This window comes from Kitasatospora kazusensis, from assembly GCF_039529945.1.
Classification (GTDB): domain Bacteria; phylum Actinomycetota; class Actinomycetes; order Streptomycetales; family Streptomycetaceae; genus Kitasatospora; species Kitasatospora kazusensis.
Map to the genome: position 1 here is coordinate 144632 of NZ_BAAANT010000009.1, position 56170 is coordinate 200801.

The following is a 56170-nucleotide window of genomic DNA, read 5'->3' on the forward strand; positions in this document are numbered from 1 at the left end:
CGGTCGTCGCGGTTGAAACCGCCACCCTGCGGACGCCCACCACGGTCATCGCGGTTGCCGTAACCACCACTGGCACCGCCACGGTTGTCGCGGTCGCCGTAGGAGGGGCGCTCGGTGCGCGCCTCGCGGTAGGCCGGGGTGCGCTCGGCCTCGAAGGCCGGGGCGGTCGGCTCGGTCACGGCCTCGGCCGAACCGGCCTCCGCCGCGTCGCCCGAGGTCTCGGCCGGGGCCTCGTCCTCGATGCCCAGCTCGGCACGCTCACGGGCGGCGCGGGCCGCGAGGCGGTCGGCCTCCTCGCGCAGCTCGGTGGCGCGGCGCTGCGCGCGCTCCAGCTGCTTGGTCATGTCGGCGATCTCACGCTCGGCGGCACCGGCGATGCCGGCGGCGCTCTCGGCCTGGACCTCGATCAGCGAGCGGGCGCCGGTGATCCGGGCCACCTCGGGGTCGAAGGCGTGGTCGAGGATGTGACGGCCGGCGTCGACGCCCGCGTCCTCCATCAGGCGGAAGACGCCGCGGCGCTGGTGCGGCAGCACCAGGGTGACGACGGTGCCGGAGCGGCCGGCGCGGGCGGTACGGCCCGAGCGGTGCAGGTAGTCCTTGTGGTCACCGGCCGGGTCGACGTTCAGGACCAGGTCGATGCCGTCCACGTGGATGCCACGCGCGGCGACGTCGGTCGCGACGACGACGTTGACGTAGCCGTCCTTGAAGTCGCCCAGCACCCGGGTGCGGGCGCCCTGGGTCATGCCGCCGTGCAGCGCGTCGGCCTTCACGCCGGCCTCGATGAGCTGCTCGGCGACGCGGTCGGCGCCCATCTGGGTGCGGACGAAGATGATCGTCCGGCCCTTGCGGGCGGCGATCGCGTTGGTGATCGGCGCCTTGTCCTTGGGCTTCACCACGAGGATGTGGTGGCTCATGGTGGTGACGGCGCCCTGGGCCGCGTCGACCTCGTGGGTGACCGGGTTGGTCAGGTAGCGCTTGACCAGGCCGTCGATCTCGTTCTCCAGCGTGGCGGAGAAGAGCAGGCGCTGACCGTCGGTCGGCACCTGGTCGAGGATCTCGGTGACCTCGGGCAGGAAGCCCATGTCGGCCATCTGGTCGGCCTCGTCGAGGACGGTGATCTGGACGTCCGCGAGCTTGGCGGTGCCACGGTTGATCAGGTCACGCAGGCGGCCGGGGGTGGCGACGAGGACGTCGACACCGCGCTCCAGCGCGTAGATCTGGTTGGACATCGAGGTGCCGCCGCAGACGACCTTGAGCTTGAGGCCGAGCACCGAGCCGAACGGCTCCAGCGCGTCGGCGACCTGCATGGCCAGCTCGCGGGTCGGGACCAGGATCAGGCCGCGGGGGTGCTTGGGCTTGGTGCGCTCACCCTGTGCGAGGCGGGTGAGCAGCGGGAGGCCGAAGCTCAGGGTCTTGCCGGAGCCGGTACGGCCACGGCCCAGCACGTCCTTGCCGGCCAGGGCGTCCGGGATGGTCGCGGCCTGGATCGGGAAGGGGGTGGTGACGCCCTTCTTGGCGAGGCAGCGCACGACGTCGTCGTGCAGGCCCAGGTCGCCGAAGGTGATGGTCGGCTCGGCGGGCTCGACGTCCTCGTCCGCCTCGAAGGCGTCGTCGGCGTCGACCGCGTCGTCAGCGGCGTCGAAGGAGTCGGTGGGGTCGATCAGTTCGGCACTCTCGACGGCCTCAGCGGCGGCGTCGGTGGTGTCGAGGGTGGTCGGGACATCGGCGTCCGAACCGCTCGCGGGCATGGCGAAGCGGTCGTCGTCAACGAGAGACATGCAAAACCTTCCGGAAGTGGCACGCGCCTAAGTCCGGGGTTCTGTTACACAACCGCCTCTATGCGGTCAGCCACGGATCGCCGGAACGCGCCAAGGGCGCCAAGGGAAAAGGGCGCCAGACAAATGAATCATACGAACGATCTACCACCATAGGCGAACCTAGGGATCAAAGGCAAATCTGCTGGCCAGGCCATTAATGACCAGCCGCTCCCCCCGAGGGTACTGCCGATCCGGCGCTACTGGGAGAGGGAGCCGGTGCGGCCGACCCGGAGGGGGCCGCCGAAGCACTGGGGGCGGCGCTCGCCGAGGGCTCCGCGGAGGCGGACGGGCTGGCGGCCGGGGAGCCGGGGGCGGCGTGCGAGGCGGACGGGTGCGCGACCGCACTGGCGCTCGGCACGGGCGGCTGCGCGCCGGGCACCCCGCCGGCCACGGGCGGGGTCGCCCCGGGGCCGGCGGCGGGAACGGCCGGAGCGGAGCCGCTGGGCGCGGCGGCCTCCGAGGCGCCGGCGGAGGCGCCCGGGGCCGAGGTCGAGCGCTCCTGGCGCTGACCGCCACCGCCGTGCCCGCCGCCGGGCGCGGCCCCGGCGGTCCGGCCGATCACCCCGCCCTGCCCGACCGGCTGGATGGCGGGCTGCTGGTCGGAGGAGCTCGCCCCGACCGACATGCAGCCCGCCAGGCCCACCCCGGCCAGCGCCAGCAGCACCCCGCCGGCCACCCGCGCCCGCGCCCGGCCCCGCAGCCGGGGCCCGCCCTCCGCACGGGTCTGCACCGCCGGGACCGAACGAGTCGTACGAACCGCCATCACGCGCGCTACCTCTCCTGCCCGCCCCGCCAGGGACGGCCGCCACCGGCAGACCGAGCGGCGCACGCTGGTCCCACGGAGCCGCTTTCGGTGCCCAACGCGCGGGTGGCACCCCCGGACACGGGCGACGGCCCGCCAATCGGCCCACCGCCGCCACCCGGGGGCCGCTCGGAGGCCCGCTGCTCGGAGCCGCCCTGAGCCACTAGGCGCCCCGCCGCTACCGGCCGGGCTCCGGCGGCCGGGGGCGGTAGACCTCGCACGCGTCGAGGACGACCAGACCCTCGCCCTCGGCCCCGACCAACTCGTCCAGCTGCGGCAGGAACGCCCGGACCCGCTCGGCGGCGTCCACGATCACCACCGACACCGGCAGGTCCCCGCTCAGCGAGAGCAGCCGCACGGTGTGGACGGGCGAGGAACCGCCGTACCCCTCGATCCCCCGGAAGACGCTCGCCCCGGCGAGGCCGGCGGCGTGGGCCCGGTGCACGATCTCGGAGTAGAGCGGCCGGTGCCGCCAGGTGTCGTTCTCGCCGACGAGGACCGTCAGCCGCAGCGCACCGCCCGTCAACCTGGTCATGTCACTCTCCGACTGCTCCGACCGTCCGAGAACCCGCACTCCAGTGAATCACCGGAGCCGATCACCTGGCATACCGTCACCCGGCACCCGACAATGGGGCGGTGGACATGACCCGGGACGAGTTCGAAACGCTGGTCGCCGACGCCCTCGACCAGATCCCCCCGCAGCTCGCGGCCATGATGGACAACGTCGCGGTCTTCGTCGAGGACGAACCGGCCCCGGAGGACCCCGAACTGCTCGGCCTGTACGAGGGCACACCGCTCACCGAGCGCGGCGAGTGGTACGCCGGGGTCCTGCCCGACCGGATCATCATCTACATGGGCCCGACCCTCCGGCACTGCACCGGCTACGAGGAGACCGTCGCGGAGGTCCGGACCACCGTGATCCACGAGGTGGCCCACCACTTCGGCTTCGACGACCACGAGCTGCACGATCTCGGCTGGTCCTGACCGCCGACCACCACCGGGGCCCGCCACCGCTGGCCGCCGAGGGCCAGACGCGGACCCGGTGCGAGCCCGACGCGGGGCCCGCATCGGGCCGCCGTGCAGGCCGCCGCCCGCACGGCCGAAACCGTTTTGGCGTTCCCACCCCACATCCCATATGCTTCTCACGTCCCCGACCGCTGGAAGCCAGCCGGGCGGGCCGCAAGCCCTCATCGTCTAGTGGCCCAGGACGTCGCCCTTTCAAGGCGGTAGCACGGGTTCGAATCCCGTTGGGGGCACGGCAGTAAAGTCTTTACCTGTAGTAAAGTCAGCGTCGCAAGATGCTGAGGCGGATAAGATCCGCACGAGGTCCTGTGGAGCAGTTGGTTAGCTCGCCACCCTGTCAAGGTGGAGGTCGCGGGTTCAAGTCCCGTCAGGATCGCTCGCCTCGCAAGAGGCGGTGCAGTACGGCCAGGTAGCTCAGTTGGTACGAGCGCCCGCCTGAAAAGCGGGAGGTCGCCGGTTCGACCCCGGCCCTGGCCACAGCTGCTGAACAGCGAAAATCCCCCGGTGAGATCGCTCATCGGGGGATTTTTCATTCCCCCGTGCACCAACCGGTACGCCGAGGCCTGGGCGAGCCGGTCGCTCAGCTGCCCCGAGGGTCTCCCGCCATTTCCGTTGATCGCCGCCAAGACCGCCGCCCCAGCCGGGTTCGGCTCGGGAGCGGCGGCCTGGAGGTCGTCGGCGTTCAGGCAAGGCGGAGGTGAAGAAGAAGACCGGTACCCAGCCGTCCAGGGAGCCCTGCGGGGTGCAGCCGAGGAGCCCGGCGGTGGCGAGCAGGTTGGTGGTGGTCCCGAGCAGGGCGACCAGCGGTTCCTGGGGGGCGAGCATCAGCAGGGCGAAGCCGAGCGTGAGGATGACGCAGACCAGCGGGGTCCTGGTGTCGAGGGCGGCCTGTAGGTCGAGGTTCTCCACGGCGGCGCCGCCGACCATGGCACGGGCGGGCAGGTGGTCGCGCAGTTCGGCGACGGTGGCCTTGAGGGCGGGGTCGGAGGGGTCGGTACCGGGGACGGCCTGGATCAGGGTGTAGCCGGAGTGGTCGGCGGCGGCCTGCTCCTGCCGTGCAACGTCGTCGTGCGGCGCGACGGTGACCACACCCTCGTCCAGGCCCTCGACCCACAGGCCATGGTCGCCCTCACCGGCCTGCCCGAGCTCCAGTCCGTGGCCGACGAGGCCGCCGCCCGCCTGGGCGCCGCTCTGGCTTCACTCGCCTGAGCCCGGCCGACCCCGCCGCAGGCCCCGGGCTCCGGACGCCGGATCGGCCTCACCTCGGGCGGCCCCGTCGCACCCTCACAGGGAGGTGCCGGCCGGGCCGGGCAAGTGACCGCCGTCGGCGGAGTGTCGACTCCATCATGCCTGATCAGGGGTCATGGCGGTAGGACGGAGAGCACCCGTCTTCGCCCTTGTCCCCGCACCCCGGCGGCCCGCAGACTCAACGTCATCCACTTCCCCGGCTCACGTGCCGGCACCCGCCCTCGGGAGCCGGCACGTACGTCGTGCTGCCCCGCCGCCGGCGGGCGGCCCCGGGCGGAAGTGACCGGACGAGGGGGCAACGATGGATCAGGACACCGTACTTCGGGCCAAGGTGAAGCTGCTCGGCACCAATCGGCGGGTGCTGCGCGGGCCGGATGCGCTGTGGGTATACCGGGTACTGACCCAGGTCAGCCCGGAGGTCTACGGGTCGAAGCTCGCCTACGTGCTGGTGGAGGCCAGCCGCTCGCACGGGCTTCGCGAACTCCCGGGCCATCGCCGTGAGTTGCTGGAGGAGGCGGTGGCCGTGGCCGGGGCCCTGGACGCCGTGAACCCGTTCCGCGCCATGGTGCTCGCCCGAGCGGTCGAGGCCCTGCGGCAGGAGTCGAGCACTCCGTAGCGTCCCCGGCGCCCCGAGCGTCCCCGGCAACCGAGTACGGCCGGGGACGCCGGGCCGGGCCGGGCCACGCGGGACCGGACCGGGCCGGGCCGGGCCACCGGCCGGTCGCGGCGCGGGCCCGCACCTCCCGCACCTCCCGCAAAAGTCATGGCGCGTTCCACCGGATGCCCGCCCAGCGAGCCGGATCACCACGGGTGGTCGACACTGCGTCAGGGGGGCACCCAACTCGCCCTGGAGGACCTGTCGTGAGACTTCGAACGAGCCTTGCCTGCACCGTCGCCGCCCTCAGCTTCGCCGCCATGGCCGGCGGCGGGGCCGGTGCGGCCCAAGCCGCCGCACCCCGGACGGCCCTGGCCCCGGTCGGCTCGGCCGTCCCGGCCGGGGCCGGGCTGCGGGCGTCGGCGGTGCGCGCGCAACTCACCCTGGCGCAGCTCACGGACAAGGTCCTGGCGCAGGTGAAGGCGCAGTACCCGACGGTGACCACGCTCATGCTGGCGAGCGGCGAAGCTCCCGGCGGCCCCACCACCGACATGGCGCAGGTCACCCAGTGGGAGTTCGTCGTCAACAACACCGCCCAGGGACCGGTCGGCAGCGTGGACGTCGAGGCCGACCTCGGCGGCACGGTCTCCGGCATCACCACGCACGCTCAGCGGTGGGGCGGGGTCCTGCCAATCACCCTGCCGATCACGATGGACCCGACCGAGGCCTACGGCATCGTGGCGACGGCCGGGCACCCCGGCCCCTACCAGTTCGTCGCGCTGGTCAAGCCACTGGTGGCCGGTCCGCACCTGCAGTACCACTTCTCCAACGTCCGCGGCGGCAACCAGGGTTACTCCGTCAACACGGACGAGCCCCACACGGTCTCCCCCATCGGCGGCGGTGCCACCCTCGGCGCACCCGAGCCGCCGGAGTGCTGACGCAGCACTGACACGTGCATTCGCTCCGGAGTTCGACATCGGAACCGTACCTCCGGACCTCGTCAGGCTGGCAAGCGCATTTTCATGGATGTGACCTGGGTCACATTTCGACGTATTGGCCCTTCTACTCGCCCGCTCTTTCGGGCGAGTAGAGGACGAGGGGAAGGCGAATAGAACAACCGGGCAGGATGGTCTTCGTGCCGAGAAAACCCGGTGCACCGTTCACGGGGGATGTGGCAGTGCACCGGGGCGGCATCCCCGCCGTACCGTGCACCGGCGAGGTACACCGCGCCCGCCGGCCGGTGCACCCGCCGCTCTCACGGAGCGCGGGCGGCCGCCGGCCGGACGGTTGCGGCGGAGGTGACCGCGCCCGGCGCCGGAGCGGGCGGACCACCCGGGCCGGTGAGCGCCGCGGCCCGGGCGTGTTTCCCCGCCGTTGCCCTTACTGCCGCCCGGCCCGGCCACCCGCGTCACCGCGGACGGCCCCGCGGCCACGCCGCGCCCACCTGCCGGGTGGCCGGCCGAGCCGGGAACGGACGGGCCCCGGAGAAGCCGGGTCAGGCGGAGAAGGAACCCCGGGAGGCCGAGCCCGGAGAAGATCCGTTAGCAGTGTGTTAGCCGCCCATGGGGCCGGTCCGAAAGGATCGGATCCGGCGGGATGAAGTCCTCGCAACCGGACAAACCTCCTCGCCCGGCAACGCTGTACCAATGGGGGCTCCCTTGCATTACGGAATTCTCGGTTCACTGGAAATCCACTCCGACGGACGGCTCGTCGACGTGGTCCGCCCACGGCGGCGGGCGGTACTCGCCTTCCTCCTCCTGCACGCCAACCGCCGGGTGGGGACCGACCAACTGGTCGACGCCCTCTGGGCGGAGGCGGCGCCGCGGACCGCCCGGGCGCAGGTGCACTCGGCCGTCTCGGCGCTGCGCGGCGGACTGCCCGCGGTGATCGCCGAACGGCTCTCCTCGGAGCCGGCCGGCTACCGGCTGAGCGTCGAGGAGGAGGAACTCGACGCGACGGCCTTCAGCAGCCGGCTCGCCGCGGCGCGGGAGCTGGTCGACCGCGACGAGCGGGACGGTGCGGTGCTGCTGCTCCGGGAGGCCCTCGGCATGTGGCGCGGGGTGGCGCTGGACGGGGTGGACGCTCCGTTCGCGGAGCCGGCCCGCGTCCGGCTGGAGGAAGAACGCTTCGTCGCCTACGAGTTGCTGGCCGACCTGGAGATGCTGGCCGGGCGGCACCTGGAGCTGGTGCCCGACCTGACCGCGCTCCTGAACAGGTACCCGGCCCGCGAGTCGATCACCGAACGGCTGGCCATGGCGCTCTACCGGAGCGGGCGCCAGGCCGACGCACTGAGCGTGCTCCGCGGGTCGCGCGAGGTGCTGGCCGAGGAGTACGGGCTGGACCCGGGGCCCGGCCTGGCCGATCTGGAACTGGCCGTGCTGCGCGGTGAACCCGGGCTGTGGGTCCCGCCGCACCGGCCGGCCGCCGTACTGACGGCACCCGTCGGCCACCGGGCACCGACCGCCGCCCGGCCGGCCGACGCGGCACCCGCCACCACGCCCGCAGCCGACGCACCGCCGGCCGACGCCGGGCGGCAGAGCCCCCGGCCGGCCCAGGTCCCCGGGCCGACGGCCGGGTTCGTGGGCCGGGGGCGCGAGCTGGCCGCACTCGACCGGCTGCTCGACCCCGGACCCGATGCGGCGCGGATCGCCGTGCTCAGCGGACCGGCCGGCTCGGGCAAGACCTCGCTGGCCCTGCGCTGGGCCCACGGCAACGCCGACGCCTTCCCCGACGGCGAGCTCTTCGTCGATCTGCACGGGTACGACGCGGCGGACCCGGAGCTCCCCGGCCGGGTGCTGGAGCGGTTCCTCCTCGCCCTCGGCGTCCCCGGCGCCCGGATCCCGGCCGATCTCGCGCAGCGCGAGGACCTGTACCGGTCCTGCACGGCCGGCCTGCGGGTGCTGGTGGTGCTCGACAACGCCCAGGACTACCAGCAGATCCGTCCGCTGCTGCCGGGGTCGGCGCTCTGCCGCACCCTGGTGACCAGCCGGAGCAGGCTGAGCAGGCTGGTGGCCGGGACCGGCGCCGCCGCCGTCCCGCTCACCGTGTTGACGCCCGAGGAGTCGGTCGAGGTCATCGGCCGGATCGCCGGCGCCGAGCGGGTCGCGGCAGCACCGGACGCGGCTCGCGAGCTGGCCCGGCTGTGCGGCGGCCTGCCGCTGGCCCTGCGCATCGCGGCGGCCCGGCTGGCCGCCGAGCCCAGTACCCCGCTCGCCCGGCTCGCCGCCGAACTCGCGCCGGAGGAGGACCGGTTGGCCGGGCTGGAGCTGCCTGGCGACGACCGCACCCTGTCCGGGTCGCTCGACCACACGCTCCGGCGGCTGACCGCCGAGCAGGCCCGGCTGCTGCACCTGCTCAGCCTCCACCCCGGCCCGGGCCTGTGCCTGGCGGCGGCCGGGGCACTGGCCGGGGCGCTGACCGGGGCGCCGGAGGCCTCGTCCGCGCTCCGACTGCGCCGGTCACTGCGGGCGCTGGAGGAGATCCACCTGCTGGACCAGGTCGCCGAGGACCGGTTCGCGATGCACGAGCTGGTGCGGCTGCACGTCCGCCGGTCCGGCGGGCTCCCGCCGTCCGAGCGGGCGCCCGCGCTCGACCGGATGTCCGACTGGTACGTCCGGCGGGCGGGCGCGGCGACCCGGCTGCTCGGCCCGGGGGCCGTGGAGCCGGAGGCCGTGGAGCCGGGTACCGCGGAGCCGGGGGCCGAGGCGGCTCCCTTCGAGAACCCGGCGCAGGCGGCGGTCTGGTTCGAGCGGGAGACGGCGAACCTGACCACGCTGATCCAGCTGGCGGCCACCCGGGGCGACCACCAGGTGGTCGGCCGGCTGTCCTCCGCCGTGTCGGCCTACCTGATGCGAAGCCACCACCCGGACGTCTTCACCACCGCCGAGGTGCTGGCCGGAGGCCTGGCAGCCGTCTGACCGGCCCGTCCGGCGGCGACACCGTCCGGCAGCGGCCGTGCTCAGCCGCCGGACGCGGTCGGCCGCCGGACGTCGTCAGTCGCCGGACGTGGTCAGCCGCCGGCCGGTGCGGTCTTGCCCGGCGCCTGCTGGGCGGCCGCGCCCCGGGCGGTGCCGCGCAGCAGTTGGCGGCGGTTGCGGACGACCCGGTGCACCCGCTGCAGCGCGACGAAGGCGTCCATCCGGTTCGCCAGGGTCAGCCGGTACTTCAGCCGGAGCTGGGAGTTCAGGGCGCCGATCTGCTCGGGGCCGATCGCGCGGAGCAGCCGGCCGACGTGCTGCCGGTAGGCCTCGCGGTACGCCCGGTCGCCGTCCGGCACCGACCAGAAGAACATCGGGATCTCCTCGACGAGGCTGTTCTCGTCGTACGAGCGGAGGTACTCGCGGAACTTCGGCTCCGGGCGGGCGAGCAGCCACTCGCGGACCAGCTCCATCGACCTGACCCGGTCGACCAGGCCCCTGGGGTCGGTCTTGCGCTGGGTGATCGACACCTCGCCGTCCTCGCGCACCCGCCAGTGGTAGACCGGCTCGGAGAGCACGTCCACGCTGGTGGCCAGGAAGTGGTGCGGCACGCTGACCGGCGCGTCCTCGTACAGGATGCCCTCGGGGTAGTGCACGCCCGCCGCCTCGAAGAAGCTGCGGCGGTAGACCTTGTTCCAGGCGGTGCGGTCGGTGACCAGGGACGGGATCTCGGTCACGTGGGTCTTGAGCCGGGTCTCCCGGAACGGCTTGCGGTGGGCGTGCGACGGGGAGTACCCGGACGTGCGCAGCCGCAGCGCGTTGCCGGTGGCGAAGTCCGACCCGGTCTCGTCCAGGGTGCGGATCATCAGCTCGTACGCGCCGGGCGGCAGGGTGTCGTCGCTGTCCACGAAGGCCAGGTACTCGGAGTCCGGGCCGAGGTGCCGGCAGCCGGTGTTGCGGGCCGCCCCGAGGCCCTTGTTCTCCTGCCGGACCAGCCGGAAGCGCGGGTCCCCCGCGGCGAACGCCTCGGCTATCGCCGCGCTGCCGTCGGTCGATCCGTCGTCGACCATGACGCACTCGAACGCGCCGAAGGTCTGGGCGGCGATCGAGTCGAGGCACTCCTGGAGGTAGCGCTCGACGTTGTAGACCGGGACGACGACGGAGAGGCGGGAGGCCATCGGCTGCGCTTCCTTTCGATCAGGGGAGCACGAACGGTCCGGATTCGATCACCGGGGATGAGCGGGGCCAAGTGTGCGGGCCCGAGGCTGCCGCCGGGGAAACGGGAGGTGTCCACGAGGTGCCGGCCGGCTGTGCCCGGGCCCATCCTTCCAGCGCTCCCCCTGGTACGCCTAGGGAACCGGTGAATCTCATGATCCGGAGCGGACGGCGCACGCCTCGTCGTAGCGGCGCGCGGTCAGCCGGGCGACCGCGTCGTGGTCGCCGAGCGGTGCGGCGGACCAGCGGGCGCCGGCCGCCTCGGCGCGGCGGGCGAAGTGGCCGGGGCCGAGCAGGTATCCGGCCAGCGCGACGCGCCGGTGGCCGGCCGCGCGCAGCTCCGCGACGGCCTGGGCCGGGGTCGGGCCCGCCGCGCACAGGAAGGCCGGGACGACCGGCTGCCGGGCCGCCAGCCGACGGGTCAGCAGCCGGGCCATCGCCGCGGTGTCGGCGTTGGCGGCCGGGTCGGTAGAGCCGGCCGCCGCGAGCACCACCGGGCCGTCGCCCGGCCGCCAGCCGGTCCGGGCCAGCCGGTCCGCGAGGGCGTCGGCGAGCAGCGGGTCGGGCCCGAGCGCGCGGGCGAGCCGGGCCCGCAGGTGGGGCGCGCCGGCCAGCGCCGCCGGGATGTCCACCCGGACGTGGTACCCGGCGCCCAGCAGCAGCGGCACCAGCACCACGTCGCCGGTCAGCCCGGCGAGCGCCTCGGGCAGCGAGGGACGGACGAGGTCGAGGAAGCAGCACTCGACCCGCAGCTCGGGGCGCAGCGCCCGGACCCGGTCGAGCAGCGCCCGGGTCGCGGCGACGCCCTGCGCGTCGCGGGTGCCGTGCGCGACGGCCAGCAGCGTGGGCGCGGCACCCGGCGTGGTCGCGGCACCCGGCGTGGTCGCGGCACCCGGCGTGGGAACAGCCGGCAGCGCGGGGCCGGCCGCCGGCGTGGGGGCGGCCGCCCCCGTCCCGGCGGTCATCCGGCCGCCAGCCGGTAGCCGCGCTTGGGGACGGTACGGATCAGGTCCCCGTGCGGGCCGAGGACCGCCCGCAGCCGCGCCACCGCCGCCTCCACCGCGTGCTCGTCCGCGCCCGAGTCGGCCCAGACCCGGCGCAGCAGCTCGGCCCGGCTCAGCACCCGGCCGGGCTGCTCGGCCAGTGCCCGGAGCAGCGACGCGCCCTTGGGTGAGAGCCAGTAGCTCTCGGCGTCGACCAGCAGGGCGTTGCCCTGGAGCACCAGTACCCGCCCGGACAGGGTCAGCTGCCGTCTGGAACGGGTGGGGAGCACCTCGGTCAGGGTCCGGACCAGTGCGCCGAGCCGGCCGCGCTCGGGCCAGATCACCGGCAGGCCGACCTCGGTGAAGGGCCGCGCGCAGACCGGGCCGACGCAGACCGGCAGCACGTCCCCGCGCAGGGCGTCCAGCGTGGCGGGCAGCAGGCCCGCCGCGGCCGCCGTCTCCAGAAAGGCGGTGATCGCCGGGGCGCTGGTGAAGGTCAGCGCGTGCACCTCGCGGCGTACGGTCTGCTCCACCAGCTTCAGCAGCGCCGCCGGGTCCTCCGGCGGGGCCCAGTGGTAGACCGGCACGGAGATCACCTCGGCGCCGCGCTCGCGCAGGGCCGCCGCGAAGGCGTCCAGTGGTACGCCGTGCTCCTGGACGGCGATCCGGCGGCCGGCCAGCGGGCGGGCCAGCAGCCAGGTGAGCAGTTCGTCGGTGGCCTCGGAGCCGGGCGAGAAGCCCTCGTCGAGTCCGCTGGCCCGGACCGCGCCGGTCGCCTTGGGGCCCCGGGTGAGCACCACCGCGCTCCGGCAGGCCTCGGCGAGCGCCGCGCCCCGGCCCCAGCCGTCGGCCGCGCTCATCCAGCCGCGCCAGCCGACACCGGTGGTGGCGACGACGTAGTCCAGCGGGGCGGTCAGGCACGCCTCGGTGGCCCGGCGCAGCGCGATGTCGTCCTCCAGCGGCATGATGCGCAGCGCCGGCGCCTCGACCACCCGGGCGCCGCGCCGGCTGAGCAGGGCGACCATCTCGTCGCGGCGGCGCGCGGCGGTGACCCCGATCGTGAAACCGGTCAGCGGGCCCTGGTGCTCGGTGGTGGTTCTCATAACCCGCAGGGTCCGGGGGCCAGGTTTCGGCGGCGTTGCCCGGCGGTCTCGTCGGCGTAAGCGAATCACCCCCTCGTGTTACGCGGATGTCCGCCCGCGCACCTGGGGCCGCCGGGGATGTGAGGGACGTGTACCCCGGGCGCAACACGGGTGACCCGGTGACGAAACGCCCACCGGTCATGGTCGTCCCCATGGCGGCCACGACCGACACTCCCCGCACCTGATCACCTCCACCAGCTGAGGAGACCGAAGATGACGACGCATCACCGGCCGAAGGACGTGATCCTGGTCGGACACGGCATGGTCGGCCAGCGGTTCCTGGAGGCGCTGGTCGAACAGCCCGGGGCGGCCGACTGGCGCGTCACCGTGCTCGCCGAGGAACCCAGGCCCGCGTACGACCGGGTCCAGCTCACCTCCTGGTTCTCCGGCCGGACGGCCGAGGAACTGTCCCTCTGCCCGCCCGGGTTCCTGGCCGAGCACGGCATCGAGCTGCGGCTCGGCGACCCGGTGGCCGCGGTCGACCGCGCCGCCCGGACGGTCACCACCCGCGCCGGGCACACCCTGTCCTACGACGCGCTGGTGCTCGCCACCGGCTCGTACCCCTTCGTCCCGCCGGTGCCCGGCCACGACGCCGACGGCTGCCACGTCTACCGCACCATCGAGGACCTGGAGGCGATCCGGGCCGGCGCCGAGGGAGCCCGGGTCGGCGCGGTGGTCGGCGGCGGGCTGCTCGGCCTGGAGGCGGCGGGCGCGCTCCGGGCGATGGGCCTCGACACCCACGTGGTCGAGTTCGCGCCGCGCCTGATGGCGTTGCAGATCGACGAGGGCGGCGGCGCGCTGCTGCGCCGCAAGATCGAGGAGCTGGGCGTCACGGTGCACACCGGCGCCGGCACCCAGCGGGTCGAGACCACCGCCGACGGCCGGGTCCGGGCGATGGCCCTCTCGGACGGCCGCGAGCTGGCCGCCGACCTGGTGGTCTTCTCCGCCGGGATCCGCCCGCGCGACCAGCTGGCCCGGGACTGCGGCCTGCCGGTCGGCGAGCGCGGCGGGATCGTGGTGGACGAGCACTGCCGCACCGAGGACCCGCACGTCTGGGCGGTCGGCGAGTGCGCGCTGGCGGCCGACGGACGGGTCTACGGCCTGGTCGCCCCCGGCTACGCGATGGCCGAGACGGCCGCCCGCGCGCTGGCCGGCCTGCCGGGCGGGTTCACCGGCGCCGACACCTCCACCAAGCTCAAACTGCTGGGCGTGGACGTGGCCAGCTTCGGCGACCCGCACGGCACGGCCGAGGGCGCGCTGGAGGTGCTGTACAGCGACAGCCGCTCCGGCGTCTACAAGAAGCTGGTCATCGGCCGGGACGGCGCGCTGCTCGGCGGCGTGCTGGTCGGCGACACCGAGGCGTACGGCGTGCTGCGCCCGCTCGCGATCGGCGGCAAGCCGCTCCAGGTCGCGCCGGAACAGCTGGTGCTGCCCGCCGGGTTCGCGCCGGGCGGGCCGGTGGCGCTGCCGGACGACGCAGTGGTCTGCTCCTGCCACAACGTCAGCAAGGCCGCGATCCGCTCCGCCGTCGCCGACCAGGGCTGCGGCAGCGTCGCCGAGGTCAAGAAGTGCACCAAGGCCGGTACCGGCTGCGGCAGTTGCGTCAAGCTGCTCGGCACCATCGTGACCGAGGAGCTCGAAGCGGCCGGGGTCAGCGTCGACACCGGGCTGTGCGAGCACTTCGCGCACACCCGCTCGGAGCTGTACGAGATCGTCCGGTTCAAGGGCCTGACGAGCTTCTCCGAGCTGCTGGCGCGGCACGGCACCGGCGAGGGCTGCGACGTCTGCAAGCCGGCCGTGGCCTCGATCTTCGCGAGCCTGGGCAACGGCCACATCCTGGACGGCGAACAGGCCGCGCTCCAGGACACCAACGACCACTTCCTGGCCAACCTCCAGCGCAACGGCTCGTACTCGGTGGTGCCGCGCATCCCCGGCGGCGAGATCACCCCCGAGGGCCTGATCACCATCGGCGAGATCGCCCGCGACTACGGCCTCTACACGAAGATCACCGGCGGCCAGCGGATCGACCTGTTCGGCGCGAGCGTGGACCAACTGCCGCCGATCTGGCAGCGGTTGGTGGACGCGGGCTTCGAGTCCGGCCACGCGTACGGCAAGTCGCTGCGCACCGTGAAGTCCTGCGTCGGCGAGACCTGGTGCCGGTACGGGGTGCAGGACTCGGTCGGGCTCGCCATCGAACTGGAGCTGCGCTACCGGGGGTTGCGCTCGCCGCACAAGCTCAAGTCGGCGGTCTCCGGCTGCGCCCGCGAGTGCGCCGAGGCGCAGAGCAAGGACTTCGGCATCATCGCCACCTCCACCGGGTGGAACCTGCACGTCGGCGGCAACGGCGGGATGACCCCCCGGCACGCCGACCTGCTCGCCGCCGACCTGGACCGCGAGACGCTGATCCGGACCATCGACCGCTTCCTGATGTTCTACATCCGCACCGCCGACCGCCTGGAGCGCACCGCCGCCTGGCTGGAACGCCTGGACGGCGGCCTGGAGCACCTGCGGGCGGTCGTCCTGGACGACTCGCTCGGAATCTGCGCCGAACTTGACGAACTGATGGATCGCCACATCGGCAGCTACCAGGATGAGTGGGCGGCCACCCTGGCCGACCCCGACCGGCTGCGGCGGTTCGCGTCGTTCGTCAACGCGCCCGGCACCCCCGACCCCGCCGTGACGTTCGTCCCCGAGCGCGGCCAGATCCGCCCGGCCCGCCCCGGCGAGGACGGTCACCTGCTCACCCTGGTCTCCGGACCCCGACTGGAGGTACGCACCGCATGACCGTTGACGTGAAGGTGGAGATCCATGACGGTTCGCGCTGGCAGCACGTCTGCTCCTACGACGACCTGATCCCCGGGCGCGGCGTCGCCGTGCTGCTCGACGGCGACCAGGTGGCGGTGTTCCGCGACCGGGCCGGCACGCTGTACGCCGTCGACAACCGGGACCCGTTCAGCGGCACCTACGTGCTCTCGCGCGGCATCCTCGGCAGCCGGGGCGACACCCCGACCGTCGCCTCGCCGATGTACAAGCAGGTCTTCGACCTGCGGGACGGCCGCTGCCTGGACGAGGAGACCGCCCCCGACGGCGGGCGCGCGGTACTCCGGGTCTGGCCGGTGCGCGGTTCGCAGCACGCTCCCGTCGAGGCCGGGAGCCGGGCATGAGCACCGTCGAGAGAACCGCGTCCGCCGGCCGGCCGGCCGGGATCGAGGACTGGCGTCCGGAGGACCTGGAGTTCTGGGAGCAGGCGGGCGCCCGGATCGCCCGGCGCAACCTGGTCTTCTCGGTGCTGTCGGAGCACATCGGCTTCTCGGTCTGGAGCCTCTGGTCGGTGCTGGTGCTCTTCCTCGGCCCGCGCTACCACATCGACGCCGCGGGCAAGTTCACCCTGACCGCGCTGCCGACGGCGCTCGGCGCGCTGCTCCGGCTGCCCTACACCTTCGCGGTGGCGCGGTTCGGCGGGCGGAACTGGACGGTGTTCAGCGCACTGCTGCTGCTGGTCCCGACGGTGCTGGCCGGGGTGGTGCTCACCCCCGGCGTCCGGTACGGCACGCTGCTCGCGGTGGCCTGCGTGGCCGGGGTGGGCGGCGGCAACTTCGCCTCGTCGATGGCGAACATCAACGCGTTCTACCCGCAGCGGCTCAAGGGCTGGGCGCTGGGCGTCAACGCCGGCGGCGGCAACCTGGGCGTCCCGGTGGTGCAGCTGCTCGGACTGCTGGTGCTGGCCACGGCGGGCGCCGCGCACCCGAGGCTGGTGCCGCTGGTCTACCTGCCGCTGATCGTGCTGGCCGCCCTGGGCGCCGCGCTGCGGATGGACAACCTGCCGAGGGTGAAGGGCGACCCGCGCGCACTGCGCGAGGTGCTCCGCGAACCGCACAGCTGGGTGATGTCCACCCTGTACGTGGGGACCTTCGGGTCGTTCATCGGCTTCGGCTTCGCCTTCGGGCAGGTGCTGCAGGTGCAGTTCCCGCACCAGTTCGACACCCCGGTCAAGGCCGCGTACCTGACCTTCCTCGGACCGCTGCTGGGCTCGCTGGTGCGGCCGGTCGGCGGGCGGATGGCCGACCGCTGGGGCGGGGCCCGCGTCACGCTCGGGACCTTCGTCGCGATGGCGGCGGGCGCCGGTCTCGTGCTGGCCGCCTCGCGGGCGGACTCGCTGCCGCTGTTCCTGGCCGGATTCACCGCCCTGTTCGTACTGAGCGGCATCGGCAACGGCTCCACGTACAAGATGATCCCGGGCGTCTTCCAGGCCAGGGCCCGCGCCGCCGTCGCGGCCGGCCGGGACCCGGCGGCCGCCGAGCTCGACTCCCGCCGGCGCGCCTCCACCCTGATCGGCCTGGCCGGTGCGGTGGGCGCCTTCGGCGGGGTCCTGGTGAACATCGCCTTCCGGCAGTCCTTCCTCACCAGCCACAACGGGGACGCCGCCTACCTGGCCTTCCTCACCGCCTACGCCTTCTGCTCCGCCCTCACCTGGGCCGTCTACCTCCGGCCCTCGGCCCGCCGCCTCACCGGGGTCTGACGGGTGGCCCGGGGGCGGGTACCGCGCCGCCCCCGGACCTACTCGGCGGGCAGCGCTCCGCGCATCAGCGTACGCGCGTGCTCGATCAGCGCCTGCGGGGTGAGCCCGGCCAGCGTCTCCCGGGAGTGCGTGATCAGGGTGTCGGCCGCCGCCACCATCGCGGCGTCGTCGAGCGGACGGCCCGGGAGGTCGACGGTGCCGGTGACCAGGGCCTGGAGCAGGGCGTACAGGTTCGCGGTGCCGACCTCGCGGACGGTCAGCGACAGGTGCGCCGAGGGCTCGTCGCCCACCGCGCAGGCGAAGTGCGCGAAACCCCTCGGCACGTACAGGACCTCACCGGGCCGCAGCACGGTGTCCAGCAGCACCTCGCCGGGGTCGGTGTCCTCCCGGCTGGGCTCCCAGTTCCCGTCGGCCGGCCCGGCGTGCACCCGCCAGCGCTTCTCGCCGCTGATCTGGATCGCCAGCACGTCGGCGTCGTCGCGGTGCACCGGACGGCCCTGGGTGCCGGCGGGGGTGAGGAAGAAGAACGCCTCCACCTGGCGGCCGAACCGCTCGGCCAGCGCGCCGGTCAGCGTCCGGACCCCCTGGTGCCACTGGTCGACGTACCGCAGCAGCACGGTGGCCTGCTCGTCCCGGATCAGGCCGCGCACCGACGCGGCGTCCGCGTAGTCCTCGACCACCTCGCCCAGGACGACCCTGGGTTCGCAGAACCGCTCGGTCGGCACGTGCCTGTCCTCGTGGACGAGGCCGACGTACGGCACCTTGAGCAGGCCGTGGTCGAGCAGGCCGTCCAGCTCCGCAACGGTGAACACGTCGACGGGAGGGTCCGCCGGGCGCAGCACCGCCGGGGCCGTCCGCCAGTGGGTGGCGAAGAACTCCTGTTCGTCCGCCACGCAGCGCGTCAGCCAGTCCGTGGTCACGGCCGGGGCCGGGGACGCTGCCGGGGGTGCGACAGAGGCCGGGGGCGCGGTCAGGGTCATGGTCGGGGTCATGATGGTCTTCCTCTCGGGCTCAGGCCGTCGGACGGCTGCTGAAGGCGTGCAGGCGGGCGCTGGCCACCAGGGACTCCGGTGCGGCGGAGGCGAGTTGGGCCCGGAAGTGGTCGAGGAGGTCGGCCGCCGTCCTGGTCAGGTCCGCGTCGTCCAGCGGGCGGGCGGGCAGGGCCAGCCCGGCGGCGAGCAGCGACTGCAGCTCGCCGCGCAGGTGCCCGGCGCCGGCTTCGCGCAGAGCGACGGTGATGTGGAGCGACGGGCCGGGCCCGGCGGCCTCGGCGGCGTGGGCGTAACCGTTGGGTACGTAGAGCACCTCCCCCGCGCTGACGACGGTGTCGAGGACGACCGGACCGGGCTCCGGCTCCCGCAGCGGCTGCCAACTCGGTTCGGTGGGACCGCCGTAGACCTGCCAGTGCTTGGCGCCGCTCAGCTGGATCACCAGGATGTCGCCGTCGTCGCGGTGCACCGGGCCCTTGCGTCCGGGCTGCGAGTAGAAGAGGAACGCCTCGGCCAGCCGGCCGAGTTGCTCGGTGAGTCCGGTGGTCAGTGCCCGCACCGGCGGGTGCCAGTGGTTGACGTAGCGCAGTTGGAGGCTGGCGTCCTCGTCACGGATGAGGGCCCGGACGCGCTCCGGGTCCAGACAGCCTTCGAGGATCCGGCCGGCGATGATCCGGGGCGGGCAGAACTGCTCCTCCGGCACGGCTCCGGCAGCGGTGAACAACCCGGCGTACGGGACGCGCAGGATGCCGCTGTCGATGAGGCCGTCGAGGTCGGCGGGCGTCAGGACCTCCGTCGGCGGATTGCTCGGGCGGAACAGCACCGGACCCTGCCGCCACTGCGTGCGAAGGAAGGTGTCCACGTCGTCAACACAGCGTTCGAGCCAACTCATGGCCCATCTCTCTTTCTCACGTCGGTAGTCCGCGCCGCATGTCGGCGGTGGATGCTCGCGTCCGGGCCGGGCCCGCCGGCCGTGTGACCGGCAGGCCCGGAGAACGGTCAGTCCGTCGTCGGCCGGTGGGGCCGAATCGTCAGATGACGTCCGGGTGGCAGTCGCCGCAGCGGTCCGGCGTCACGTGACCGGCGGCGGCCACGCTCGGGGTCGCGGCCGAGGCCGAAGCCGCCGGGACGAACACCGCGCCACCGATGGCGGCGGCCACCGCGACGGACAGCGCGGCCTTACGGGTCAGGTTCGCCACCGTGGAACGGCTGTCGGCGTTCTGCGAGATGTTCATGGAGATCTCCTTCAGTTGTGTGCTCGGTGGTGGGTCGGTGCGTGCGGTCAGTCAGTGCGTGCGGCCGGTACGTGCGGCCGGTGCGTGCGATCGGCCGGTGGGGCCGACTCGTCAGATGACGTCCGGGTGGCAGTCGCCGCAGCGGTCCGGCGTCACGTGACCGGCGGCGGCCACGCTCGGGGTCGCGGCCGAAGCCGAAGCCGCCGGGACGAACACCGCACCGCCGATGGCGGCGGCCACCGCGACGGACAGCGCGGCCTTACGGGTCAGGTTCGCCACCGTGGAACGGCTGTCGGCGTTCTGCGAGATGTTCATGGAGATCTCCTTCGGTTGTGTGCTCGGTGGAGCGGTGAACTCGGCCCGGATCGGGGCGAGTCGGGCAGGGCAGGGCAGCCGAGCGTGCGGGGCTTTCGGGGTACCTCCCGGCCGAAGGCCGGGGGAGTGCCGAGCGGGCTCCGATGTCGGACGTCTGAGGGGGCGTGCGGGGGCGTGCGCCCAGGCCCTAGTTGAGGGCGGGCTCGCAACCCGTCCGGCGCGGGGCGCCGGTGTCATCGCACGTGGTGGTGGTGGAGATCTGCAGCACGGTGTGCCGGGAACCCGGCTCGGGCCGCAGGCTGTAGCGGGAGCGGCGCGGCAGGAAGACCGCCTGCCCCGCCAACAGGCGTACCGTCAGCGGCGCGTGCCGCGAGCGGGCCGGCCGTCCGACCGGCCGTCCGGCCGACCCTTCGACCGGGCCTTCGAGCGACGTGCCGACCAGGACGTCGAGGGCCGAGGAGTGCTGGAGCACCAGGGTCTCGGCGTCGTCCTGCCGCACCTGGGCGGCACTCGGATCGTCGGGGCCTCCGGGCACGGCCCGGACCGCGCGGCCGAGCAGCGCACCCAGCCTGTCGGCCAGGCCGGTCACCCGGTCCGCGTCGAACGGGCCGTCTGCCGCTGGTGGTTCGTAGTCCGTCCAGAGCAGCGCGGGCCCCCCGCCGGAGCGGGCGGAGAGGAAGGCGGCCAGTTCGCGGAGGTAGCCGTTCTCGTCGAACGGTTCCCGTTCCGTCGGTCCCCACTGCATCGCCGTCCCCCTCTCCGGAGCTTCGCGTCGGGCGTCTTCCCTTCGCTGAGCTCCATCCTGGATCCTGCGGCGCGGCCGGGACAGTCACGCGATGCCGGTCCCGGCTCCCGGGTCACCGGTTCCCGGTCACGGACCCACGTGACGCGGGTGCACCCGTCCCTGCCCCTTCCCGGGGTGCGGCTACTCGTCGTCCAAGCGTCCGGCCCTAGCGGCGGCCACACCCGCCTGGAACCGGCTCTCGGCGTCCAACTGGACCATGATGTCGGCGATGTGGCGCCGCGCGGTGCGCAGCGACATCCCCAGCCGGCGGGCGATCGTCTCGTCCTTGAGCCCGGCGGCGAGCAGTCGCAGGATGGTCCGGTCGATCTCCTGCGAGACCTGCTCAAGCCCCTCCTCGGCGGCGGCGGAGAACGGCCGGGCGCAGGACCAGGACTGCTCGAATATCTCGCACAGGTAGGCCACCAGCCATTTCTGACGGATCGCCACCGCCCCCCAGGAGCCGTCGCTGGCGGGCACGAAGGCCAACTCCCGGTCGAAGACGATGATGCGGCCGAAGAGTTCATGGGCGGTGCGGTACTCGCCGCCCAGTTGCGAGGCCGCCTCCACGTACGCCTGACTGGGGCCGTTGAAGCGCGCGGTGTGGTGGTAGAGGGTGCGCATCCGTACGCCGCGTTCGAGCAGCGCCCGGTCGCGGCCGAGCGCCTCCTGCATGGCCTCCGGTACGCGGCTGCCGCCGCCGGGCTGGCTGGCCAGCACCTCGCTCCGGCAGCCGTCCGAGGCCCGGTCGAGCGCTGCCCGTACCTCCTGGAGGCTGTCGATGACGTCGATCCCGTCGCCGCCCGCGGCCCGTCCGCCGCGCTGGTAGTGCGGGAAGAACCCGACCAGTTGGGCGTGCCGTTCGGCCAACTCCTCCTGCTCGCGCCGGATTCGGGCCTCGACGGGGGCGGCGAGTTCGGCCATCGCGGCCTCCGGCGCGACGGCGTATCCGGCCGCCGGGTCGCGCCGGTCCGGGAAGACGAGGCGCAGCGCGGTCAGCCGGCCCACCGAGGCGGCGGCCTCGTCCGGTTCCAGGCCCAACTGAGCGGCGATGACGGCGGGGTCGAGCCGGTGGTGCTCCAGAATCCAGGAGTAGACGGCGGCATCGGCCGCGTCAGGAGCCGTGGCAGAGCCGGCGGCACCGGTCCGATCGTCCGGTTGGCGAGAATTGTCCATCTCTGTCCCCCATCACCTTGCTGCCACCCAGTTTGGTGAGGTGGCCTCCCGATAGAAAACGATCAGCTGGCTCGACATGCTAAATCACGCCCCGCAGGCCGCATCAGGCCCAACCACGTCAGTTCCTGCCAGGAGGACACCATGAAGCGCTTCTTCGTCGCGGCCGCACTGCTCACGGCACTGCTCGGGTTCGCCGGCCCGGTGGCCCTGGACGCCGCGCCGAGCGGGGTCCAGCTGGCCGACACCTCGTGGGGCGGCTCCTGCACCACCCCGCTCTGCCAGCCCTACATGTAACCGCCCCTCACTCCTCGGCCCCACTCCCCCGCACCACGTTCCACGCCGCTCCCCCCGTCACAGTCCTCGCCACTCCCACCGGACCGGAGAGTGCCCAGATGTCCCAGCCCACCACCGCCGTAGCCCCTCCGCTCAGCCGCCGGGAGGTCCAGGTCCTGGAACTGCTGGCCCAGGGAGCCACCTACGACACCATCGCGCGCCGCCTCCAGCTGAGCCCCCACACCGTCGACACCTACCTGCGCCGGCTGCGCGCCAAGACCGGCGCCACCAGCCGCATCCAGCTGGCCCTCTTCGCCTTCAGCCACGGCCACGGCCTCCCGGCCGCGTGACCCGCCGGCCCTCGACTTCCAGCCGGTCACGACCGGGCCGCTGCCCCACCGGCCGCAGGCCCTCCGTAATCCCTCCGCAGGCCGGGGGCCCACGCCGCCGTCACCACCACACCAGCCCGAGCGCCTTCGCGACCGGCAGCAGCAGGAGCAGCACGCAGACGCCCAGCAGCAGCACGGAGCAGGTCAGGCCCTCGTTCGGCGCGGCGCCGTCGATCCGGGGCGGTCGCGGGGCGGGCCGCCGCCGGGGTGCGGGCGGGGTGGGCAGCGGGCGGGCCAGATCCTGGCGGAAGTGGCGTTCCGAGCAGTAGACGCGGTAGAGGGTGGGGGCGCCCTTGCGGGAGATGTCGGCCTCGATCCGGCCCTCGCCCACCGGGCGGCCGCAGACCTCGCAGGGCACAAGCCGGTAGCCCGGCACGCCGGGGACGTCGGTCCGGTCGAAGGTGAAGTCCTCGCCGTGGGCGGCCCGGCCCAGTGCGGCGTCCTCGCGCACGATCTCCTCGTAACGGGCGACGGCCCGCTCGCGGTCCCCGGTGTCCTCGATCGTGAGCCGGTCGGACCTGCGCCACAGGCGCGGCCGCTCACCCGCCCACTCCCAGCGGTGGACCGCCCACCGCAGCCGCCCGGTCCCCGGCTCCGCGTAGGAGAACACCCGGGCCGTGTACACCTCGCGCTTCCCGCTGATCAGCGAGGTCTCCCGCTCGAACCAGTCGCCGGCGGGGCCGGCCGGGTCGACGAGTTCCCTGATCGCCTCGGACAGCTCCGCCGGCACGTCGGCGCAGTCGGTGGCGGAGTACACGGTACGCATGCAAACCCCCTGGTCAGGGGCATCTCCCCGGCGGACCGGGACAAGAGTACTAGCGGGTTCCGGCCCGTTCGTCCTGCCGTGCGGCAGCGGCCGGCCCGTCCGTCCGTCCGGGGGAGAACCGCGCGAACCGGAAGCAACGAACCCCGCGCCCTCCCGCAACGCGCAGCCCCGCCGCCTGGGACACCTCAGGGCAGCCGAGCAGCTCGGTGGCGTACTTCTCGGCGTCCGGCCGGGTCAGGAAGTACTCGTAGGGCCTGGCCCGCCGGCGGTCAGCTGCCTTCCGCGCCGATCGCCGGCCCGCTCTCCACCCCGCTCTCCACCCCGAGTTCCGCCCGGACGCGACGCCGGACGTCCGCCACGACGACCGAGTTCGCCAAGGCGTCGGAGACGAGGGCCAGCCAGGTGGTCTCCGCTTCGAGGTCGGCCCGGACGGCGTACGGGGCGTAGCCGTCGGTGGCGTCGTAGGTGTCGTCGGTCCGGTAGCGGTGGCCGACGGCGGCGGCCTCCAACGCGGCTGCGATGACGGCGGCTTCGACGGTGGCCGCTCGGACCGGGGAGGCCCGCCCGCTGTCGACGGAGGCGGCGGGCTCCGCGGCTGCCCAGGCGGGGACCTGGGGGTGGAAGTGCGAGCGCAGGGCGAGCCGGCCGTCGTGGATCTCGATGATCCGGCGGTAGAGCGCGAACTCCGCGTTCCCGGGCAGGCGGCCGGCGCCCGGCCGGGTGCTGGGCGGCTCGAGGGCGATCTGCGGGCGGGCGGCGTGCAGGGCCGACCAGAGCGGGCCGATCCGGCGGTAGTCGCGCAGTGCGCGCAGCCAGCGGACGGGCCGGGTCAGCCGGCCTCCCCAGGCCGTCAGTGTCGCCCCGCTGATGGCGAGGACGAGCGTGAGCAGGGCGACGGGCGCGGACGAGGCGTCCTCGCCGATGTGCTGACGTCCCACGGTGAGTCCGCCGAGCAGCGGGACGATGCTCTGCACCGTCCAGATCAGGGCAGCCGCCCCGCCGCCCGCGATCAGCCGGAGGCCGACCCGGAGCAGCCCCGGCGCCACGTGCCGGGCCGACCGGTAGATCACCACCGTGAACAGGCCCACGCACCAGAAGCCGTGGGCACTGAACAGGGCGTTGTAGACCGCCAGAACGGCCCGTCCGCTGTCGGGGACGGTGAGCGCGGTGCCCACGGGTGTCACGCCGGCCGCGAGGTACGTCACCGCGCTCGCCGCCAGCACCAGCAGCGACGCGACGGCTTGGCGCCGCACCTGCGGCCGGTTCACCCCGACGGATCGCAGCGAGAGCGCCAGCAGGGCGACGTAGCACTCGGCCCCGATCTTGAGCTCGGTCCCGAGCAGCGGGCCCACCGTGCGCAGCGGGCGCCAGAGGTCGAACACTCCGACAGTGGCGGGCGCCAGCACTGCCATCGCGAGGCCGATGCAGAGGGTGAAGCCGAAGAAGTACCGCGCCCCGGCTCCGACGGGGTACCGGCGCGCCAGCCGGAGCCGGTGTCCTGCCCCGAGGACGGCGACGACACAGGTCAGGTAGGAGAGGAGGTCGATCATGCGTCGCCGGACTCGGGCTCGCCGTGGTGCGCCGCCGCGTCGAACAGCGAACCGAGCCGGGCCGCCGCCTCCGCGTCCGCCGGGCCGGCCGCCACCGGAGGACGGCCGGGCAGCCGGACGGGCCGCTGCTGGACCGCACGGTGCAGGACGAGCGAGGCGAACACCTCGGCCTCCTGCTCCTGGACCTCCGTGTAGACGCTGCGGCCGAGCACCCGGTGGATCAACTCGCCCGGGAGGCTCGGCAGCAGGGCCTCGGCGGCGGCGGGCCCGAGGACCGAGTCACCCCGGTGGCCGCACAGCAGGTGGCCGACCTCGTGCAGCACGATGTGCCGCTGGTGCAGGGGGCTGGTGTGGCTCGGGTAGCCGATGTACTCGGCCCGGTCGGTACTGATCAGCAGCCCGCACGGACCGCACGAGGACGAGGGCAGTGGTAAGAGCTCGAGCGGGCGTCCGAGCCGCTGGGACAGCGAAGCCGTGAGGGCCGTGTGGTCGAACTCCGCCGACACCGGCAGGGTGTCCGCGATGCGTCGGCACCGCCGCCAGAGCTGTCTGCGCTGCCACGCCCCACCGGTCACTCCCAGCCCCTTCCGCCACAGTGCCGGACCGCCGCACCGCCGGGCCCGACACGGCCGGGCCGAGTGTAGAAGGGGGCGGTAAATTTCTGGTTTGGCGTCGCTGGCTCCGACCCCGGAGGGCCGGAGCCAGGCGCGGCCGCCGCTACATCCCGTTGCGGCGGTACGGCAGGTACGGGTGCCCGGCCGAAGCCTCCGAGCCCGCGTCGCGGGAGTAGTACGGGTACGGGATCACGTGCGAGACCGTGCCCTGCGAGCCGTTGTCCTCCAGCGCGATGTACTTGGTGTGCGCGGCGTCGGCCCAGCCGCCGAACAGGACGGTGTGGTCGCCCGCGATGAGGGCGTCGCCGGGCTGCAGCTCGTCCTTGGTGATCTGGTGCGAGACGTCGCCCTGCATCAGCGTCCAGGTCGTCCGGCCCGGCGTGGGCAGGCCCCACGCGGCGGAGACGAAGCCCGAGCAGTCGTCCCGGTACCCGTTGGTGAAGGCCGTCTGGCTGTAGCCGATCCGGTGGTTGATCCGTTCCAGGGCGCGGTTCAGGATGTCCGTCCGGGCCTGCGGGAGGCCGTCCGTCTTCGGCGCGGTCTCGACGCCGGCGCCCTGCCGGGTGTGGCTGCCCCAGTTGCCGGTGGTGCCCCAGTTCCCGTTGCCCTGCCCGGGCTGGTAGGTCCCGGTGTCACCACCACCGCCACCACCACCGCCGGAGTGGCCACCACCGTGGTGGCCACCGCCGCCACCACCACCGCTGTCACCACCACCGCCGGTGTCGCCGCCGCCACCACCACCGCCACCGTCACCCGAACCGCCGTCACCGGCGCCGCCGGCCAGCTTCGTGGGCGGGGAGGGCGGCTTGGGAGCGGTCGGCGGGGTCACGGGGTGCTGCTGCTTCTTCAGGTCCTCCTCGATCTTCGCCTCGGTGTCCTGGTACTCCTTCATGACCCCGAGGATCTTCTGGGCGTCGTCGGCCAGCTCCTTGGTGAGCTTCTCCTTGACCTGGCCCAGCGCGTCCGCCCGCGCCTTGAGCTCCTTGACGTCCTTGACGACGTCGTACGCCGTGCCGATCCCGGGGATGCCGGCGATCGCGCTCGATGCGAGGTCGATCTCGGTGGCCCGGGTGATCGCCTCCCGGATGCTGCCGAGTTTCTGGTTCAGCTCGTCCAGCTTCTGGCTGAGCTGTACCCAGTCGTTCTGGATCTTCCCGAGGTCCTGCATCTGGACGCCGAACTGCCCGCTAGCCATACGATCCGATTCCTTCTACTGATCGCTACTGATCGCCACTGACCGGTGAACCGAGGTGCCGGTTCGCGCACCCACGGTCAGAAGACGCTGTTGAGCCGCTCGACGGACTTGCCGAGGTCCCCGAGCTGGTCGGCGACGGACCCGATCTCCCGGACCCGCCCCTGGGCGTGGCTGATGAAGGCGTCGGCGGCCGGGCCGTGCCAGGTGAGGTTGGACAGGCTGGACTCGATGTCCTTGCCCAGTCCGTCGACCGCCTTGCCGAGCTCCGCCAGCTCCTGGGCGATCTTGCCCAGGTCGCCCGCGCCGAACATCTCGTTGAGGGTCCAGTGCGCGATCTCGGCGGGCGCCATGACGACGTCCTTCGCGACACTGGTGACGTCGTCCCATGCCTTACTGAAGAAGTTCATCCCTGCTCCCCCGTACAACCGCACCTGCGCACTGATAATCCGTCAAGAGGCTAGCCGACCCGGGTGGCACCGGCCAGCAGTGCGACAGCCGGCAGTTCCAGCCGCCCGTCGGCGCCGAGCAGGTCGACGGCCAGACGGTCGTAGTGCTCCTTGACCTGGGCGATCACCGCCGGCGGCTGGCCGGCGACGACCATCCCCATATTCGCCACCCCACCTGCCACACCCGACCACCAGACCTCCGGATCCGGCCGGTGCGTCCAGGCCACCTCCCGGCAGTCGGCGCCCTTCCAGCCGGCCTCGTCCGCCAGCCCGGCGAAGCCCTCCGGGGTGCGCTCGAAGTTCAGCTCGGCGGGCACCCCCGGCAGCACCGGGCGCTCGACACCCGCCGCGTCCAGCGCCTGGTTGAACACGTTCATCGCCGCGTTCCGCGGGCTGCCCGACCAGACCGTCGCGGCGACCCGCCCGCCCGGCCGGACCACCCGGAGCAGCTCGGCCAGCGCCGCGGCCGGGTGCTCGACGTGGTTGACCACGAAGTTGGCCACCACCGCGTCGAAGGCGCCGTCCGCGAACGGCAGCGAGGGCAGCAGGGCGACCCGTACGTCGGCGCCGGGCACCCGGGCGGCGGCCAGCTCGGCCATCCCGGGCTCGGCGTCCACGGCGGTGACCAGCGCGCCGCGCCCGGCCGCCGCCGCGGCCACCGTGCCGGGCCCGGTGCCGACGTCCAGCACCCGCAGGCCCTCGGACCCGCCCTCGGTGACGCCCGCCGCGTCCAGCAGCGCGGGCGCCGTGTACCCGCACAGCGCGGCGAAACTGTCCCGGTACGCCTGCGCCCGGCCCGCCCACAACCGCCGCTCGTGTGCGTCGAACTCCCCAGCCATCGTGCTCCCCCTCCGCAGTCCTTGGGACCGTTCAGCCTAGACCCGGGAGCCGCCGGGCCCGGAACGAGGCCCGGGCCTCGGCGCCGTCCGCCGGGTCGGCGCGGTCTGTGACACTGGAGGGGCTCGAAAACCGAGGTGCGCCCGCGTGTGCCTCCTTGCGAACCTAGAGGGATGTCCGCAGTGAGTTCTCCCCAAGCCCTGCCCGCCGATGCACCCACCATCGGGGGGTTGGCCGCCCGCCTGCCCGAGCTGATGCTCCGCGACCAGCAGCGGATCGGCCGGCGGCTGGACGGCGCACGGCGGGTCCGTAAGCCCGAGGCCCAGCAGAAGATCGCCCGTGAGCTGGCCTCCGACATCGAGAAGGCCGAGCTGCGGGTCGAGCAGCGCCGGGCCGCCGTCCCGGAGATCACGTACCCGGCCGAGCTGCCCGTCAGCCAGAAGAAGGACGACATCCTGGCGGCGATCCGCGACCACCAGGTCGTGATCGTCGCGGGCGAGACGGGCTCCGGCAAGACCACCCAGATCCCGAAGATCTGTCTGGAGCTGGGCCGTGGCGTGAAGGGCCTGATCGGCCACACCCAGCCCCGCCGGATCGCCGCCCGCACGGTCGCGGACCGCGTCGCGGAGGAGCTGAAGACCCCGCTCGGCGAGGCCGTCGGCTGGAAGGTCCGGTTCACCGACCAGGTCGGCCAGGACACCCTGGTCAAGCTGATGACGGACGGCATCCTGCTGGCCGAGATCCAGACCGACCGCGAGCTGCGCCAGTACGACACCCTGATCATCGACGAGGCGCACGAGCGCAGCCTCAACATCGACTTCATCCTCGGGTACGTCAAGCAGCTGCTGCCCCGCCGCCCGGACCTCAAGGTGGTCATCACCTCGGCGACGATCGACCCGGAGCGCTTCGCCAAGCACTTCAACGACGCCCCGATCATCGAGGTCAGCGGGCGGACGTATCCCGTCGAGGTGCGCTACCGCCCGATGGTGGACGAGAGCGAGGACGGCACCGACGAGGTCGACCGCGACCGCGACCAGATCCAGGCGATCTGCGAGGCCGCCCAGGAGCTCCAGGCCGAGGGGCCGGGCGACATCCTGGTCTTCCTCTCCGGCGAACGCGAGATCCGCGACACCGCCGACGCCCTCGACAAGCTGAAGCTGAAGTTCACCGAGGTCCTCCCGCTCTACGCCCGGCTGAGCTCCGCCGAGCAGCACCGGGTCTTCCAGCGCTCGAACAGCCGCCGGATCGTCCTCGCCACCAACGTCGCGGAGACCTCGCTCACCGTCCCCGGCATCAAGTACGTGATCGACCCGGGCACCGCCCGGATCTCCCGCTACAGCCACCGCACCAAGGTGCAGCGGCTGCCGATCGAGGCGGTCAGCCAGGCCAGCGCCAACCAGCGCAAGGGCCGCTGCGGCCGTACCAGCGACGGCATCGCCATCCGGCTGTACTCGGAGGAGGACTTCCTCGCCCGCCCGGAGTTCACCGACGCGGAGATCCTGCGCACCAACCTGGCCTCGGTCATCCTGCAGATGACGGCGGCCGGGCTCGGCGACATCGCCGCCTTCCCGTTCCTCGACCCGCCGGACTCGCGCAACATCAAGGACGGCGTCAACCTGCTGCACGAACTGGGCGCGCTCGACCCGGCCGAGAAGGACCACCGCAAGCGCCTCACCCCGCTCGGCCGCCAGCTGGCCCAGCTGCCCGTCGACCCGCGCCTCGCGCGGATGGTGCTGGAGGCGGACAAGAACGGCTGCGTCCGCGACGTGATGGTGATCGCCGCCGCGCTCTCCATCCAGGACCCGCGCGAACGCCCGTCCGAGAAGCGCCAGGCGGCCGACGAGCGCCACCGCCGCTTCAACTCCGAGACCTCCGACTTCCTCGCCTACCTGGCGATGTGGCGCTACGTCCGCGAGCAGCAGCAGGAGCTCTCCTCCTCGGCCTTCCGCCGGATGTGCAAGTCGGAGTTCCTGAACTACCTGCGGATACGGGAGTGGCAGGACATCTACTCCCAGCTGCGCACCGTCGCCAAACAGCTCGGCGTGACCGTCGAGGAGCCGCATCCGGACGCCGAGCCGGACTCGGACCGGATCCACCAGTCGCTGCTCTCGGGCCTGCTCTCGCACCTGGGCCTGTACGACGTGGAGAAGCGCGAGTACGGCGGCGCGCGCGGCGCCCGGTTCGCGGTGTTCCCCGGGTCGGGGCTGTTCAAGAAGCCGCCGCGCTGGGTGATGTCGGCGGAGCTGGTGGAGACCTCGCGGCTGTGGGCCCGGGTGAACGCCAAGATCGAGCCGGAGTGGGTCGAGCCGCTCGCCGGGCACCTGATCAAGAAGACGTACAGCGAGCCGCACTGGGAGAAGAAGGCCGGCGCGGTGCTGGCGTACGAGAAGGTCACCCTGTACGGGATGCCGGTCGTCGCCCAGCGCAAGGTCAACTACGGGCGGATCGACGCCGAGCTCTGCCGCGAGCTGTTCATCCGCAACGCGCTGGTCGAGGGCGACTGGGAGACCCACCACCCGTTCTACGCGGAGAACCGCAAGCTGCTCTCCGAGGTGGAGGAGCTGGAGAACCGGGCCCGCCGCCGCGACATCATGGTCGACGACCAGACGCTGTTCGACTTCTACGACGGCCGCCTCCCCGAGGACATCGTCTCCACCCGGCACTTCGACTCCTGGTGGAAGAAGACCCGGCACGACCAGCCCGACCTGCTGAGCTTCGAGAAGTCGATGCTGATCAACGACGCGGCGGGCGGCATCACCGAGGCGGACTACCCGGACCACTGGCAGCAGGGCAAGCTCCGCTTCAAGCTGACGTACCAGTTCGAGCCGGGCAGCGACGCGGACGGCGTGACGGTCCACATCCCGCTGCCCGTGCTCAACCAGGTGACGGGCGAGGGCTTCGACTGGCAGATCCCGGGCCTGCGGGCCGAGCTGGTCACCGCCTACATCCGGGCACTGCCCAAGGCGATCCGCCGCAACTTCGTCCCGGCGCCCGACTTCGCCGCCGCCGCGCTGCGGCAGGTGAAGGACCGTCAGGAGCCACTGCTGCCGACGCTGGAGACCGTCCTGCGCCGGATGTCCGGCATCACCATCCCGCCGGAGGCCTGGGACGACGAGCGGGTGCCGGACCACCTGCGGGTGACCTTCCGGGTGGTGGACGGCAAGCGCAAGCTCGCCGAGTCCAAGGACCTGGAGGACCTCCGGCTCCAGCTGAAGCCCAAGCTGAAGGAGACGCTCTCCTCGGCCGCCTCCGGCCAGGGCATCGAGCAGCGGGGGCTGACGGCCTGGCCCGAGAGCCTCCCGGTGCTCCAGCGCACCTTCGAGCAGCGCTCGCGCGGGCACTCGCTGCGCGCGTACCCGGCGCTGGTCGACGAGACGGAGTCGGTGGCGATCCGGCTGTTCGACACCCCGCAGGCGCAGGAGCAGGCGATGTGGGCCGGCACCCGGCGGCTGCTGGTGCTCTCCACCAACTCGCCCGCCAAGTCGATCCAGGGCCGCCTGGGCAACCAGGCCAAGCTCGCCCTCTCGTACAACCCGCACGGCTCCGTCCCGGCCCTCTTCGAGGACATCGTGGCGGCGGCGACCGACCGGCTGATGGCGATCGGCGGCGGCCCGGCCTGGGACGAGGCCTCCTTCGGCAAGCTGCGCGACAAGGTCCGGGCGGACCTGTACGAACTGTCGGCGGACACCACGCTGAAGACCGCCACCGCCCTGATCGCCTTTCACCGGGCGTCGAACCGGCTGAAGACGGTCAGCAGCCCGGTGCTGCTCACCGCCGTGAACGACATCCGGCTGCACCTGGCCTCGCTGATCCACCCGGGCTTCGTCACCGGCACCGGCTGGCAGCGGCTGCCCGACCTGAAGCGCTACCTGCTCGCGGTGGACCGCCGGCTGGAGGCGCTGCCCAACCACCCCAAGCGCGACCTCCAGCACCTGCAGAAGGTGCAGGCCGTCCAGCAGGCGTACGGCGAGCTGCTGGCCTCGCTGCCCGCCGGGCGGGAACCCTCGGCGGCGGTGCGGCAGATCCGCTGGATGATCGAGGAGCTGCGAGTCAGCTTCTTCGCCCAGGGGTTGGGCACGCCGACGCCCGTCTCGGAGAAGCGGATCCTCAAGGCGATGGAGGCCGCGGCGGCCGCCGGCTGACGTGCTCCGAGGCTGGTTCGACCTGGGGCCCGAGATGCGTTACGATCTGTCTTGTTCGCGAACGAGAGTCAGCGAACAAGGCAGTGAACGCAGTGAAAACTCTGGTCCTGTGGAGCAGTTGGTTAGCTCGCCACCCTGTCAAGGTGGAGGTCGCGGGTTCAAGTCCCGTCAGGATCGCAGTAGGTGAGAGGCCCGGAGCCGAGAGGCTCCGGGCCTCTTTCGTTTGCTGAGGCCGGGTCAGCTTATACCCCACACTTGGTACGTACCACAAGATGGCGACCCCGTGGGAGTCGTCACTTATCTTTTCCTGAGACCGGACACTCCGGACGCCCCCACCGGACACCGTCATTTAATATATAAAATTGTACAGCTATTCCCCTGGAATCCCCCCACCCCCGGCAGCCCCAATGGGAGTCATTGATTCCGGCCGCCCGGCACGCCGAAGGGGCTGTATCCCTGACCCGGCGGAGTCAGGGATACAGCCCCTTCTGGAATGCTTCAGCGGTTCTCTCAAGCCTCGGTACGCTGAGCCGGAATACCGGCCAGCAGAGCGCGCACCTCCGCCTCGCGATACCGGCGGTGCCCGCCGAGAGTGCGGATGGACGTGAGCTTGCCGGCCTTTGCCCAGCGAGTGACCGTCTTGGGGTCAACGCGGAACATGGTGGCGACCTCTGCCGGTGTCAGCAAAGGCTCAGCGTCAGGGGTACGAGCGGTCATGAGCGGCCTCCTCGGGAGAACCGAACCAGGGCGGTTCTATCCTTCAAATTCTGCACCTTGGCCCGCGATGCCCGAAATGGCATAGCCGGGCCGAGTCGGTTATAGGACGAACGGCTTGTCCTGGTGTCTACAACTACACCATCCGTCCAGCCCTATCGGCCAAACCGTCAAAATTGACCCCTGACGGGTTCAAGAGCGACGGATGGCCATGGACCACCCCATAGCGGACAGTCACCGCGGGATGACAATCGGTTATGCAGGGACCAGACCCTTCGTTTCCCCACAAAGTACGCACCACCGTCAGATCCACCCAGAAGTGGACACACCAGAGTGAACTTGGGCTGGTTGTCCCATTTTTACACATAGGGGTAAGTACGCGTCAACGGTGAGTAGTGTCACGTTCGAGGGGTATTGACCCGAACCGGGACCTAGGTCCCCGCCGTCGGCCCGAAGGACCCAATCATCCTTACCCGCCCCACTGACACCCCTACTCATACCCCCGCCGACCAGCCATGACCTCGCGTCAGCTGGCGTTCCGTAGGGCCAGCACCGCACGCCAGCGGTCCGTCACCGCCCGGTAGGCCCGGGCCGCGCCCTCGGCGTCCCCCGCCCGCAGCGCGTCGATCCCCTGCTCCAGCTCCGCCACCGAGTCCTCCGCCGCCAGCCGCCCGGCGCCGAACAGGTGCACCAGGCCGCCGTAGTCCAGCTCGACCAGCGACCTCGGGTGGAACTCCTCCAGCCAGCGGCCGACCTGCTCCGCCTCCCGCACCAGCGGCCCGCGCGGCGCCCGGTCCCGGAGCACCCGGTACCCGCGCGCCACCCGGCGGCGGGCCTGCGCCATCGGCGTCAGATAGAACAGCGCGGCGGCCACCCCGCCGCCCTCGGGCCCGGCCGGGACGAAACAGCGGTCCTCCGCCCCGAACGGCAGGAACCAGCGCAGCGGCACCTCCCACCGGCTGGTCAGGATCCACGGCCGGGCGTCCGGGTGCACCGCCTGCCAGCGCTCCCCGTCCGCCACCGCCGCCGCCCGGACGGCGGGCGGCAGCACGGTGTCCAGCAGCGCCGCCGGCAGCGCCGCGGACAGCTCCTCCAGCGCCTGCCAGCTGCGCAGCCTGGTCGCCCACGGGCAGACGTACGTCACCCCGTCGACCACCCGGACGAAGGCCCGCCCGCTCTCCCGCTCCGGCAGCGCCCGCGGGGTCCTGGCCAGCAGCTCGGCGAGCGCCTCGCGCTGCTCCGCCAGCACGGCCGGCGCGACGGACTGCTCCGAAGCGGCCGCGTCCGGGCCCCGCGCGGCGGCGTACGCCTGCCAACGGACCCGCTCCGGCTCCGGATAGGCGGCCAGCGGCTCGTAGACGCGCAGGTGGGCGGCGTAGGGCGGGAGTACCGAGGTGCGCACGGCGGTCACGTACCGCATCGTCGCACGCGGTACGTGTGCGACGGGAGAGTGCGGTCGCGACCGTTCCCGACCGCTGCCGCGCTTGTCCCTTTCGTTGTCACCGAGGGGCAGATCCGGTGCCTTCCCCGGAGCTACGCTTCCCTCAGGCGCCCACACCACAGCAGTGGGCCTCAGATACTGGAGTCACCACAGTGACCGACGTACAGACCGTATCCGCGACGCACCCCGCACCCGGCGTGCTCAGCAGGATCTTCCGTACCGAGCAGGACGGCGTCCCGGGCGACGGGCACGAGCAGGTCGTGCTCTGCCACGACCGGGCCTCGGGCCTCAAGGCGATCATCGCCATCCACTCCACCGCACTGGGCCCGGCCCTCGGCGGCACCCGCTTCTTCGACTACGCGAGCGAGGAAGAGGCCCTGGAGGACGCGCTGCGCCTGTCGCGCGGCATGAGCTACAAGAACGCCCTCGCCGGGCTCGACCTGGGCGGCGGCAAGGCGGTCATCATCGGTGACCCCAACCGCGACAAGAACGAGGCGATGCTCCGCGCCTACGGCCGCTTCGTGCAGTCGCTGCGCGGCCGCTACATCACCGCCTGCGACGTGGGCACCTACGTCCAGGACATGGACGTCATCGCGCGCGAGACGGAGTTCGTGACCGGCCGCTCGCCCGAGAGCGGCGGCGCCGGGGACTCCTCCATCCTGACCGCCTTCGGCGTGTTCCAGGGCATGCGGGCCTCCGCCCAGGCGCGCTGGGGCCAGCCCACGCTGCGCGGCAAGCGGGTCGGCGTCGCGGGCGTCGGCAAGGTCGGCCACTACCTGGTGGGCCACCTGGTCGCCGACGGCGCCACCGTGGTGGTCACGGACGTCTTCGAGGCGGCCGTGAACCGCGTGCGGGCCGCCCACCCGGACGTCGAGGTGGTCGCGGACACCGCGGCCCTCCTGAACGCCCGGCTGGACGTCTACGCCCCCTGCGCCCTGGGCGGCGCGCTCGACGACGACACGGTGGCCGCGCTCGGCGCGGCCGGCACCACCGTGGTCTGCGGCGCGGCCAACAACCAGCTGGCCCACCCGGGCGTCGAGAAGGACCTCGCCGACCGCGGCATCCTGTACGCGCCCGACTACCTGGTGAACTCCGGCGGCGTCATCCAGGTCGCGGACGAGATCGAGGGCTTCAACTTCGAGCGCGCCAAGAACAAGGCCACCAAGATCTTCGACACCACCCTGGAGATCTTCACCCGCGCCGCGACCGACGGCGTCCCGCCGGCCGTCGCCGCGGACCGCCTCGCCGAGAAGCGGATGCGGGAGATCAGCGCCCTGCGCACGATCCTCCTCCCGGCCGCCCGCAGGGCCTAGCCGGCAGCCCCGGACGTACCCACCCGGGCAGCCACCACAGGGGCGCGGGGAACTGCGCGAGCGAGGCACGACGTACGTGCACTGTTGCGCGCACGGCTCCCCGCGCCCCTGGGTCGTCCGTGGTTGCTGCGTGAACGCCCGCGCGGCTCGCTCCCCCCTCCGGGAGGGAGCCCGCATCACGATGTGGAACCGGATTCTCACTCGGTAGCCCGAACGGGCGATCCCGGGCCCCCTCACGGGGGATAATCGGTCTCGGAACGACGGACCAGGGCAGGCTACGGACAGCCTGCGAAAGCCCGAAAATCCTCTCGTGACCTGGAAAGACCTGGTTTCGGGAGGCGGCAGTGCGCGCCACGTCACACCGGCGACGTACCGTTCGGCGGCGGAAACAGGTACCGTTAATGCTCCAAGGGACGGTTCTCCCACTTCGGGCAGGCCGCTCCTGATCATGAACACGTGTCAGACTCGGGGCCGTGAGCCCCATCGTTGAGGGGGTCGACCCATGGGGCGCGGCCGGGCCAAGGCCAAGCAGACGAAGGTCGCCCGCGAGCTGAAGTACAACGGCGGCGGCTTCGATGCTAACCGTCTGTCCAGCGAGCTGGGCGTATCGCCCTCCACCGCTTCGATCAAGCCAGACCCGATCGAAGAAGAGGAAGAGGACGATCCCTACGCGGAGTACGCGAGTCGCTACTCCGTCGAGGACGACGACGCGGAAGAGGAAGTGGGCAGCAGCCCCTCCCCCCGACGCGCGTGAGAGCCTGACCAGACCGGCTTGGCGCCCCCAGGGGCGCCGAGCCGGTTTTCGGCGTACCCGGGCACGGTCCGGGTGACCGGCCAACCACAAGGGGCGCGGGGAACCGCGCGAATCCGGCGGGCCGCTACCTGAGCCCTACCGCCTCGCGCGGTTCCCCGCGCCCCTGTTGCCGCCCTTGTGCCGAGAGGCTGAGCCTCAGCTCAGCTCGAAGCCGTCGTACGCGTTGTAGAGCGCCGCTCCACCGTCGTGCTCGTCCACCCGGTCCACGATGTCGCCGAGCAGCCAGGCCTCGACGTCGCGGTCCTCCAGGACGGCCAGCACCGTGTCGACCGACTCCGGCGGGACGACGGCGACCATGCCGACGCCCATGTTGAGGGTCTTCTCGATCTCCAGGGTGGCCATCCGGCCGACCCGGGCGACGGTCTGGAAGACCGGCAGCGGGCTCCAGGTGCCACGGTCCAGGCGGGCGTGCAGGCCGGCCGGGATGACCCGGGCCAGGTTGGCCGCCAGGCCGCCGCCGGTGACGTGCGAGAAGGCGTGGATCTCGGTGGCGCGGGTGAGCGCCAGGCAGTCCAGCGAGTAGATCCGGGTGGGCTCCAGGAGCTCCTCGCCGAGGGTGCGGCCGAACTCCTCGACCTGGCGGTCCAGCGACCAGCCGGCCTGGTTCAGCAGCACGTGGCGCACCAGCGAGTAGCCGTTGGAGTGCAGGCCCGAGGCGGCCATCGCGATCACCACGTCGCCCGCGCGGACCCGCTCGGCGCCCAGCAGCGCGTCGGCCTCGACCACGCCGGTACCGGCGCCCGCGACGTCGTACTCGTCCGGGCCCAGCAGGCCGGGGTGCTCGGCGGTCTCGCCGCCGACGAGGGCGCAGCCCGCGAGCGTGCAGCCCTCGGCGATGCCCTTGACGATCGCGGCGACCCGCTCCGGCACGACCTTGCCGACGCAGATGTAGTCGGTCATGAAGAGCGGCTCGGCGCCGCAGACCACCAGGTCGTCGACGACCATGCCGACCAGGTCGTGGCCGATGGTGTCGTGCTTGTCCATCGCCTGGGCGATGGCGACCTTCGTCCCGACACCGTCGGTCGCGGAGGCCAGCAGCGGACGCTCGTAGCGCTTGAAGGCGGAGGCGTCGAACAGCCCGGCGAAGCCGCCGAGCCCGCCGACCACCTCGGGGCGGTTGGTCTTCCGCACCCACTGCTTCATGAGCTCGACGGCGCGGTCGCCGGCCTCGATGTCGACACCTGCGGCGGCGTAGGTGGCACCGCTCTCGTTGCTGGTCACGTGCTGTGGCCCTCTCGGGTCAAGGGGGTGGAATGAGCGAGGGGCGCGGGGAGCTGCGCGAACGTCCGGGCACCTTGGCGGTGCCTCGGTCGCACAGTTCCCCACGCCCCCGGGAGGTGCATGGAGTCAGGGCCTGCGGAGCGCGTCCGCCGCGCCCGCCCCGCCGAGGAGCGACTGTACGCCGTCCAGGTCGGAACCGGCCTGCGGCTTGCCGCGTCCGACGGGCTGGCCCTTGCCGCCCGCGATCTCGGCCTCCAGGAGCAGCTTGCCCAGCAGCGCCGGGTCGGGCAGCTCCATCGGGTAGACCCCGTCGAAACAGGCCCGGCAGAGGTTGTCCTTGGGCTGCGCGGTGGCCTCGATCATGCCTTCGAGCGAGATGTACGCGAGCGAGTCCGCGCCGAGCGTGCGCCCGATCTCCTCGATGGTCATGCCGTTGGCGATCAGCTCCGCGCGGGTGGCGAAGTCGATGCCGAAGAAGCACGGCCACTTGACCGGCGGCGAGGAGATCCGGATGTGGACCTCGGCGGCGCCCGCCTCGCGGAGCATCTTCACCAGGGCCCGCTGGGTGTTGCCGCGGACGATCGAGTCGTCCACGACCACCAGGCGCTTGCCGGCGATGACTTCCTTGAGCGGGTTGAGCTTGAGCCGGATGCCGAGCTGGCGGATGGTCTGGCTGGGCTCGATGAAGGTGCGGCCCACGTAGGCGTTCTTCACCAGGCCGGAGCCGTACGGGATGCCGCTCGCCTCGGCGTACCCGATCGCGGCGGGGGTGCCGGACTCGGGCGTCGCTATCACCAGGTCGGCCTCGGCGGGGGCCTCCTTCGCCAGCTTGCGGCCCATCTCCACGCGGGAGAGGTGCACGTTGCGGCCGGCGATGGAGGTGTCGGGGCGGGCCAGGTAGACGTACTCGAAGACGCAGCCCTTGGGCTTCGCCTCGGCGAAGCGGGAGGTCCGCATGCCGTTCTCGTCGATGGCGATCAGCTCGCCCGGCTCCACCTCGCGGATGAAGCTGGCGCCGCAGATGTCCAGTGCGGCCGTCTCGGAGGCGACCACCCAGCCGCGCTCCAGCCGGCCGAGCACCAGCGGGCGGATGCCCTGCGGGTCACGGGCTGCATAGAGGGTGTGCTCGTCCATGAAGACGAGCGAGAAGGCGCCCTTCACCTTGGGCAGGATCTCCCGGGCGGTCTCCTCGATGGAGAGCTCGGGGTGTCCGGCCAGGAGGGCGGTCACCAGGTCGGTGTCGTTGGTCGCCGCGGTACGGCCGGAGCGCGATACGTGCTCCTCACCGGGCAGCTCGGCGACCATCGCCGCCAGTTCGGCGGTGTTCACCAGGTTTCCGTTGTGCCCGAGGGCCAGCGAACCGTGAACGGTCGCGCGGAAGGTCGGCTGGGCGTTCTCCCAGACCGAGGAACCGGTGGTCGAGTAGCGGGCATGTCCGACGGCGATATGACCGTGCAAGGACCCCAGAGAGGCTTCGTCGAAGACCTGGGAGACAAGTCCCATGTCCTTGTAGACGAGAATCTGGGAGCCGTTGCTCACTGCGATCCCCGCGGATTCCTGTCCGCGGTGCTGCAGGGCATAGAGGCCGAAGTACGTGAGCTTTGCGACCTCCTCGCCGGGAGCCCAGACACCGAAGACGCCACAAGCGTCCTGGGGGCCTTTCTCACCGGGAAGAAGATCGTGGTTGAGTCTTCCGTCTCCACGTGGCACGTCTTCGAGTCTAGGGCAGTTCCGTACGGCTTCCCGAACGCCGGGGGCGCCGGATATTGGCCGATCCAATAGCGACGCGCGTAGACAAAACCCCTTACCGCTGCCGAATTCCCGGCATGACAATTCGTTGAACCGGCGGATGCCCTTGTCGGGCGCGCCCTCCGGCCCCGCCGGGCGCCCCTGGGCGCGCCCGGCGCACGGCCCGGACGTGACGCTGCTCACCCCGCGCTCACCCTGCGTTCACCCGGAGGGCAGCATCAGCTCCCAGGCGCCCGCGTGCACCGTCCAGGTCCGGGACCGGACCGGGCCGACCGGACGGCCGTCCGCCTCGTAGCCGAACTCCCGGCCCGCCACCGTGAGACTGGCGGCGTGCTGCCGCCGGACGCCACCGGACAGCCGGAGCACCAGCTCCATCACGCCCCCGTCGGCCGGGGCGTTGACCTGGAGCAGCCGGACGGGCTGGTGGACGTCGGCCAGCAGCTGCCCGTCCGCCTCGATCCGCAGCCGGGGGTCGAGGCGGCGCCGGGGGTCGGGCGCGCCGTCGGCGGCGCGATGATCCGCCTTCCCCTGCTCGGACGAAGCCAGTTTCGCCCATAGCGAACGCCAGCCACCCGGGTGGCCGTCCCCCGCGCCGCGGATCCGCACCCCGCCGAGCACCACCGCGCCGCAGTCGTCGACCAGCAGGTCGAGCTTGCGCGAGCTGCCGTTGATCACCGCACGGGCCGCCACCACCGGCTCGGCGGGGACACCGAGCGCCCGCAGCGCACCGACCGCACCCGGCCGGCCCACCGGGACGACACCCACCGGGTCCGCACCCAGTTCGCGCTGGCGGTGCAGGGCTTGGAGCACCCGCCGCACCGCCAGATCGGCCCCGATCACCACCGGTCGCCGACGCCCGCGATGCGCCAGCACCCGGTCGAGTTCGGTCATGCTCTCGGGCAGTGCCACCTTCGCGTCGGCGCCGCCGCAGAGCACGTCCCTGGCGATCCGCACCGACTCGCCGTCGGCCCGCCGGGCGGCCGGGTCGAGGAGGACGAGCAGCGGGTCGGGCCCACCTGGAGAAACGGCGCGGTATTCGGGCGTGGACAGGGACGACACGACCGGTCCTTCCTCAGGTAATCTCTCGGTGCAAGAGCCCCTTGCGCTATTGCGCCAGGGGCTTCGTCTATCTCGGGGCAGACTGCGGCCTACGCAGGATGCCCCAACCGGAAGGGGTGTACGCCTGTGCCGGCACTCGTGCTCGTTGGCGCTCAGTGGGGGGACGAGGGCAAGGGGAAGGCGACCGACCTGCTCGGCGGCTCCGTCGACTACGTCGTCCGCTACCAGGGTGGTAACAACGCCGGTCACACGGTGATCATCGGCGACCAGAAGTACGCGCTCCACCTGCTGCCTTCCGGCATCCTCAGCCCGAACGTGGTGCCGGTCATCGGCAACGGCGTCGTCATCGACCCGGGCGTGCTGCTCTCCGAGCTCAAGGGCCTGAACGAGCGCGGCATCGACACCTCGAAGCTGCTGATCTCGGGCAACGCCCACCTGATCACCCCGTACCACCGCACCCTGGACAAGGTCACCGAGCGCTTCCTCGGCAAGCGGAAGATCGGCACCACCGGCCGCGGCATCGGCCCGGCCTACGCCGACAAGATCAACCGCATCGGCATCCGGGTGCAGGACCTCTTCGACGAATCGATCCTTCAGCAGAAGGTCGAAGCGGCGCTGCACGACAAGAACCAGATCCTGGTCAAGCTCTACAACCGCCGTGCCATGCCGGCCGACCTGGTCGTCCAGGAGTACCTGGGCTACGCGGAGAAGATCCGCCCCTTCCTCGCCGACACCACCCTCGTCCTGGACGAGGCGCTGAAGGCGAACAAGGTCGTCCTGCTGGAGGGCGGCCAGGGCACCCTGCTCGACGTCGACCACGGCACGTACCCCTTCGTGACCTCCTCCAACCCGACGGCCGGCGGCGCCTGCACCGGTGCGGGCATCGGCCCGACCAAGATCGACCGGGTCGTCGGCATCCTGAAGGCGTACACCACCCGCGTCGGCTCGGGCCCGTTCCCGACCGAGCTGCTGGACGCCGACGGCGAGGCGCTGCGCCGGATCGGCGGCGAGCGCGGTGTCACCACCGGCCGTGACCGCCGCTGCGGCTGGTTCGACGCGGTGATCGCCCGCTACGCGACCCGGGTCAACGGCCTGACCGACTTCTTCCTCACCAAGCTGGACGTGCTGACCGGCTGGGAGCAGATCCCGGTCTGCGTCGCGTACGAGATCGACGGCAAGCGCGTCGAGGAACTCCCGTACAACCAGTCGGACTTCCACCACGCGAAGCCGATCTACGAGCTGCTGCCCGGCTGGACCGAGGACATCAGCAAGGCGCAGACCTTCGCCGACCTGCCGAAGAACGCGCAGGCGTACGTGAAGGCCCTGGAGGAGATGTCGGGCGCCCCGATCTCCGCGATCGGCGTCGGCCCCGGCCGGACCGAGACGATCCAGATCAACTCCTTCATCTGAGCCCCGCAGTGCACCACCGGAAGGCCCCGCACCCCTGGTGCGGGGCCTTCCGCGTCCGCGGGCCCGCCGGTGCCGGACTGGAGGTGAACGGCGGAGGCCATGGGCACCGACTCGCTGGGCGTCGCGGTCTCGCCGTAGCCACTGCGCGGCGACCGGACGAGCGGATGAGTTTGAACTAGTGCATAAATTGATTGCATCTAGTTCAACTAGTGGCTACGGTTGCCGCCATGACCGCGAAGCTGCCCTCCCCCATCACCCTGACCGGCCGGCACGTCCGGCTGGAGCCGCTCGGCCGGGGCCACCTGCCGGACCTGTTCGCCGCCGTCGGCGGGGACGAGGAGCTCTGGCGCTGGCTGCCCCACCGCGCACCCCGGACGGAGGACGAGCTCGGCGCCGTCCTCGACGAGCGACTGGCCGAGGTGGCGGCGGGCCACTGCCTGGCCTTCGCCGTGGTCTCCCTGGAGAGCGGCCGGGCGATCGGCGTGACGTGCTACTTCGACTTCAGTGCGACCGACGAGCTGCTGGAGATCGGCGGCACCTTCTACTCCCGTGCGGTCTGGCGCAGCGCCTGCAACTCCGAGTCGAAGCTGCTGCTCCTCACCCACGCCTTCGAGGAGCTCGGCATGGGCCGGGTGATGTGGAAGACCGACCACCTGAACGAGCGCTCGCAGAACGCCATCCGCCGCCTCGGCGCCACCTACGAGGGCACCTTCCGCCGCCACCGCCGCCGCCCGGACGGCAGTTGGCGCGACACCGTGCAGTTCGCCATGCTGCGCGAGGAGTGGCCGGCGGCGAAGCAACGGCTGACGGAGCGCCTGGCGGCCGGCTGAACGGCCGCGCGTGTCGCACTGGCGTACGAGGTCGCCTTCCGGGAGGATCCCCCCGCGTGCTGACGACGGGTCAGCACCTCGCCACGGGGGAAACGATGACGGAGATCAACGACGCCGCACCACCGCACCTGCAACCCTGCCCCGGCTGCGGCCTCACGGACCGCCTGGTGGGCGTGCCGGCCGTGTACCAAGGCGGCCGGCAGCAGCGCACCACCCGGCCGGCCCGGTGGGCGGGCGAGGAACCCGAGACCACCGTCACCCGCGAGTGGTCCCCGGCGCTGTCCGCCGCGCTGGCACCGGTACCGTCCCTGCCGGTCAGCCCGCGGTGGCTGCTGGGCGCGCTGGCCCTGTTCGGGTCGGTCGTCACGTTCGTCGTCAACGCGTCCCTGAACTTCGGCGCCGCCCAGCTCGACGACATCCGGACCGACGCGAGCGCGGGCACCGATGTCGGCTTCACCGACAACCCGGTCCTCGTCGGCGGTTCGGGATCCAGCAGCGACCCGTTCTACCGGATCGACCCGGGGCCCGGCGGTCTCTCCGTCCACCTCCACGCGGCCACCGCCCCGGCCCACCACCAGGTCTTCGGCATCCTGCCGTGGATCTCGGCCCTGGCGCTGCTGACGGCGGCGGTCCTGTTCGTCTCGGCGGCCAGGCGCAGGTCGGCCTTCCGGAAGTCGACGGCCGGCTCGCCCGCCGCCGAACAGGTGTGGTCACGGGGCTGGTACTGCGAGCGCTGCGGCACCGCGCACTTCGCCGCCACCCCCGGAGCGCCGTCCCGCGCGCTCAGCCTCCGGGAGTTCCGGACGACGGTCTGGGAGGCGGGCGGCTACGGTCACCTGGCCCAGCGCATCCCGCCCGGCCGCAACCCGCTCACCGTCATCCCGCGCCCCTGACCCGAGGACACCCGGCGGGCCCGGGCCACCGACCGGCCCGGGCCCGCCGAAGTCTGCGGCAGCGTCAGTCGTCCTCGCGCACGAGGTGGTCGACGCAGACCGCCACGGCCAGCAGCAGGGCGGTGTCCGCGCCGTCCGCGATCCTCACGCCGTAGGTGTCACGGATCCGGAACCACTTCCGGGAGATCTCGGCGATCCTGTCGCCGTGCGACTCGATCTTGTAGTCCTTGTCGATCAGGTTGCCGTGGATCTCCAGCTCACCACCGTCGTGGAGTTCGACGTGGTACTTGTCGCGGAACGGCGTGAAGAGCTTCTTCCGCACGGTGGCGACCACGTCCCCGTGCCCGTTCTCGATCTTCATCGCGTCCCGGACGGAGAGCACCTTGTGCCTGATCACGGCCACCACGTGCCCGCTCTGGTCCTTCAGCTCGAAGGTCTCCCGGATCCGCAGCACCTTGGCGTCCACCAGGTACGCCTTCTCCCCGTGCTCGTCCTCGATCCAGTAGTCGTCGCCGATCCCGAAGATCCGCTCCCTGACCTGGTACTTCATCGGACATACCCCTTCCGGTTCTCGGTGTCGCCGGGCGTGACCCCGACGGGCCCGGCCATGACGGCCGCAGCGCCGGAGCAGCACGACCGCTCCCGGCACCCGCAGCCGGTACCCGCTGCCATGGCCGGCCCCCGGTCAGGAGACATCCTGCGGCATCGAGCGGCGTTCGGACGGTCGCCATGCCCTTGCCCCGGGAGGAGAGCGGGCCGGGTGAGGAACGGCCCCGGAGGGGGAACGCCAAGTCGGCTCAGGCCGGTCACGAGCGATGCGCCGATACCGGGTCGGCGGTGGGGCGGTCAGCGCGGACTCCTGGGGTGCCCGCAGGTGCCCGTCGGCTCAGAACCTGAGCCACGTGGCGTGCGCCGGGACGTCCGCCGAGCCGGTCTTCGCCACCTGGGCGACCCGGTCCGGGCTCAGCGGCTGGTCCCACACCTGGACGTCCGCGATCGAGCCCTCCCAGAAATCGGCCCAGTGGGCCTTGTACCGCGCCCGGCCGATCTCGATCGGACCGTTGGTCACCAGGATGCCCGGCACCGGGACGGTCTGGGCCGGCGCTCCGTCGACGTACAGCGTGATGGCCTTGGCCTTCGCGTCGTACACCCCGGTCAGCGTCGTCCAGCGGCCGGCGGCGGCCGGTCCGGCGGACAGGGCCATGACGCTCTTGCCGGTCTGCGCGGCGGTCTGCACCTTGAACACCCACCGGTCATGGTCGGCGCTCGACGAGTCCTCCCGGCCCAGGTAGAGGGAGAAGAACCCGTCACTGCCCTGGGAGACCGCGGCCTTGGGCTGTGCGGCCGCGCTGTTGCTGACCACGGCGGAGACGGTGAAGCTCTTCGCGGTGTCGATGACGCCCGACTTGACCTCGGCGTAGCCGTCGTGGACACCGTGCAGGGTCAACGCCGGACCGCTGTGGCCGTCGACCGCGCCGACCTCGGCGGAGACACCGAGCCGCAGGCCCTTGCCGCCTTCCGGCGCGCCGGTGGACGGCGCAGCGGACGACGGGCCCGCCTTCGTACCCGCCGGGGCGGAGGCCACGGGCAACCCGCCGGCCGACGGCTTGCCGCCCCCGGAGCCCTGAAGCGCCACGGCGATGCCCACGACACCGGCCAGCGCGAGCACTCCCGCCGCACCGATGCCGACGCGCAGCAGCCGCTTCCGGCGGACCTGGCGCTCATTGGCCTCGGCCATCGCCGCCCAGTCCGGACCGCCACCGCCCGTCCCGGGCTGGTACCCCGCCGCTCCCCAGCCCCCACTGCCGTTCTGGCCGCCGTACATGCTTCCCCCCGCACTCTCCACGGCCCGAACCCTAGGCCACCCCGGAGCCTCCCCCTCCGCTGGGGTGACCCACCCGCCTGCCCGCGCGGTGGCAGAGTGCGGCCGCGAGGGTCACCCCGGAATGAGGAGACGGGGCGATGGGGTTGGATGTCGACATGGCTTCTCGTGCACGCGTACGCGCCCCTGAACTCGTCGGCGCAGGTGGATGGCTCAACACCGGTGGCAAGGATCTGTCGCTCGCGGACTTCCGCGGCAAGATCGTCATCGCCGACTTCTGGACCTTCTGCTGCATCAACTGCCTCCACGTCCTGGACGAGCTCCGGGAGCTGGAGGAGAAGCACCGCGACACGGTGGTGATCGTCGGGGTGCACTCGCCCAAGTTCGTGCACGAGGCCGACCACCAGGCCGTGGTGGACGCGGTGGCCCGGTACGAGGTGCACCACCCGGTGCTGGACGATCCGGAGCTGGTGACCTGGAAGCAGTACGCGGTGCGGGCCTGGCCGACGCTGGTGGTGATCGACCCCGAGGGGTACGTGGTCGCGCAGCACGCCGGCGAGGGGCACGCGCACGCCATCGCCAAGCTGGTCGAGGAGCTGGAGACGGAGCACGCCGCCAAGGGCACGCTGCGGCGCGGCGACAGCCCGTACGTGGCGCCGGAGCCGGTGGCCGGGGATCTGAAGTTCCCCGGGAAGGTCGTCCGGCTGCCGGACGGGCACTACCTGGTCGCGGACTCCGGGCACCACTCGCTGGTCGAGCTCGCGGAGGACGGCGAGACGGTGGTCCGCCGGATCGGCGACGGCGAGCGCGGCCTGGTGGACGGCACCGCGCCCCGGTTCAGCGAGCCGCAGGGCCTGGCCCTCGTCCCGGCCGGGCTGGACCTCGGGTACGACGTGGTGGTGGCCGACACCGTCAACCACGCCCTGCGCGGCGTGCGGCTGGCGGACGGCTCGGTGAGCACGCTGGCCGGCACCGGAAAGCAGTGGTGGCAGGGCTCCCCCACCCAGGGTCCGGCCCAGGAGGTGGACCTCTCCTCGCCGTGGGACGTGGCGTTCTTCGACGGTGAGGTCTGGATCGCGATGGCCGGGGTGCACCAGCTCTGGTCCTTCGACCCGGCGGCCGGGACGGTCGCGGTCGCGGCCGGGACGACCAACGAGGGCCTGGTGGACGGCCCGGCCGACGAGGCCTGGTTCGCGCAGCCGTCCGGGCTGGCGGTCTCGGCGGACGGCGAGCGGCTCTGGGTCGCCGACTCGGAGACCTCGGCCGTCCGGTGGGTTTCACGTGAAACGAAGACCGTGCACACCGCCGTCGGCGCCGGGCTGTTCGACTTCGGGCACCGGGACGGCGCGGCCGGGCAGGCGCTGCTCCAGCACCCGCTGGGGGTGACCGTGCTGCCCGACGGTTCGGTGGCGATCGCCGACACCTACAACCACGCGCTGCGCCGCTACGAGCCCGCCACCGGCGAGGTCAGCACGCTCGCCACCGACCTGCGGGAGCCCTCCGGGGCGGTGCTGGCCGACGGCGATCTGGTGGTGGTCGAGTCCGCGCGGCACCGGCTGACCCGGCTGCGGCTGCCCGAGGAGGCCGTCCGGGTCGAGTCGGTCGCGCACCGGACCCAGCGCGCCGCGACCGAGGTCGCGCCCGGCGCGCTCCGGCTGGACGTGGTCTTCCAGGCCCCCGCCGGGCAGAAGCTGGACGAGCGGTACGGCCCGTCGACCCGGCTGCTGGTCAGCTCGACCCCGCCCGAGCTGCTGGTCTCCGGGGCGGGCCCGGACTCGGCGCTCACCCGCGAGCTGGTGCTTGCCGCTGACGTCGCGGAGGGCGTGCTGCACGTGTCGGCGATGGCGGCCTCGTGCGATGACGATCCGGAGATCGAGTACCCGGCGTGCCATGTGCACCAGCAGGACTGGGGCGTCCCGGTGAAGCTGACGGCGGGTGGGGCGACGCGGCTGCCGCTCGTCCTCGCCGGGATGGAGTAGCGGTACCCACAAAGGCGCGGGGAACGGTGCGACCAGGGCACACGTAGGTGCATGGTTGGTCGCGCAGTTCCCCGCGCCCCTGGAAGAACGGGCCGTCAGCCTTCGAGGAAGGCCTTGATCGCGCTGGCCAGCAGGTACGGGTCGTCGGCGCCGCAGAGTTCGCGGGCGGAGTGCATGGAGAGGGCGGCGATGCCGCAGTCGACCGTGGTGATGCCGAGGCGGGCCGCGGTGATCGGGCCGATGGTGGTGCCGCAGGGCATCGCGTTGTTGGAGACGAAGGCCTGCCAGGGCACGCCGGCCTTCTCGCAGGCGGCGGCGAAGACGGCCCGGCCGAGGCCGTCGGTGGCGTAGCGGTTGTTGACGTTGACCTTGAGGATCGGGCCGCCGTTCGGCAGCGGGTGGTGGCCCGGCTCGTGGCGCTCGCTGTAGTTCGGGTGCACCGCGTGGCCCATGTCGGAGGAGAGGCAGACCGTCCCCGCCAGGGCCCGGGCGCGGTCCTCCGGGGTGCCGCCGCGCGCGTAGACGCTGCGCTCCAGCACGTTGCCGAGCAGCGGCCCCTGCGCGCCGGTGTCCGACTCGCTGCCGGTCTCCTCGTGGTCGAAGGCGGCCAGCACCGGGATGTACGGCAGGTCCCCGCCGGCCACCGCGGCGAGGGCGGCGGCGGCCGCGTGCACCGAGAGCAGGTTGTCCAGGCGCGGGCCGGCCAGCAGCTCGCGGTCCTTGCCCAGGTAGCAGGGCGGCTGCACGTCGTGCGTCATCAGGTCCCAGCCGGCGATGTCCGCGGCGTCGACGCCCGCCTTCTCGGCGACGTACTCGATCAGCGAACCCTCCGTCACGTCGCCGATTCCCCAGATCGGCGTCAGGTGGCGCTGCTTGTCGAGCTTGAGGCCGTCGTTGACCTGACGGTCCAGGTGGATCGCCAGCTGCGGCACGCGCAGCAGCGGCTCGTCGATCTGGACCAGCGTGGCGGTGCCGTCGCGCAGCGCGAGGCGCCCGGACAGGCCGAGGTCGCGGTCCAGCCAGGTGTTCAGCGGCACGCCGCCGTAGATCTCCACCGCGACCTGGCGCCAGCCGGCCGAGCCGGTGTCCGGGATCGGCTTGACCCGCAGGTTGGGCGAGTCGGTGTGGGTGCCGACCACCCGGAACGGCGTCGCGGGGCCCGCGCCCTCGGGGACGTACCAGGCGATCAGTGCCCCGCCGCGGATGACGTACCGGCCGCCGACGGCGGCGTCCCAGGCGTCGGTCTCGGCCACCCGTCGGAAGCCCGCCTTCTCCAGTCGCTCGGCTGCGCTGGCCACGGCGTGGAACGGCGACGGCGAGGCGCTGAGGAACGCGATCAGGTCGTCGGTGTGCGTTCGGTCGAAGTAGGCCGGACGGGCGGCGGTCGACATGCTGCTCCTGGGTTGAGGGAGGGCTGAAAGCCGGACGGGGAACCCGGTCTTCGCACCCGAGCATATGCCCGTACACGGACATGACGAGGCGACTTCAACAACGGTCACACAACGGTGAAGACATCGTGACGGCGGGCGGTCGTCCAGAGCAGAACCAAAGCAGAAAGGGGGTCTACGCGTTGTGCGTAGACCCCCTCCCTGCTGAGGGTGGGTCAGGCGGTCAGGCCGGGGAGGCTCAGAAAGCCTCCTCCGCGAGGTCCATGATCTCGTTGTCGATGCCCTCGGCGATCAGGCGCTGCGGGGTGACGGTCGGCAGGATGTTGCGGGCGAAGAAGCGGCCCGCGGCGACCTTGCCCTGGTAGAACGGGACGTCCTTCTCCGAGGCGCCCGCCTCCAGCTTCGCCAGCGCCACGGCGGCCTGGCGGAGCAGCAGCCAGCCGACGACGACGTCGCCGGAGACCATCAGCAGGCGGGTGGTGTTGAGGCCCACCTTGTACATGTTCTTGACGTCCTGCTCGACCGAGGAGAGGTCGGCGAGCAGCTTGCCGACGATCGCCTCCAGGTCGCCGGCGGCCTTGGCGAGCAGCTCGCGCTCGGCGGCGAGGGCGTCGCCGCCCTCGGCCGCGCCGAGGAACTTCTGGATCTGCTCGGACACGGCGGTGAGCGCCTGGCCGCCGTCGCGGACGATCTTGCGGAAGAAGAAGTCCAGGCCCTGGATCGCGGTGGTGCCCTCGTAGAGGGTGTCGATCTTGGCGTCCCGGATGTACTGCTCGATCGGGTACTCCTGCAGGAAGCCGGAGCCGCCGAAGGTCTGCAGGGACTGGGCGAGCTGCTCGTAGGACTTCTCCGAGCCGTAGCCCTTGACGATCGGCAGCAGCAGGTCGTTCAGGCTCTCGGCCGCCTTGTCCTCCTCGCCGCGCAGGCGGGCGGCGACCAGGTCGTCCTGGACGGAGGCGGTGTAGAGGACCAGGGCGCGCATGCCCTCGGCGTACGCCTTCTGCGTCATCAGCGAGCGGCGGACGTCGGGGTGGTTGGTGATGGTGACGCGGGGGGCGGCCTTGTCCATGAAGTTGGAGATGTCCGCGCCCTGCACGCGCTCCTTGGCGTACTCCAGCGCGTTCAGGTAGCCGGTGGAGAGGGTGGCGATGGCCTTCGTGCCGACCATCATCCGGGCGAACTCGATGATCTTGAACATCTGGCGGATGCCGTCGACGGTCTCGCCGACCAGCCAGCCCTTGGCCGGGTGCTTGGCGCCGAAGGTCATCTCGCAGGTGTTGGACGCCTTGAGGCCCATCTTGTGCTCGACGTTGGTGGCGTAGGCACCGTTGCGCTCGCCGAGCTCGCCGGTCTGCCAGTCGAAGTCGAACTTCGGGACGATGTACAGACCGAGGCCCTTGGTGCCGAGCTTGCCGCCCTCGGGGCGGGCCAGCACCAGGTGGATGATGTTCTCGGACATGTCGTGCTCGCCCGAGGTGATGAAGCGCTTCACACCCTCGATGTGCCAGGAGCCGTCCTCCTGCTTGATCGCCTTGGTGCGGCCGGCGCCGACGTCCGAGCCCGCGTCGGGCTCGGTCAGCACCATGGTGGCGCCCCACTGCTTCTCGACCATGAGCTCGGCGACGCGCTTCTGCGCCTCGGTGCCCTCGTCGTGGACGACGCCGGCGAAGGCCGGACCGGAGGAGTACATCCAGATCGCGGGGTTCGAGCCGAGGATCTGCTCGGCGTACGCCCAGATGAGCGACGACGGGGTGACCTGGCCGCCGATCTCCTCCGGGATGCCCAGACGCCACCACTCGGCGTCCATGTAGGTCTGGTAGCTCTTCTTGAAGGAGGCCGGGATCGGAGCGGTGTTGGTCTCCGGGTCGAAGACCGGCGGGTTGCGGTCGGTGTCGGTGAAGGACGCGGCGAGGTCGTTCTCGGCGAGGCGCGAGATCTCGCTGAGGATGTTCTTCGCGGTGTCGACGTCCATGTCGGCGAACGGACCGGTGCCGTACACCTGGTCGCGACCGAGCACCTCGAAGAGGTTGAACTCCACGTCCCGCAGGTTGGACTTGTAGTGACCCATGGCCGTTTTCTCCGGTTCGTCGCTTCCGGGGTCCGCCGCTTCCGAGCGACCCACTTACCCGCCAGTAGACAACATGATGCTACCCGTAAGTAACTTGTTCAAGCCCTTCCGCGTGAAAGGCGGCGACAAGGTCACGTGAACGTGGTCACGTCCCACAACCGCCCACCGCCCGTTGTTGTCCGGATCAGCCGCCCTGCGGCGGGCCCGGGCCCGCTAACCTGGGCACGTGTACGGCTACGAGCAGACCGCCTACCAGGGTGACCCCTACCAGCAGCAAGCGCAGCAGCAAGCGGCGCAGCAGGCAGGGATGAACGGCATGCCCGGCCCCGGCCCGTACGGGGACCCGCAGGGCGCGCCGCAGCAGTCGCTCTACCCCGAGCCCTCGCCCCCGTCGCTGGCCGACGCCGTCCGGGCGTTCACCACCGGCTCGATGCCGGTCGAGGACTTCCAGGCGATCTTCATCACCTCCAAGGTGCACTGCCCGCGCGGCGACCGCCCGGGCTTCCTGGCGCTGCACAACACCCCCACCCCCGTGATCCCGATGTTCAGCTCGCTCAAGGAGCTGCGCCGGTACGCGGGCAAGGAGTCCAAGCACTTCAGCGTCTCGGGCGCCGAGATCCTCGACCTGCTGCCGACCGGCTACGGCTTCGCGCTGGACATGGAGGGCGAGCACCGGATGGTGTTCGACGCCAAGGCGGTCGAGCAGATGGTGGACTTCACCATGCGGCGGATGTACGGCTGACGCCGTCACCCCGCCTTCGCTTCCCCTTTCAAGAGGTCCGCGAAACGGTGCAGGCCCATCGCGACCTCCAGGGCCTTGGTCCGGTGGTCCTGGATGCCCTGGCTGCTGAGCAGGGCGTGCATCAGCCAGAGCCGCATCTCGCCCAGGTGCGCCGGCGAGCCGTGCACGTCGTCGAACTCCTTGAACCTGGCCTTGGGCAGCCGGGCGGCCAGCAGCTCGCCGTCGGCGCGCGGGATGATCTCGTCCCGGGTGCTGCGGACGTAGCCGACCGGGATCCGGACGGCGTCCAGCTCCGCCGGGGTGAGCCCCCAGCCCGTCAGCTCGGCGCGCAGGGCCGGGCGGTCCGCCGCGCCGGTGAGCCTCAGCAGCACCTCCTTGGTGATCGCCGGGACCTTGACCTCCCACCAGTCCTCGTCGGTGAAGAACGGCCCGACCGGCGCGCCCACGGTCAGCACCCGCCCGAACCGGGGGTCGGCGGCCGAGGCGCGCAGCGCGAGGTGGCCGCTGAAGCTGAGCGCCAGCAGCGAGACGTCGGTGGTCCTGGCCCGGCCCGCCAGCCGGTCGACCAACTCGGGGAACAGCCGCCAGGAGTCCGCGTCGTAGCGCAGGGTGTTCTCCCCGACGCCGGGCAGTTCGGTGACCACGGCGGCGAAGCCCTGCTTGGCGAGCTTGGGCAGCAGCTGCGCCCACTGCTCCTTGACCGAGACGATGCCGCCCGTCACCAGCAGCAGCGGGCGCGGCTCGGCGGCGTCCAGGCCGGCCGTCCAGGCACGGACGGTGCCGCCGGGGAGGTCGAGCTCCAGCGGCTCGATGCCGCCCTGCGCGGTGCGGTTCAGAGCGGTGCGCCAGCGGTCGAAGGCCTCGACGGCGCTGCGCTGGGCGCGGGCGCGCTCCTCGTCGGCCGGGTAGGGGAAGCGGGCCATCGTGTAGTGGCGGCAGGCCTCCAGGTGCCGGCCACGGGCGGCCAGCGCGTCGGCCGTGGTGCTCCACACCTTGGCCCAGGAGTCCGGGGAGCCGGTCTCGTCGTTGCGGATCCGGGCCAGGATCCCGGCCACCCGGCGGGCGTCGATGCCCTGGCCACGGGCGTGCAGCTTGGCGTACGCCTTCAGCTCGTCCAAGTCGAACATGTGACAACCGTTCTGGGAGCGGGGCAGCGGATGACCGGGGCTCTGCGCGGGCGCGTGGCGGGCACGGCCGGCCCGGCCGGTCAGTGGATGTGGCCGTCGGGGTGGCGCAGGCCGACCCCGGTGGCGCGGTCGAGGGCGATGTGGGCCAGCCAGCCGAGGCCGCCGACCACCAGGGGCTGGGAGAGGGTGGCCAGGCCCAGGGCGACGGCCACGGCCGGGGCCCACGGGCGGTGCAGGGTGTTGTACAGGCCGACGGTGGCGCGCGGGATGTAGCCCGGCCCGGGCACGGGTTCGCCCCAGCCGCGTACGAAGGCGAGGTCGGGGCCGACCAGGCCGGCCCAGAAGGTCCAGGTGAGCGGACCGCCGAGGGCGGTGGCGACGGTCAGCGCGGAGACCCCGACCAGTGCGCTGAGCAGCCGCCCCTCCGGGTGGCGCCAGGTCCAGATGTCCCTGGGCGCCTCCTCCGGCAGCGGCGGGGCGGCGGCGAAGGTGGGCGGGGCGGCGAAGGTGGTGCTCATCGGGATCCTTCCGTAGGTCTGGCTACCAGTCGGCGTCGCCGCCGTGGTCGGGCTCCTCCTCGCCGAGCGCGTCCATCAGGGCGTCGACGAGGGTCGGATCGAGCATGGTCCTGGCCCGGGTGTCGTCGGCCCGGCCGAAGCCGAAGTCGAAGACGGCGGCGCTCAGCACGTACTCGGGGTCGTCCGTCCAGGTGCGGAAGGCCCACTCCCCCGAGTCGGCGGCCCGGCCGTCCAGCCCGCGCAGGCCGGTGGGGCGGCCCTGCGGGCCGAAGCCGAAGTCGGTGAAGCGGAACTGCAGGCCGATGCCGAGCGCCTTGCTGTACGCCTCCTTGAGTGTCCAGAGCCGGATCAGCTCGCCGCCCCGGGCGGCGGCCGGGAGGGCCTCCACCTGCTCCAGCTCGTACGGCGTGCAGAGGTGCTTGGCCAGGCCCTGTTCGTACATCTCGCGGTCGGCGGGTTCGGCGTCCACGCCGATCAGGCCCCGGGTGGTGAGGCCGACCAGCAGCAGGCCGTCGGTGTGGCTGATGCTGACGTCGATCGAGTCGTTGCCCCGGAGGTAGGGGCGTCCCCGGTCGCGGTAGCCGATCTCGACGGCCTCCGGGGCGACGTTCAGCAGGGTGCCCGCCGCGTACTTGAGCAGGATCCGGGACGCGGCGAAGCGGATCCGGACGTCCGGGTGGGTGAGGTCCAGGTAGCGGGCCCAGTCCCGGCCGAGCAGTTCGCGCAGCCGGGGGCCGGCCGCCCGGTCCGGGCGCCAGTCGTCCAGCCGCGCGTACACGACGGCGGTGCCGTGCTCCTTCACCTCACGGCTGACCGGCGTCCACGGTCCGTCGCGCCCGGTGATCCTGACCGGCATCCCGAACGGCACCGCCGTCGCCGTCTCGACTCCTGCCATCGAACTCCTCCAGTGTCTTCTTGAGGTCGCCCAGCACGTCCGCGGCCGTCGCCCCGTCCACCACGCGGTGGTCGAAGGCGAGGCTGAGCCGCATCACGGGCGCCACGGCGACCGCCCCGTCCCGGACCACCGGGCGGTCGGCCACCCGGCCGGCGCAGACGGTCAGGGCCGTCCCGCCGGCCGAGTGGAAGCCGTCCACCGGGCGGTGGCCGAGTGAGCTGACCGAGACCGTCCCGAGGATCCGGGCCCGGCGGGCCGGATCGCGCAGGGCGGCCGCGAAGGCCAGCCGGCCGAGCGGGGCGGGCAGCCGGCCGAGCCTCCTGACCGCGTCGAACTCGGGGAGCCCGGCGGCGTCCGGGCCCCGGTAGCGGTCGATCCGGTCCTGGATGCCCGCCAGGTCGGTGCGGTCCAGGTCCGGCAGCAGTGCCGACAGCACGGTGCGCTGCCCGTCCACCGGGCGGTCCAGGGCCAGCTTGCCGGTGACCCCGGCGAAGGAGGTGATCCTGGGCCGGCGCAGCCGGGACGGCCAGCCCGGGGCGACCACCGCGTTCGCCTCGGGGTACCGGGCGAGCACCTGGCCGGTGGCCAGCAGCAGGTAGCTGACCAGGGAGTACCGGCGTGCGCCCAGCGCCCGGTGCGCGGTGACGGCCGTCATGTCGACCTCGGTGTCCAGGTAGACCGGACGCTGGGACGCCGCGTACTCCAGGAAGTAGAGCGTGTGCCGGCGGGCCCGGACCGGGTCGGTCCGGACGGCCTCGGCCCGGGCGGCGGTCACGAGGCGCTCGCCAGACGGTGGATCTCGCCCAGCGAGCGGGCCTCCAGCAGCCGGCCGACCGGGACCTTGCGCCCGGTCGACTTCTCCAGCGCGGTGACCAGCTTGAGCAGGTGCAGCGAGTCCCAGCCGGGGAGCGCGTCGAAGTCGGCCTCCAGCTCGGAGGCGCCGACCTGGACGCCGATGTCGTCGTTCACCAGCTGGACGAACTCCTCGGTGGTGATGCTCATTGCGTTACTCCTGTCGGGTGTGGCGAGGGGTCAGATCTTTTCCAGGGCGAAGCCCGCCTTGATCCACTTGCTGGACTCGATGGCCACCGCGAGCGCCTTCTGCCCTGTGGTCATCTCGGCGAGCAGCCGCTCGGTCTGCAGGAAGGGCAGCGCGTTGCCGTTGTTGCCGGTGTCCGCGACGCAGGAGATCTCCCGGACGCCGGGGACGTCGAGCCGGTCGTAGATCAGGCTGGTCATCCGGCCGGACAGCTGTGGCGGCAGGATGTAGTCCAACTCCTCGACCGACCAGTCGAGTTCGCCGAGCAGCTCCCAGAGGATCTCCACGGCCATCACCGGGACGGCCTCCTCGATGGCCTTGTAGTCCTCCTTGATGGCCTGCTTGTCGCTGTCCCTGTCCGCCACGCCGAACCACTCGATCACCTGGCCCGGCGCCCGGCCGAGACCGGTCAGCCGGTTCAACACCCGGCGCAGCGCCACCCGTTGGCCGATCGGCTCGGGGGTGAGCACGGCGGCTCCGGCGCCGTCGCCGAAGAGCACGAAGTTGACCAGCTCACTGGGGGCCGCGTCGGTGAGGTCCCGGCGCAGGTCCAGGTGCTTGCTGCAGACGTCCCCGCCGATCACCAGGCCGGTGCCGCCGGTACTGGTGACCAGGGTGCGGGCCAGGTCGAACGCCTGGACGGCCCCGGCGCAGCCGGACTGCAGCTGGTAGGTGGGCAGTTGGTCCAGGCCGAGCTGGTCGGCGACGTGGTTGACGGTGGCCGGCATCAGGGTGTCCGGGGTGGCCGTGCCGAGCACGATGAAGTCGATCTGGGCCGGGTCGATGCCCGCGTTCGCGATCGCCTTCTCCCCCGCCTGCGCGCAGAGGTCGGCCAGCGACCAGCGGACCTCGTTGGTGCCGATGTCCCGGGCGAAGTGCCGGGTCCTCGTCCCGATGAAGACCTCGACCCACTCCTGGTTGACACCCAGGGCCTTGGCCAACTGCTCGTTGTCCACGGGCTCGCCGGGCAGGCTGGTACCGATCGAGGCGATGTACGCCTCCGGTGCGGTCATCACACGTTCCTCTCCTGGCAGTGGGTGGTCACGACGCGACGGTGATGCTGCTGCGGTGGTGCTCGAAGAAGGTGGCCAGGGCACCGAGCGAGGCAAGGTGCGGGAGCAGGTCCTGGACGGGGACGGCCTCCGTCCAGCCGAGCTTCTTCTCGATCCTGGTCTTGAG

The 56170-nt window shown here is 72.4% G+C and carries 51 protein-coding genes, 4 tRNA genes and 1 pseudogene (1 of these 56 only partly in view); 22 read left to right on the top strand and 34 right to left on the bottom strand.

The features are described 5' to 3' along the window. The 3 genes from ABD330_RS10675 to ABD330_RS10685 all read right to left on the bottom strand — a co-directional run. Positions 1–1778, bottom strand: a 1778-nt coding sequence (locus tag ABD330_RS10675) for a DEAD/DEAH box helicase (protein WP_344463354.1), incomplete at its 3' end; no start/stop codon positions are given. Positions 1779–1971: 193 nt separating this feature from the next. Next, the gene (locus ABD330_RS10680; protein WP_344463356.1) at positions 1972–2547 is read right to left on the bottom strand and encodes a hypothetical protein; all 576 of its coding nucleotides are present in this window, start codon (positions 2545–2547) and stop codon (positions 1972–1974) included. A gap of 250 nt (positions 2548–2797) precedes the next feature. Then, positions 2798–3154: a DUF190 domain-containing protein gene (locus ABD330_RS10685; RefSeq protein ID WP_344463358.1), complete on the bottom strand. Its 357-nt coding sequence runs from the start codon at positions 3152–3154 to the stop codon at positions 2798–2800. Positions 3155–3261: 107 nt separating this feature from the next. Between ABD330_RS10685 and ABD330_RS10690 the strand changes: the two genes are divergently transcribed. From ABD330_RS10690 to ABD330_RS10725, 8 genes and pseudogenes are all read left to right on the top strand, one after another. After that, positions 3262–3603: a metallopeptidase family protein gene (locus tag ABD330_RS10690; protein WP_344463482.1), complete on the top strand. Its 342-nt coding sequence runs from the start codon at positions 3262–3264 to the stop codon at positions 3601–3603. Positions 3604–3802: 199 nt separating this feature from the next. Beyond that, positions 3803–3875: transfer RNA gene (locus ABD330_RS10695), tRNA-Glu, on the top strand. Positions 3876–3944: 69 nt separating this feature from the next. After that, a tRNA-Asp gene (locus ABD330_RS10700) sits at positions 3945–4018 on the top strand. Positions 4019–4045: 27 nt separating this feature from the next. Further along, a tRNA-Phe gene (locus tag ABD330_RS10705) sits at positions 4046–4119 on the top strand. Between the two features lie 564 nt (positions 4120–4683). Beyond that, a pseudogene (locus tag ABD330_RS10710) lies at positions 4684–4851 on the top strand (DUF302 domain-containing protein); the annotation flags it as partial. Positions 4852–5191: 340 nt separating this feature from the next. Continuing rightward, complete coding sequence (locus ABD330_RS10715) at positions 5192–5506, top strand: hypothetical protein (protein ID WP_344463360.1); 315 nt, start codon at positions 5192–5194, stop codon at positions 5504–5506. 245 nt (positions 5507–5751) lie between these two features. Then, a complete protein-coding gene (locus tag ABD330_RS10720) occupies positions 5752–6423 on the top strand; it encodes a hypothetical protein (protein ID WP_344463362.1) in 672 nt (223 codons plus the stop codon). A 720-nt stretch (positions 6424–7143) separates the two neighbouring features. Further along, a complete protein-coding gene (locus tag ABD330_RS10725) occupies positions 7144–9402 on the top strand; it encodes an AfsR/SARP family transcriptional regulator (RefSeq protein ID WP_344463364.1) in 2259 nt (752 codons plus the stop codon). A gap of 92 nt (positions 9403–9494) precedes the next feature. Here the strand turns inward: ABD330_RS10725 and ABD330_RS10730 are convergent, their stop codons facing one another. The 3 genes from ABD330_RS10730 to ABD330_RS10740 all read right to left on the bottom strand — a co-directional run bounded on the left by ABD330_RS10730 (position 9495) and on the right by ABD330_RS10740 (position 12703). Beyond that, a complete protein-coding gene (locus tag ABD330_RS10730) occupies positions 9495–10580 on the bottom strand; it encodes a glycosyltransferase family 2 protein (protein WP_344463366.1) in 1086 nt (361 codons plus the stop codon). A gap of 189 nt (positions 10581–10769) precedes the next feature. After that, positions 10770–11582 carry a sirohydrochlorin chelatase gene (locus tag ABD330_RS10735; RefSeq protein ID WP_344463368.1) on the bottom strand — a complete coding sequence of 271 codons (813 nt, stop codon included), beginning with the start codon at positions 11580–11582 and terminating at the stop codon, positions 10770–10772. Further along, a complete protein-coding gene (locus tag ABD330_RS10740) occupies positions 11579–12703 on the bottom strand; it encodes a uroporphyrinogen-III synthase (protein WP_344463370.1) in 1125 nt (374 codons plus the stop codon). The genes ABD330_RS10735 and ABD330_RS10740 overlap by 4 nt, the downstream gene beginning before the upstream one ends. A gap of 252 nt (positions 12704–12955) precedes the next feature. Between ABD330_RS10740 and nirB the strand changes: the two genes are divergently transcribed. Genes nirB through ABD330_RS10755 form a run of 3 tightly spaced genes read left to right on the top strand, consistent with a single transcriptional unit; the run spans position 12956 to position 17261 of the window. Further along, entirely contained in the window at positions 12956–15526 is a 2571-nt protein-coding gene (nirB, locus tag ABD330_RS10745; RefSeq protein ID WP_344463372.1) for a nitrite reductase large subunit NirB, read from the top strand. Beyond that, entirely contained in the window at positions 15523–15906 is a 384-nt protein-coding gene (gene nirD, locus ABD330_RS10750) for a nitrite reductase small subunit NirD (RefSeq protein WP_344463374.1), read from the top strand. Before nirB ends, nirD begins: the two co-directional genes overlap by 4 nt. Beyond that, positions 15903–17261: a nitrate/nitrite transporter gene (locus ABD330_RS10755; protein WP_344463376.1), complete on the top strand. Its 1359-nt coding sequence runs from the start codon at positions 15903–15905 to the stop codon at positions 17259–17261. Before nirD ends, ABD330_RS10755 begins: the two co-directional genes overlap by 4 nt. A 38-nt stretch (positions 17262–17299) precedes the next feature. Here the strand turns inward: ABD330_RS10755 and ABD330_RS10760 are convergent, their stop codons facing one another. The 6 genes from ABD330_RS10760 to ABD330_RS10785 form a co-directional block, all read right to left on the bottom strand. After that, entirely contained in the window at positions 17300–18253 is a 954-nt protein-coding gene (locus ABD330_RS10760; protein WP_344463378.1) for a JmjC domain-containing protein, read from the bottom strand. A 19-nt stretch (positions 18254–18272) separates the two neighbouring features. Then, a complete protein-coding gene (locus ABD330_RS10765) occupies positions 18273–19142 on the bottom strand; it encodes a JmjC domain-containing protein (RefSeq protein WP_344463380.1) in 870 nt (289 codons plus the stop codon). Positions 19143–19281: 139 nt separating this feature from the next. After that, on the bottom strand, positions 19282–19485 hold the full coding sequence (locus ABD330_RS10770) for a hypothetical protein (protein ID WP_344463382.1): 204 nt from the start codon (positions 19483–19485) through the stop codon (positions 19282–19284). 111 nt (positions 19486–19596) lie between these two features. Then, a complete protein-coding gene (locus ABD330_RS10775) occupies positions 19597–19800 on the bottom strand; it encodes a hypothetical protein (protein ID WP_344463382.1) in 204 nt (67 codons plus the stop codon). Positions 19801–19987: 187 nt separating this feature from the next. Then, on the bottom strand, positions 19988–20545 hold the full coding sequence (locus tag ABD330_RS10780; protein ID WP_344463384.1) for a hypothetical protein: 558 nt from the start codon (positions 20543–20545) through the stop codon (positions 19988–19990). 180 nt (positions 20546–20725) lie between these two features. Beyond that, positions 20726–21757: a helix-turn-helix transcriptional regulator gene (locus ABD330_RS10785; RefSeq protein ID WP_344463387.1), complete on the bottom strand. Its 1032-nt coding sequence runs from the start codon at positions 21755–21757 to the stop codon at positions 20726–20728. Between the two features lie 141 nt (positions 21758–21898). Between ABD330_RS10785 and ABD330_RS10790 the strand changes: the two genes are divergently transcribed. Beyond that, the gene (locus tag ABD330_RS10790; RefSeq protein WP_344463389.1) at positions 21899–22051 is read left to right on the top strand and encodes a hypothetical protein; all 153 of its coding nucleotides are present in this window, start codon (positions 21899–21901) and stop codon (positions 22049–22051) included. A 98-nt stretch (positions 22052–22149) separates the two neighbouring features. Continuing rightward, on the top strand, positions 22150–22380 hold the full coding sequence (locus ABD330_RS10795) for a response regulator transcription factor (RefSeq protein ID WP_344463391.1): 231 nt from the start codon (positions 22150–22152) through the stop codon (positions 22378–22380). A 100-nt stretch (positions 22381–22480) separates the two neighbouring features. Here ABD330_RS10795 and ABD330_RS10800 read toward each other — a convergent pair whose 3' ends face one another. From ABD330_RS10800 to ABD330_RS10825, 6 genes are all read right to left on the bottom strand, one after another. Continuing rightward, complete coding sequence (locus ABD330_RS10800; protein ID WP_344463393.1) at positions 22481–23185, bottom strand: hypothetical protein; 705 nt, start codon at positions 23183–23185, stop codon at positions 22481–22483. A 269-nt stretch (positions 23186–23454) separates the two neighbouring features. Next, positions 23455–24735, bottom strand: coding sequence for an MAB_1171c family putative transporter (locus ABD330_RS10805; RefSeq protein WP_344463395.1), 1281 nt, complete (start codon positions 24733–24735; stop codon positions 23455–23457). Next, complete coding sequence (locus tag ABD330_RS10810; protein ID WP_344463397.1) at positions 24732–25310, bottom strand: ImmA/IrrE family metallo-endopeptidase; 579 nt, start codon at positions 25308–25310, stop codon at positions 24732–24734. Before ABD330_RS10810 ends, ABD330_RS10805 begins: the two co-directional genes overlap by 4 nt. Positions 25311–25452: 142 nt before the next feature. Next, the gene (locus ABD330_RS10815; RefSeq protein ID WP_344463399.1) at positions 25453–26544 is read right to left on the bottom strand and encodes a hypothetical protein; all 1092 of its coding nucleotides are present in this window, start codon (positions 26542–26544) and stop codon (positions 25453–25455) included. Positions 26545–26621: 77 nt separating this feature from the next. Next, complete coding sequence (locus ABD330_RS10820; RefSeq protein WP_344463401.1) at positions 26622–26951, bottom strand: WXG100 family type VII secretion target; 330 nt, start codon at positions 26949–26951, stop codon at positions 26622–26624. A gap of 50 nt (positions 26952–27001) precedes the next feature. Then, a complete protein-coding gene (locus tag ABD330_RS10825) occupies positions 27002–27829 on the bottom strand; it encodes a class I SAM-dependent methyltransferase (protein WP_344463403.1) in 828 nt (275 codons plus the stop codon). Between the two features lie 171 nt (positions 27830–28000). Between ABD330_RS10825 and hrpA the strand changes: the two genes are divergently transcribed. Continuing rightward, positions 28001–31969, top strand: coding sequence for an ATP-dependent RNA helicase HrpA (gene hrpA, locus ABD330_RS10830; protein ID WP_425555496.1), 3969 nt, complete (start codon positions 28001–28003; stop codon positions 31967–31969). 103 nt (positions 31970–32072) lie between these two features. Next, positions 32073–32146, top strand: a tRNA-Asp gene (locus ABD330_RS10835). Positions 32147–32479: 333 nt separating this feature from the next. Here the strand turns inward: ABD330_RS10835 and bldC are convergent. Both bldC and ABD330_RS10845 read right to left on the bottom strand, forming a co-directional pair. Then, positions 32480–32686 (bottom strand): developmental transcriptional regulator BldC, encoded by a 207-nt coding sequence (gene bldC, locus ABD330_RS10840; RefSeq protein ID WP_014137253.1) that lies wholly within the window; start codon positions 32684–32686, stop codon positions 32480–32482. Positions 32687–33209: 523 nt separating this feature from the next. After that, a complete protein-coding gene (locus ABD330_RS10845) occupies positions 33210–34094 on the bottom strand; it encodes a DUF8083 family protein (RefSeq protein ID WP_486327075.1) in 885 nt (294 codons plus the stop codon). A gap of 182 nt (positions 34095–34276) precedes the next feature. Between ABD330_RS10845 and ABD330_RS10850 the strand changes: the two genes are divergently transcribed. Together ABD330_RS10850 and ABD330_RS10855 are read left to right on the top strand one after the other, a co-directional pair. After that, a complete protein-coding gene (locus ABD330_RS10850; protein WP_344463409.1) occupies positions 34277–35437 on the top strand; it encodes a Glu/Leu/Phe/Val dehydrogenase dimerization domain-containing protein in 1161 nt (386 codons plus the stop codon). Between the two features lie 502 nt (positions 35438–35939). Beyond that, positions 35940–36191: a DUF3073 family protein gene (locus tag ABD330_RS10855; protein ID WP_344463411.1), complete on the top strand. Its 252-nt coding sequence runs from the start codon at positions 35940–35942 to the stop codon at positions 36189–36191. A 195-nt stretch (positions 36192–36386) separates the two neighbouring features. On the opposite strand, the gene purM is transcribed toward ABD330_RS10855, so the two are convergent. The 3 genes from purM to ABD330_RS10870 form a co-directional block, all read right to left on the bottom strand. Then, a complete protein-coding gene (gene purM, locus ABD330_RS10860) occupies positions 36387–37472 on the bottom strand; it encodes a phosphoribosylformylglycinamidine cyclo-ligase (RefSeq protein WP_344463413.1) in 1086 nt (361 codons plus the stop codon). A 126-nt stretch (positions 37473–37598) separates the two neighbouring features. Continuing rightward, the gene (gene purF, locus ABD330_RS10865; protein ID WP_344463415.1) at positions 37599–39182 is read right to left on the bottom strand and encodes an amidophosphoribosyltransferase; all 1584 of its coding nucleotides are present in this window, start codon (positions 39180–39182) and stop codon (positions 37599–37601) included. Positions 39183–39422: 240 nt separating this feature from the next. Continuing rightward, positions 39423–40280, bottom strand: a complete 858-nt coding sequence (locus tag ABD330_RS10870; RefSeq protein ID WP_344463417.1) for a diacylglycerol kinase catalytic domain-containing protein — start codon at positions 40278–40280, stop codon at positions 39423–39425. Between the two features lie 126 nt (positions 40281–40406). On the opposite strand from ABD330_RS10870, the gene ABD330_RS10875 reads away from it, so the two are divergent. The 3 genes from ABD330_RS10875 to ABD330_RS10885 all read left to right on the top strand — a co-directional run bounded on the left by ABD330_RS10875 (position 40407) and on the right by ABD330_RS10885 (position 43413). Next, complete coding sequence (locus tag ABD330_RS10875) at positions 40407–41690, top strand: adenylosuccinate synthase (RefSeq protein WP_344463419.1); 1284 nt, start codon at positions 40407–40409, stop codon at positions 41688–41690. A gap of 227 nt (positions 41691–41917) precedes the next feature. Further along, the gene (locus ABD330_RS10880; RefSeq protein ID WP_344463421.1) at positions 41918–42520 is read left to right on the top strand and encodes a GNAT family N-acetyltransferase; all 603 of its coding nucleotides are present in this window, start codon (positions 41918–41920) and stop codon (positions 42518–42520) included. A 95-nt stretch (positions 42521–42615) separates the two neighbouring features. Beyond that, a complete protein-coding gene (locus tag ABD330_RS10885; RefSeq protein ID WP_344463423.1) occupies positions 42616–43413 on the top strand; it encodes a hypothetical protein in 798 nt (265 codons plus the stop codon). Positions 43414–43477: 64 nt separating this feature from the next. On the opposite strand, the gene ABD330_RS10890 is transcribed toward ABD330_RS10885, so the two are convergent. Together ABD330_RS10890 and ABD330_RS10895 are read right to left on the bottom strand one after the other, a co-directional pair. After that, the gene (locus tag ABD330_RS10890) at positions 43478–43963 is read right to left on the bottom strand and encodes an LURP-one-related/scramblase family protein (RefSeq protein WP_344463425.1); all 486 of its coding nucleotides are present in this window, start codon (positions 43961–43963) and stop codon (positions 43478–43480) included. 336 nt (positions 43964–44299) lie between these two features. Then, on the bottom strand, positions 44300–45259 hold the full coding sequence (locus ABD330_RS10895; protein WP_344463427.1) for a LamG domain-containing protein: 960 nt from the start codon (positions 45257–45259) through the stop codon (positions 44300–44302). A gap of 134 nt (positions 45260–45393) precedes the next feature. On the opposite strand from ABD330_RS10895, the gene ABD330_RS10900 reads away from it, so the two are divergent. Further along, entirely contained in the window at positions 45394–47214 is a 1821-nt protein-coding gene (locus ABD330_RS10900; protein WP_344463429.1) for an NHL domain-containing thioredoxin family protein, read from the top strand. 95 nt (positions 47215–47309) lie between these two features. Here the strand turns inward: ABD330_RS10900 and ABD330_RS10905 are convergent, their stop codons facing one another. Continuing rightward, the gene (locus ABD330_RS10905; RefSeq protein WP_344463431.1) at positions 47310–48605 is read right to left on the bottom strand and encodes a M18 family aminopeptidase; all 1296 of its coding nucleotides are present in this window, start codon (positions 48603–48605) and stop codon (positions 47310–47312) included. A 235-nt stretch (positions 48606–48840) separates the two neighbouring features. Further along, positions 48841–50670 (bottom strand): acyl-CoA dehydrogenase, encoded by a 1830-nt coding sequence (locus ABD330_RS10910; RefSeq protein ID WP_344463433.1) that lies wholly within the window; start codon positions 50668–50670, stop codon positions 48841–48843. Between the two features lie 226 nt (positions 50671–50896). Here ABD330_RS10910 and ABD330_RS10915 point away from each other — a divergent pair, with 226 nt between their 5' ends. Continuing rightward, positions 50897–51412, top strand: coding sequence for an SseB family protein (locus tag ABD330_RS10915; RefSeq protein ID WP_425555497.1), 516 nt, complete (start codon positions 50897–50899; stop codon positions 51410–51412). Between the two features lie 5 nt (positions 51413–51417). Here ABD330_RS10915 and ABD330_RS10920 read toward each other — a convergent pair whose 3' ends face one another. From ABD330_RS10920 to ABD330_RS10950, 7 genes are all read right to left on the bottom strand, one after another. Next, positions 51418–52539, bottom strand: coding sequence for an alpha/beta fold hydrolase (locus ABD330_RS10920; protein ID WP_344463435.1), 1122 nt, complete (start codon positions 52537–52539; stop codon positions 51418–51420). Positions 52540–52619: 80 nt separating this feature from the next. Next, positions 52620–53057 (bottom strand): DUF4260 family protein, encoded by a 438-nt coding sequence (locus ABD330_RS10925; RefSeq protein ID WP_344463437.1) that lies wholly within the window; start codon positions 53055–53057, stop codon positions 52620–52622. A gap of 22 nt (positions 53058–53079) precedes the next feature. Next, a complete protein-coding gene (locus ABD330_RS10930) occupies positions 53080–53952 on the bottom strand; it encodes a 4'-phosphopantetheinyl transferase family protein (RefSeq protein ID WP_344463439.1) in 873 nt (290 codons plus the stop codon). Beyond that, complete coding sequence (locus ABD330_RS10935) at positions 53861–54727, bottom strand: 2-oxo acid dehydrogenase subunit E2 (RefSeq protein WP_344463441.1); 867 nt, start codon at positions 54725–54727, stop codon at positions 53861–53863. Before ABD330_RS10935 ends, ABD330_RS10930 begins: the two co-directional genes overlap by 92 nt. Then, positions 54724–54954, bottom strand: coding sequence for an acyl carrier protein (locus ABD330_RS10940; RefSeq protein ID WP_344463443.1), 231 nt, complete (start codon positions 54952–54954; stop codon positions 54724–54726). Before ABD330_RS10940 ends, ABD330_RS10935 begins: the two co-directional genes overlap by 4 nt. Positions 54955–54984: 30 nt before the next feature. Beyond that, a complete protein-coding gene (locus ABD330_RS10945; RefSeq protein WP_344463445.1) occupies positions 54985–56004 on the bottom strand; it encodes a 3-oxoacyl-ACP synthase III family protein in 1020 nt (339 codons plus the stop codon). A gap of 28 nt (positions 56005–56032) precedes the next feature. Continuing rightward, positions 56033–56170: the final stretch of a type I polyketide synthase gene (locus ABD330_RS10950; protein ID WP_344463447.1), read on the bottom strand. The gene runs 2871 nt beyond the window's last position; the window shows 138 of its 3009 coding nt (coding positions 2872–3009); its start codon lies off the right edge, out of view; the stop codon is at positions 56033–56035.

What these genes read in the sequence shown, in the direction of transcription:
- ABD330_RS10825 (WP_344463403.1), bottom strand. Translation starts at nt 27,829, where the DNA reads ATGGCTGGGGAGTTCGACGCACACGAGCGGCGGTTGTGGGCGGGCCGG.
- ABD330_RS10780 (WP_344463384.1), bottom strand. Translation starts at nt 20,545, where the DNA reads ATGCAGTGGGGACCGACGGAACGGGAACCGTTCGACGAGAACGGCTAC.
- ABD330_RS10790 (WP_344463389.1), top strand. Translation starts at nt 21,899, where the DNA reads ATGAAGCGCTTCTTCGTCGCGGCCGCACTGCTCACGGCACTGCTCGGG.
- ABD330_RS10815 (WP_344463399.1), bottom strand. Translation starts at nt 26,544, where the DNA reads ATGGCTAGCGGGCAGTTCGGCGTCCAGATGCAGGACCTCGGGAAGATC.
- ABD330_RS10930 (WP_344463439.1), bottom strand. Translation starts at nt 53,952, where the DNA reads ATGGCAGGAGTCGAGACGGCGACGGCGGTGCCGTTCGGGATGCCGGTC.
- ABD330_RS10885 (WP_344463423.1), top strand. Translation starts at nt 42,616, where the DNA reads ATGACGGAGATCAACGACGCCGCACCACCGCACCTGCAACCCTGCCCC.
- ABD330_RS10685 (WP_344463358.1), bottom strand. Translation starts at nt 3,154, where the DNA reads ATGACCAGGTTGACGGGCGGTGCGCTGCGGCTGACGGTCCTCGTCGGC.
- bldC (WP_014137253.1), bottom strand. Translation starts at nt 32,686, where the DNA reads ATGACCGCTCGTACCCCTGACGCTGAGCCTTTGCTGACACCGGCAGAG.
- ABD330_RS10855 (WP_344463411.1), top strand. Translation starts at nt 35,940, where the DNA reads ATGGGGCGCGGCCGGGCCAAGGCCAAGCAGACGAAGGTCGCCCGCGAG.
- ABD330_RS10690 (WP_344463482.1), top strand. Translation starts at nt 3,262, where the DNA reads ATGACCCGGGACGAGTTCGAAACGCTGGTCGCCGACGCCCTCGACCAG.
- ABD330_RS10910 (WP_344463433.1), bottom strand. Translation starts at nt 50,670, where the DNA reads ATGGGTCACTACAAGTCCAACCTGCGGGACGTGGAGTTCAACCTCTTC.
- ABD330_RS10805 (WP_344463395.1), bottom strand. Translation starts at nt 24,735, where the DNA reads ATGATCGACCTCCTCTCCTACCTGACCTGTGTCGTCGCCGTCCTCGGG.
- ABD330_RS10775 (WP_344463382.1), bottom strand. Translation starts at nt 19,800, where the DNA reads ATGAACATCTCGCAGAACGCCGACAGCCGTTCCACGGTGGCGAACCTG.
- ABD330_RS10730 (WP_344463366.1), bottom strand. Translation starts at nt 10,580, where the DNA reads ATGGCCTCCCGCCTCTCCGTCGTCGTCCCGGTCTACAACGTCGAGCGC.
- ABD330_RS10945 (WP_344463445.1), bottom strand. Translation starts at nt 56,004, where the DNA reads ATGACCGCACCGGAGGCGTACATCGCCTCGATCGGTACCAGCCTGCCC.
- ABD330_RS10715 (WP_344463360.1), top strand. Translation starts at nt 5,192, where the DNA reads ATGGATCAGGACACCGTACTTCGGGCCAAGGTGAAGCTGCTCGGCACC.
- ABD330_RS10770 (WP_344463382.1), bottom strand. Translation starts at nt 19,485, where the DNA reads ATGAACATCTCGCAGAACGCCGACAGCCGTTCCACGGTGGCGAACCTG.
- ABD330_RS10740 (WP_344463370.1), bottom strand. Translation starts at nt 12,703, where the DNA reads ATGAGAACCACCACCGAGCACCAGGGCCCGCTGACCGGTTTCACGATC.
- ABD330_RS10880 (WP_344463421.1), top strand. Translation starts at nt 41,918, where the DNA reads ATGACCGCGAAGCTGCCCTCCCCCATCACCCTGACCGGCCGGCACGTC.
- ABD330_RS10940 (WP_344463443.1), bottom strand. Translation starts at nt 54,954, where the DNA reads ATGAGCATCACCACCGAGGAGTTCGTCCAGCTGGTGAACGACGACATC.
- nirD (WP_344463374.1), top strand. Translation starts at nt 15,523, where the DNA reads ATGACCGTTGACGTGAAGGTGGAGATCCATGACGGTTCGCGCTGGCAG.
- ABD330_RS10900 (WP_344463429.1), top strand. Translation starts at nt 45,394, where the DNA reads ATGGCTTCTCGTGCACGCGTACGCGCCCCTGAACTCGTCGGCGCAGGT.
- ABD330_RS10795 (WP_344463391.1), top strand. Translation starts at nt 22,150, where the DNA reads ATGTCCCAGCCCACCACCGCCGTAGCCCCTCCGCTCAGCCGCCGGGAG.
- ABD330_RS10925 (WP_344463437.1), bottom strand. Translation starts at nt 53,057, where the DNA reads ATGAGCACCACCTTCGCCGCCCCGCCCACCTTCGCCGCCGCCCCGCCG.
- ABD330_RS10820 (WP_344463401.1), bottom strand. Translation starts at nt 26,951, where the DNA reads ATGAACTTCTTCAGTAAGGCATGGGACGACGTCACCAGTGTCGCGAAG.
- ABD330_RS10785 (WP_344463387.1), bottom strand. Translation starts at nt 21,757, where the DNA reads ATGGACAATTCTCGCCAACCGGACGATCGGACCGGTGCCGCCGGCTCT.
- ABD330_RS10760 (WP_344463378.1), bottom strand. Translation starts at nt 18,253, where the DNA reads ATGACCCCGACCATGACCCTGACCGCGCCCCCGGCCTCTGTCGCACCC.
- ABD330_RS10905 (WP_344463431.1), bottom strand. Translation starts at nt 48,605, where the DNA reads ATGTCGACCGCCGCCCGTCCGGCCTACTTCGACCGAACGCACACCGAC.
- nirB (WP_344463372.1), top strand. Translation starts at nt 12,956, where the DNA reads ATGACGACGCATCACCGGCCGAAGGACGTGATCCTGGTCGGACACGGC.
- ABD330_RS10800 (WP_344463393.1), bottom strand. Translation starts at nt 23,185, where the DNA reads ATGCGTACCGTGTACTCCGCCACCGACTGCGCCGACGTGCCGGCGGAG.
- ABD330_RS10765 (WP_344463380.1), bottom strand. Translation starts at nt 19,142, where the DNA reads ATGAGTTGGCTCGAACGCTGTGTTGACGACGTGGACACCTTCCTTCGC.
- ABD330_RS10735 (WP_344463368.1), bottom strand. Translation starts at nt 11,582, where the DNA reads ATGACCGCCGGGACGGGGGCGGCCGCCCCCACGCCGGCGGCCGGCCCC.
- ABD330_RS10755 (WP_344463376.1), top strand. Translation starts at nt 15,903, where the DNA reads ATGAGCACCGTCGAGAGAACCGCGTCCGCCGGCCGGCCGGCCGGGATC.
- hrpA (WP_425555496.1), top strand. Translation starts at nt 28,001, where the DNA reads ATGTCCGCAGTGAGTTCTCCCCAAGCCCTGCCCGCCGATGCACCCACC.
- ABD330_RS10920 (WP_344463435.1), bottom strand. Translation starts at nt 52,539, where the DNA reads ATGTTCGACTTGGACGAGCTGAAGGCGTACGCCAAGCTGCACGCCCGT.
- ABD330_RS10890 (WP_344463425.1), bottom strand. Translation starts at nt 43,963, where the DNA reads ATGAAGTACCAGGTCAGGGAGCGGATCTTCGGGATCGGCGACGACTAC.